Below are 57,671 nucleotides of genomic sequence, written 5' to 3' on the forward strand. Positions count from 1 at the left end.
TCTGCTTCTTTTTTTGATTCTTTTGAAACTACAGAAAATCCATATACATTAGAAACCATTCCAGCAGTATCTGAAGCAGTTATCTTCCAATTATATTGCTCTTCATGATTAATTACAAGTTTCATTAAATCGATATCAGCAAATGTATCTTTCACTGTTACAGAATGAATTACTTTACTACCTGCATCTAATATTTCTAATTTATAGCTACCTGAATATGCAGGTTTTGACCAGGAAAACCGAATCAATTTAGCTTCTAATTTTCCTAAAGGTAAAATCAGATGAATACTTTTACCTAAACCACCCCAACCATCATTACCACTTTTAGAACCTCCAGTTCCCCAGCCATCATTCCCACTTTTAGATCCGCCAGTTCCCCAACCGTCATTACCACTTTTAGAACCGCCAGTTCCCCAGCCATCATTACCACTCTTAGATCCACCGGTTCCCCAGCCATCAGCACTTTTATTAGAACTTAAGGATCCCCATCCATCATTTCCACTTTTAGATCCACCGGTTCCCCAGCCATCTTTTCCATATTGCGTTGCACCCCATCCATCATTTCCAGTTTTGGATCCACCAGTTCCCCAACCATCATTCCCGCCTTTGGATCCACCAGTTCCCCAACCATCGCCGGATAATCGTTTAGGATCTTTTACATTCATCCAGCCTGCATTTTGTTGGGCTGCTATGTGAGCTAATTCAACTGCCGATACGATATAATCTCCAAACTTTCCATCAATACTTAAGCTGCGCTTATTCTCATTTCCACCACAAATATCTTTTACACTTGTTTTTCCAGTTTTTAAGTTTTTAAACTGTCCATTACAGAATATCATAGCTGTGGTTTTTGCTGGAAGATTTAAAGTTCCAGTAACAGATAATACAGCACCTGGTCCTACTCTAAGCGTTTTTTTTGCCTCCGTAATAAGATTCATTTTACCGTGTGTTGATACGACAACAATAGGCGTCGTTTGAGCTATCAAACTTAAGCCTATTCCAAAAAAACTAATAAAAAACAAAACTTGATTTTTCATTTTATTTGATTTTAATATTTATTTTTAATTTGAATAAACAACCCAACGTTCTAATTTATCATCTTTACCAATTATAAAAAGTATTGATTTATAAATCAGAATTCTACCATTTGGTGTTTCTATTGTATTCTTTGGATTACCATAAGCCGTTGGACTTGTAATCGCATCTGAATTCATTCCTATAGCAATTTTCTTTGCGGTTGCCAACTTATATCCTGGTTTCGTGCAATGAAAATAAGTACTTTTATCACCCTGTTCACTAATAAATAAAAAGGATGAAGGCCCTTGAGCAGGTACAAAATAAAATTTTATGGTATTACTAATTTGGAGCGATTTTGGATTTGTAAATTCATTTGCCAGAATCAAACTTTTTAAAGACGTATTATCAATTTGCTCAGGCTTAGATCGGCTACCACCAGATTCCGCTTCATCGCCAAGTGGCTCTCGATTTAGAATTTTTAAATTGATCCCAGCAAGCTTACTTCCTGCCATTTTTGCAGTTTCAAATAATTCTTTTGCTTTTATGGTATCTCCTTTGTTGGCTTTTATTATCCCAAGCAAAATTGTCAAGTCCTGAATCGCTTTTTGATCTTTATTTTGTTCTGCTATTTTTCGAGCTTCAACATCCGCATAAAATTCTCCACGCACAGGATCCCCTAATAAAGCATATGCACATGCTTTATTGATATAGGCCGGGACGTAATTTGGGTCCATACTGATTGCAGCATCAAATTGCAATATCGCTTGCTTGATTAACAATTGACGTACATTCCCAATTCCTGCATCCTTAGCTGAGGATTCAAGGTCTAAGTGAATTGGATATCTGAATCTCAATTCGTTTGCATTAAAATAATTTGTCATAACATCCGACAAAATAGAAACCCCATAATTATTATAGAGCTCTCTACTCTGATATTCCATTAAGATATATTTCAAATACTCATTAGCTTCTGAATAATTTCCAACTGCAATTAATAAATTAGACATATCAAAAACTTGAATCAGCCGCCTTAACTTTTCTGTTGTACGCACACTCATTGCCTGCCGATCTTGCAAAGATGGATATTTAGGTAATTTGTTTCCTAATCCATATTCCTTGTAAAGCGCTTTGATAATCGCACTTCCCTGATCAAAAAAACCATAACCTGCAGAATAGGCTAAGAAACCACCTAAATAATCTGCTTCCGTTTCATTTGCAACGTCATCCTGGAGACTGTCCAATTTCAAACCGATGGCTAAATCCTTAAATTCGGATACAAACCCTCTTTTCCAGGCATGCTTTTCATAATAGTGTGACAATTCATGTGCAAGTAAAAATGCAATTGCTGCATTGGTGTCAGCAAATGTAGCACAAACATTATATGCCTTTTCTTCAAGATTAATTTGTAATTTATTATAATCCATACTTGCCACCATTCCAACATCCTTTGTCATTTCAAATGCAGGCACCGGATACCTAAAATCACCTCTTGCATCTCTTAATTTATTAAAAATTTCTAATGCCTTTTGCTTTTTATAAGGGTCAATTTCTCCATTCACATTTATTCTGGACTTGGATTTAGGTGCTTGGATCATCGGTAAAGTACCAAAGCTTCTCGATTGTGCAAAAATGCTAACATTCCAAAGAATCCCAAAAACTATTAAGAAGACTGGTTTCATACTCGTTTCACGTATTTACTATATACCATAATTTAATATAAAGTTAGCAATTTTTAAAATAAAAACTAAATATTTTTTCCACTTTTCGATACAAAACTTAAAGTATTTGGTGAAATGCAAAGAAAAACCAAACCCATGGAAATTCCTTAAAATGCTTGTTCATTCTTTACCTTCCTCTAGTATTAACATTCATAACCGGAAAACGCAACTGAAAGCAACGCCATCTAGAGGCTCCAATGAAATCATTCAATATGCCGTTTGACTTAATCAATTTAGAATTGAAGAACTTACTTGAAATAAAATCATAAGTTTCGGGTATGCAACAAAAAACTGAATTTTTAACAAAAAAATAATATTAAAAAAAAAATTGTGTCCAAATCGCAGTGGATATAATCCAAAAAGTAAATCCGCAAAATGGAATAAAAATAAATTAAATTAATTTTTTGGGAGCAGTAAAAGTACTTCATCAAAAACATCACTGCTTAATTTTTTCAAGTCTGATGTACTTCCAGAAATCAATGGCAATTTTTTAACTAGTTTTTTACCCCGTTTCAAATTCGCTTGTAATTTAATTGTGGTTCCTTCAATTTTATAGAAGCCATCCAACATATAAGCATTTGGATAAGAAATTAAATCCCAATAAACAAGTTCAGCTTCTGGACCTTCAGCCATGATTCCTCTAAAATATTCAGAAAGTGCATCATTGACACCTAAGGAATCTCCAGATACAATTTCCTCTGAAAGCATATGCCGAATAAAAACTGGTTTAGACTTCACATCGGGTATTTGTAAAATAGTATCCATTACTCCTATTGGGAAACTGGTACCACTTTTTGGAATTGCAAGCACAGGTACTTGTATTTTATTTATATTCTTAGCTAATTCAGGAACTGTTTTTACTGCATGGCTAAACAAATTTTGAACATCCACATTTTTATTTACTTCAACGGCAAAGCCTTTAATCCCTTGAAGTAAACTATAGGTTAAAAGTCCTTGCCCATATTCACTCGCCTCAAAACTAACTTTATCTGCTGCGCTACCAGAAAGGATAAACATCCCCATTTTATCTTTTAAACGATCCAATGCAATAATTGCTGAAGGACTTAAATCTCTTGCTGCGACCCCATCAAAGGACTCTGATGCATTTCCTGAATGGCAAGCATCAAATATTAAGACTTGCTTTCTGGCTGCTATAGGCTTTATTAAATTTTGCAATTCTTCAGAAGATAATGCAAACTTCTCACGCAAACTTTGATTTCCTAAGTCGGCTTCTGTAGAAATGTCTTGTGTCAAATAATAGAATGGCGCTTTATCACCGATTCTATAAGTAGCACCATGCCCTGAAAAATAAAGCATCAATACATCTCCTTCTTTTGCTATCGCTGCATATTCCTTTAGAATTTTTTCGATATTCTTTTTGTTTGCAATAGAATCCGGATTCCGTGCAGCCGTGGTTAATAACTTTATATGCAGTGGTTTTTTAAATAATCGTTTACCAATTTCGCTAATCCCTTTTGCCATATAGGTAGCATCTTTATCCGGAAACACTAAATCAATAGCAGTGCCAGCATAATTTGAGGTTCCTACAAATAATGCAAATAAACTTGGTATCCCTTTGAACGTTTTGACAGGCTCCTGGTTCATATCATTTCCAGATCCACCTTTGCTACCTTTCAATGGATATAATGGAAGATCAATAGATTGACTTTTTAACCAACCATTAGCACTATATACACGCAAGGATATTTGATTACTATCGACAGCCAAATATTTTTGGTAAGGATTTAAATTTATGATCAGCTTCGTTTTGTTTTCAGGATTTACATTTTCGTTTACTTCCCGATCATTTATAAATAATCCTAATTTACCCATTCCTCCTTTTCTAACTTCTATATTTACTTCAATGTCAGTATCGTTTTGAAAATTCGCTTCGATTTTAGGAACTAATTCTATAGAACCGAAATTTGATACATCCCGAAATTCAATGTTTAATATACCTAAACTTCCAGCCAACAAACCCGGTTGATAATATTTTTCTTTTAATTGATCCAAATCCACCACTTCCAAATCTACTATATAATAATAACTCGATTTGTCTAATGAATTTGCCGAAGCATCAAATAATCCTTTTGGATTTTTTACAGCCCAATCTATCGAATCTAATGAAACCATGGTTACCATTTCCTGTCCTGAATTACAATCCCAGAGTTTTACTGTTCCATCAGCACTTCCGCTAATTAAAATTGTATTGTTTGACATGAAATTCAAGCTTGTTACTTTGCTTGTATGACCTACTAAATTCTTTGAATTTTGAGTTTCAGGATCCCATAAAGTTAAAACCCCATTATCAGCGCCGGTTGCAAGAAACTTTCCATCTTTTGAAATAGTCAAGGAAAAAAGTTCTTCCATTGGCCTGCCGAGTTTTCCAGTATTTTCACCTGTACTGATATTCCAATATTGAGTTAATCCATTATAATTCGCAGTTATAACAGATTTACTATCCGTTGAAAAAACCAAACTATTAATTTGTGATTCCGTATTTATTACGTTCAATGGATTTCCTAAGAGATCAAATAATCGAATGACACCTTCATAACTTCCGGTAGCAATAAACTCACCATTCGGAGAAAAAGCTGCTGTATAAACTTTTTCAATCTGATTTAATTTAGAGATGGTGTCTCCATTTGTTTTCCACAACATGGTACATCCACTATAACAAGAAGCGAGAAATGAATTCCCATCCTTAGAAAAGGCCACTGATGTTACTCTATCCTGTAGTTTCTTTGTAAAAATTACATTTCCTTTTACATCCCAAAGTTTTACTGTCTTATCATCACTTCCTGTCAAAATGAGATTATTATTGGGAGCATATGCAACTGCATTTATTCTTGCTTCATGCTTTTTATAACTATTAAAGGTATTATGAAAAACATCCCATACTTTTAAAGAGTTGTCTGCGCAACCCGTAACAATAATTTGGTTATCAGGAGAAGAACATACGGAAGTCACTACTTGCGCGTGCCCTTTAAAATACTTCATTGGTTTTCCTTTCAAATCCCATTGAATAATCGGCTCCATTTCAACTTCTGTACTGGTGTAAATTGATTTCCCATCAGCAGAAAAACGGACTGCACTCAATCCCCAATTATAAGCTTTAAACTCTCTTAGGACAAGCCCATTCGTATTCCATATTTTTACTTTTCCATCAAAACTCGCAGTGGCAATCAAATTACTATCTGGGGAGAAATCACAGGCAAGAATTTTATCCAAATGAGTTATGTGTTGTAATTCCACTCCAGCACTGGACCAAAGCCGGGCAGTTGGGATTTTACCATTCGTAGTGGTAACAATAAATTTTCCATTTCGTGACATGCAAAGTTGCATTACTGCCTCAGGGTGAGCAAGCGTTTGGGTGCTACCACTTTTTAAATTTCTGATAACCGCCGTTTTGTCTGCACTTCCTGTAACTATGGATTTTCCATCCTTTGAAAAAGCTACACTCGTAACGACACCTTTATGTCTAAAAACTGTTTTATTTGATCCATTTACATCCTGAAGGATTGCTGTAAAATCATCACTTCCGCTAAGTATTCTCTTACCATCTGGCGAGAAGGACACAGCATTAATACTCTTAGTATGGCCTCCAATTTTTGCAATAAGTTCGCCTGTAAGTTTCAATATGCTCAATTTGGCATCCGTTGATCCAAGCAAAACAGAATCACCACCCGGTGAGAAAGTCACCGCTTGCACTTGCTCTGTCAAGGTGAATTTTTGAATTTCATGAGTACCAGCATCCCAAATTTTAGCTGTATTATCCCGGCTACCACTCAAAATATAAGCATTTTTTGTAGAAACTGCCAATGAAGTTACGCCCCCAGTATGGCCAATTGGAATGACCAAATTAGGCACTTGGGCATACCCAAACATTAAAACAAAAAAGAAAAAGATAGTCAATTTAACTTTCATTTACCTATATTTAAGCAAGGTTGGCATCTGTTTAACCCATATACTTAGCAAATATTTTGCCAAAAACTGAGTATTATAGATCTTTTATAAATAAACTATCATTCAATTTCAACCAAAGCTTGATTTCAAAGCACCCATTATTACCAGCACGATCACAATATGGAGGAATAAAATATTGAAGATCATTTTAAAAAATTAAATTTGCGAAGTATTTATAATTTAAAACGTAACAAATCTTGCGTTTAAATAAATCTTAGATCTACTATTGTTTTAATGCAATAAAGGTAATTTAATAATACATGAATTTTTAAAATGCAAGAGCTTAAAAGGACAAATTCTTCAAATATGGATTTTCAATTTCTTGTAAATTTTTTAGATCAAGACTTGAAAATAAAAGATGGAGATGATCATGCATTCTATGCGCAATATAATAAATCAGATAACATTCAACATGTAATTATATACTATTCTGATAATATACCTATAGGCTGTGGAGCCATTAAACCATATGAAACCAACATTGCCGAAATCAAGAGAATGTTTGTTATGCCTGCTTCTCGGGGTCAAGGGGTTGCATTAAAAATATTATATGCACTGGAAGCTTGGGCAAAAGAATTAAACTTCCAGGAATGTATATTGGAAACTGGAAAAAAGCAAATTGAAGCTTTAAAACTTTATCCTAAAGCAGGATATACGATAATACCAAATTATGGTCAATATCAGAATATGGAAAATAGTGTTTGTATGAAAAAGACACTTTAATAATACCTATTTAACAAAGCTAAATTAGATTCCTGAATGATCATATGAATCGACTCGAATATTAAATAATTAGGTACCATAAATAGTAATATCATAATGACGAACTTAGAATGCATCCAACATTTTTACAATTGCTTTGCAAAAGCTGATATTGAAGGTATGCTCAGTTGTTACCACGAGAATATAGAATTTGAAGATCCTGCATTTGGTAAATTATATGGCTTGGATGTATCTAAAATGTGGCGTATGTTAATAATTCGATGTAAAGGCCAGCTTCAAATTAGCTACAAAAATGCATTTGCTAATGATAAAACAGGAAGTGTCCAATGGAAGGCGGAATATGAATTTAGTCAAACGGGAAGAAAAATTGTAAATAATATTACTGCGCACTTTGAATTTAAAAACGGAAAAATAATAAAACATTCCGATCATTTCAATCTATGGAAATGGACACAACAAGCATTTGGATGGAAGGGATATTTATTCGGTTGGACTTCCTTTATGAAAAATAAAATTCGCAAACAAACAAATACCTTATTAAATAAATTTGAAGTTCGTTAAAGTAAATAGTTTATATAATTTAATAAACTCAAGTATATACTAAAATACAAACTCAAGAAGTATAAACACCCTAATGCATTGAAAATGTGCTTTAAGATACACAATCGAATTTCAAAAAGATTTACTAATTCGTTAAAACTCTAAACTCAGTCCGTCTGTTTTTTGCATGTTGGTCTTCAGTGCAATTTGCACCATCCGGACAAGGTTCTTTTAATCGACTTTCGCCATAGCCTTTAGCGACTAAACGTTTTCTTGCAATGCCTTTTGAAACAAGATAATCCACCACAGATTGAGCTCGTCTTTGAGAAAGGTCTACGTTATATTTTGCTGAATTCCTTGAATCTGTATGAGAATTTATCTCGATTTTAATCCCAGGTTTTTCCTGCATAAGATTCCATAATTTTTGATTAATAACATCCTTCGCTGCATTGGATAGGTTTGCACTATTTAAAGCATAATAAATAGGCAGTACATTAAAGTCCGTTAGTTTGCAATCAATTTCTTCCCATTCTGTATTGCTTCCTTTTTTCTCCAAAATCCGGGTTGTTTGATTTTCATATTGCGGAGCAACTTCTATATTGCGAACAGTAGCATCTTTAACTAATACTCTTTTTTGTACAGACTTATATACTGCTGGGATTTCAATTTCTTTAACATGTGCTTCCGTCACAAGTTCGTCTCTTATAACTGCCATCTTCTTAACAGGCATTTCTTGTGCAGTTGAGTTTTCATTTGTACCTATCTTTTTTACTGAAAATGGGATTCTTTGTTCTGGATACTCAACATTACATAAATATACACAATCAAAGGGATTTTTTGATTTACAGTTTTGGATCGAAGTCCTGGTTTCAAGTTTTGAATATGCAGGTTGTGTTACAACTTCCTCAATGAGATCAATAAACTTTACAGGTACTATTGTAAGTTTATTAAAATTATCAGCAATGACTATTGAATCGGTAACTTTCTTGAAAACTGCAGGAATGATTTCCAATTTCTTATATGCAGGCTTGACCAATACTTGTTCGGTCACTGTTTTAAATTCTGCTGGTACTATTTCTAATTTCACATACCCTGGTACTTTTGTTATTTGAACATTTTTCTCACGCCAAGTATCTTCCGTCTTGCATTGAATATAACACATACCGGGTTTAGGATCTTTAGGATATCCTATTTGTGCACAAAGCATATTAAAACTGAATATACACATTAGAATAGGTAATATGAACTTACACATAAATTGATAAATTTCGCTAGATTTGAATTTTAAATGAATATTTCGAAGTAAAATTAAATGAATTTATCTAAAATAATAAAAAATACTCATATATTTTCTCAAAATGTGGTCAAAAACTCAATTTTACTTCTAAAATCCTCTAAATATAGAAACTTAGTTCTAATTGCATTTATAGTCTCCTCAAGTTGCTCAAAAAAGCCAGCAGAAATATTTATTGACACATCGAAAAGTCGAATTGAGAAAATTCAATTTATGGATCTTCAGGGCAAAAAATTTACGCTCTCTGAATTTAAGGGAAAGGCGATTTTTCTAAATTTCTGGGCAAGTTGGTGTGGTCCATGTATTCAGGAGATGGAAAGTATAATGGCACTTAAGGATCAATTTAAAGATAGTTTAATTTTCCTGGCTGCTAGTGCAGAAGACCAAACTCAAATTGAAAAATTTATTTCAAAACATAACATTAATTTAAACTTTGTACGACTGACGGGATCTTATCTGGACGCTTATATTATTTCTTTGCCAACCACCTTATTGATTGATCGTCATAGCAAACTCCTGGAAGAAGTTGAAGGATATCGGGATTGGACTGATGAGGCCAATGTGCAGAAAATAAAACGGCTAATAAAATATTAAAAATTTAGGGTGTTCAAGTATTTCAAAGGACAAAGGGTTTTCATTAATACGTTTAAACTTCTGATTATTTTCCAATTTTTATCCCATTCGACAATTATTGGATAAAGCAAAAGTTACAATATGGAGTTTCTATAATCCTACCCTGGTTATCATTCATGAGGGTATTTATTTATAAATCGCAGGAAGTTTATAAAGTATAAATGCTATCACTTAAAATAGCAAAAAAAAAGAGTTCATAAAATAACAAAGGATGTGCTATTTTATGACTTAAAACAAAAAAAGGAGACTGCATATTATGCAGCCTCCTTGCTTTTTTAAAGATCTATTCCAAATGTATATCTTACAGGGATTAGAAGTTTAAAACAAATAGATTCTTAGAAATTATAATATTCTGTTGCAGTACCCGCTTTAACACGTAAGCGATATTTTTTTCCTTTCGGTAAATTTTCTGCATTAATAATCATGTCGCCTGCAGGATTTCTTCTCATTTCCCAACCACCTGTAATTGGCTTACCAGCAGGGTCAAGAACATCCATCGAAAGATCTAAACCTGCATTTTTTCCTTTAAATGGATTAGCAGATAATAATTTAGATGTTGGTTTGCCACCTTTCATAGCAGCTGGCAACTCTACATAAACTTTAGCACAACATTTTGGTCTTTCTGTTGGACTACCAGTTGCCGAACCTTGCTTGCCAGCATCTGTACCAACAGCTTGAGCAGACACTGAAGAAGTTAAAAGCATTACAAATAATGCGGAAAAAAATAAAATACAATTTTTCATTTTAAATAAATTTTATTGTGATCAAAAAAAAAGTTTTACACTCCTATGGGTTCAACAAATTCAAATCTTTTCAAATTTGCAGAACGACATCATTGAATACCACAATTTAGAATTAGTTATCAACAAAATCAAAAAATATTTAAATAATGTTTGAAGTGCGTCCATTGAATGAAATTAAAAATGATAAAATCAAAGCATGTTATACCTACCGAGTCTGCCAGCGTTGTAAAACTTGCACATTCATTTGGAACGTTTGGTTCGTTAACTATAATTTCATATACAATACTTATTTAAGTTTCTAATCTTTTCTAATTGTAGAATGAAAACTCTTTAAAATAGCTGGATCTTTATAAGAGTGGAGATTAAACTACCATTAAAATAAACGCAAGTCCTTTAAAAACAATCGGTAATCAAATAAATTAATTAGATTAAATACCTGAATTTCAGTAATTAATATATTATATATTTATTATCTATTTATGTTTTCATAGCACAGCATTCCTTCTGCATTTAACTTTTAGTATATACCGAAATTAATCAAATTTTGATTCAAAAAGGTAAATTCAATCCTATTCTATAAGTTGAAATTCCATGATTCCGTCTAATTTCCAATTTATCAGCTCTATTTTTGTAGAACCAACTCCTTTTAGATACGGATGTTCCCTTGGTTGTTTTAAACCAGCGAATAAATACTAGACCTATGATATTTGAGGAGCTATTAAGAGGAAAATCCAACTAATTTTATAAAAAAGGCCTGGGTCCAGCCTACAGGGGTAACGGTCATCTATTGACCCCATTTTCCAATAAATAGCCGTATCTTGTAAAATCACCCGTATTGGTTCCAATCTCCTTCAGAGTTACTATATTTAGACCTTCATAAAATGAAAGCTGATTTTATTTAACAAAAACCACTCAATGAATGGTAACTTTTTCAATACTTAAGATATCTAATGACATGCAAATCGTGTTAGAAAACAATATTAAATTGCTTCGTAGTGGATTCATGCCACAGCTTTACCTCTTGGCAATATTACTCCTTATGAATTCCTACAAGGGTCAGGCTCAAACAAAAACCTCAAACAAGAAAGCTTTATTAATAGGTGTTGGCGCATATCCGGGAGATGGCGGCTGGGCATCTTTAAATTCGAAAAATGACATGAGCCTGATCCAGGATGCTTTGAAAACGCAAGGATTTCTTAGTGAAAATATTTGTACAATTTCTGATGATCAAGCTACGAAACAAAATATTATTGCAACAATCAAAACAAAACTGATCAAGGAAGTAAAAAAAGGCGATATCATTTATTTTCATTTTTCAGGGCATGGGCAACAAAAACCGGATTTAAATGGGGATGAAGTAGATGGCTATGACGAATGTATCGTTCCGTTCGATTCTCCTAAAAAATATAAACCAGGTATTTATGAAGGTGAAAATTTAATTACCGATGATGAACTTCATGCTTTATTTCAAAGCGTCCGTAAACAATTGACTAGTTCTGGTCAGCTTATTGTTGCTCTGGATGCTTGTCATTCGGGAACTGGCACAAGAGGTGCTGCCATTTCCAGAGGAAGTTCAGAACCAATGGCAAGTTCGGAATACATAAATAAAACAATCCAGCAAAAACAAAGCAAAGAAAATAATGAAATCAATTCAAACCAGAATTCAATTGGTGTAAATGCTGGACTTGCTCCTATGATCGCATTTTTTGGCTCTGCTCAAAATCAAGTAAATTATGAAATGACAACGGATCAAGGACAACAATTTGGATCCTTGAGCTATGCACTTTCTAAATATTTAGTAGAATCAAAAAAAGATGAATCTTATAGAGGCCTTTTTGATAAAATTAAAATTGAAATGAGTTCTATAGCCCCTCTACAACAACCTCAGGCAGAGGGCGATTTGGATACTGAAATTCTGAATGGAAAAGCACTTGGATCTGCAAATTATTATAAAGTAATTTCTGCAAGTACCGATGAACAAATCGTTATTAATGCAGGATTTTTACAATCTGTAAATGAAGGTTCAGTCGTTGGATTTTTTCCAAGAGAAACAAGAGATATAGAAAACACCAAAGCAATTGTACTTGGTAAAATAGCAAAAAGTATGACTTCATCATCTGTTGTGACTTTAGATTCTTCCGTTGCACCTCAAGTACTTCATGATTCCTGGGTATACATATTAGAAAAAAGTATGGGCAGTTTAAAAATTGCAATTGACATTCAAATTACGGAACCAACTTTAGCAGAAAATGTAAAAAACAAATTATTTTCTTATCCTTTTATTGTTGATGATGCCAAAAATGCAAAATTATTTATTGCAGAAAAAAAATTACCCTCAGGTCAGTCACAAATCGTTTTAAATACTATTGACAATTATATTTTGGACAGTTTTTTAATAGAAACCATGAATGCTGGTTCAATAAACAAATTAACCAAGAAAATTACACAATATCTTCAAGGGCTGTTTTTAAGGAAGCTAGAATTGGTTAGCGAGGATCTTCAATTGAGATTCGAAATTATTCCAATTGACAAATCATCAAATACTTCAGATACTACAGAATTAGTCGCATTAAAAGCAGATGCAGACGGACAAAAAAGGATGCGTGTAGAAGATCAATTCAAGATTCAAGTGATTAATGAAGGAATAAAGCCAGCGTATTTCAATTTAATTGATATTCAACCTGATAATATGTATACTATATTATTACCAGATCCAAATCAAACAGCAGAAGAAATGAGAATATTGCCGAATCAAAAAAAATTACTACCGCTGGTATTTGTTGTTTGGCCACCAAAAGGAAATGAACTTTTCAAATTGGTTGCTTCCAGCAAGCCACTTGATTTAAGATCTGCCTATGGAACTCGCGGAAATAAAAATCAAAACCCATTTGAAAAACTCTTTGATGAAACTGGAAATGTTGAATTTTACAGGACCCGAGGAGGAAAACCAACGTCTCTGGGAAATATGGAAATTAATACCTATACACAATCGTTTATAATTGCAAATTAATCCAAATTATGAAAACTATTTATTTACTTTTCTTTGTATTTTTTAGTCAACTTTTGCAAAGTCAAAATCAAGACTTAAACATTTATTATAATGTATTTAAAGATAGCTTGTGGTATATGAAAAACAACAAGCCAATAGATGAACCTATTGTAAAAAAAGGTCATCAGGTTTATTTTCATCTGGTAGAATTTAATAATTACATTTATCGGGCTGAAATTAAAGCGACACACAGTACTGCGCCTTTTGGTGGAGCAGCTCCAAATAACAGTGTGGTTAAAGGATTATTATCTGGACTCGTTAGTGGAATTTTACCTGGCATAGGATTGCCGCTTTTGAATTCTCCAATTTTTGGAAATTTATTAGGCGCCATGCCTGAAGAAGATGCATTGAATGCCAGCAGAGGTTCAAATGATGAATTAGTTGAATTTGAAGAAAAATTAAAAGAATTAGAATCGGCAAGAGAAGAAATTAATCTTGTATCGAGTGAAATAAATAGTCGAAAAAAATCATTGGCATCCTTAAACAACAGTCTTGAATTTACAAATTCTCTTAGCAAGAATCCGAGTATTTCACCTGGGTTAATAAAAGAATTACTGATCAATCATTGTTGTGAAGTATTTTTAAAACCTGCCAATGCAGAAATTATATTAGATGATGTTTCAATTTTGAATTCCAAATTAATGGAAATTCCATTGCTTGAAAAATCTCTAAAGTCTAAAATACTTACGTATCAAGGCAATTTAAAAAGTCTACAAAAACAACGGGTACGATTACAAGAAACAGATCATGGGATTGATGCATTATATCCCCTAATTAAAAAATTAGAAGCGGCCGAATCACAAATATCAACAAGCGTTGCAGATTTTTCGAATACCCTTGAAAATCAAACTGCTGCTGACTCACAAATTGAAAACAAAGACTATACTTCTAAAATTCAACAATACTATTTAAAGTATCATGAGATTAGAGAAAATACATTTTCGTATTCCCATCATACAGGGGTTGAACAAAAGTTTTTAATTTATGAACTTGATCTTTATAAAATTGATAGTCTTCAACTCGACAACGCTCAAGCACAACGTGTTAAGCATATTGAAGTGAAAGTAAAAACATATGGCGGTGCTGCTTTTGGTGTGAGTGTAGGGATTACCGGATCGAAATTTACAAAAACACCACAAAATTATTTTGTAAGAAATGTGAATGGATTTAGTAAAATTTATTCAAATGATGCTGATCCATATGTACCTATGATCTCCGCGTTATTTAGTTTAAGTTATGACTTGCGAACTGTTATTACACCGAGCCTTTCATTAGGAATTGGAATTCCTTTTTCAAAAAACGAAAGTGTAGAAAATTTTGCAATCTTTGCCGGTCCAGGTTGTTATATTGGCAAAAAACAATCATTTATGCTATCTACCGGTATTATGTTTTCAAAAGTAAAAGTATTGGCATCAGGCTTTAATGTAGGAGATGAAATCATCATTGGCGAAGGCGATATTCCTACAGACAAAAAGTATAGTTTTGGTTATTTTGTAGGTCTTACCTATAACATTGCAGCTAAATAATCACTAATCATTAAAATGTTTAGAATTTAATTAAAAGCTAGTTTTTAGCGCTGTTTTAAGTTGAATATTTTAAAATTTAGAATGGATTCTAAATAAAGAATGGAGTTCATTTAGAAATTAGAAAATAAATTTAGTTATAAATTATTGAATATTAAGCATTTAAGAAATAATAATCCATTTATTACCCGACTCTAATGGCATCTTTGTCGAATTCGATCATTAAGCAATTATTCACTTTTTTTTGACCTATTCCCAGTGAAAATCTGCGTCACAGGGCTTACCTTTGCAGCGATTTTTAAAATCGAATCGGCAATTAGGCGTATGAAGCAGATTATTATTTTGTTTATTGTGGTATTTGTTGGCTCAGGTAGAATTTTTAGTCAGGAAAGTACTTCTGGTGCAAATAATTCTATTGTCCAGGATCATTCACATGAGGGTCATAACCATGATGATCATGCTGGCCATTCCCACAACAATGTAACTCCAGCTAGTACGCAAGAGACTGCTCCTCAAGCGGCAGCTCATGCTTCTACAGAAGATCACAAATTTGATCCGAAATCAACCGCTTTCCACCATATATCAGACCTCAATGTTTACAGTATTGGACCCTGGAACTTTCCGTTACCCTGCATCTTGTATTCGCCAGACAATGGTTGGTCTTGTTTTTCTTCAGGTAAATTTCATATAGATAATGCGCATCATGGAAGTGGTCATAAAGTAATAGATCGATATGTTTTAAATCAAGGTCGGGTAAATCGAATTGCGGATCCTAGCTTACCTTCTGGAGCATTAGAAATTCAAACTATAATTTCCAAAAAAGTGACTGTAGGCGGGAAGGAAAAAGAACAGGATTTTGCAATTATAAATGGAATAGAATACGCATTAGATAAATCCAGTACTGCCGATGGCGGTCTTTTTGGAGGTGGATTGACTTCTTTTTATGATTTTTCGATTACGAAAAACGTATTTAGTATGCTCTTTGTATTTTTATTATTAAGCTGGGTATTTTTATCCATGGCAAAAAATTATAAAAAAGCTCCAGGCACTGCTCCTAAAGGTGCTCAATTATTAATGGAACCTTTGGTAATTTTTATACAAGAAGAGGTGGCAAAACCATTTTTAGGACCTAAATGGGAGCGTTTTCTCCCAATGTTACTTTCGATTTTCTTTTTTGTATTAGGATTAAATCTTTTTGGACAAATTCCATTTTTAGGAGGATCGAATGTTACTGGTAATCTTTCATTTACTATGGTCCTGGCATTGATCGCTTTTATCGTTGTAAATTTTAATGGAAATAAACATTATTGGGAACATATTTTCTGGATGCCTGGAATTCCTGCCTGGGTAAAAATCATACTTACGCCGGTTGAAGTTTTAGGTGTACTTATTAAGCCTTTGACCTTAATGCTGCGTTTGTTTGCAAATATTACAGCAGGTCATATGGCTATATTAATATTTATTAGCTTGATTTTCATATTTGGAAATTCTGGGGCAAGTACGGCCGCCGGACTTGGTGCTTCCATAGGCTCAGGTTTATTAACCGTGTTTATGATGTCTATTGAATTATTAGTGGCCATGATACAAGCATTTGTATTTACACTCTTGACAGCTTCTTATATTGGAGCTGCCACAGAAGAACATCATCACGCTGAACATTAAGCAAAATAAAAATTTATAAGATAGCAATAAAGATTGCAATCAAAAAATTAGATTTATTTAAATTTTTCTTCCTTTTTGTTTCATAAAATCAAAAAGGGTCAATCTTGTTTTAATTTTTTATTCGAATTGAAGTGCAGATTGAAGGTAGTTTCAGAGACCGTTGAACTACTGTGTGAAAAAACAATATTTTTTTTGAAACCATATTATTCATTATAAAACAAATTTTTTATGGGAGGTTCAATTGCTGCTATAGGTATGGGTTTGGCTGCTATCGGAGCTGGAATTGGTGTAGGTACTATCGGAGGTAAAGCTCTGGAAGCAATCGCACGTCAACCAGAAGCTCTTGGTGACATTCGCGCCAACATGATTTTGACTGCTGCACTTGTAGAAGGTGCTGCTTTGATCGCTATCTTGTTTGCATACCTTGTAGCCTAAACTAATCGGGAAGGTATTCAGCGGTTGGCTATGTACCTTCTCTTTTTTAAATTAAAAACGATACTATTAAAATGATAAATTTTTTTTATAGCATAAGCCTGGTTGATTTTTCTCCTTTGAAACCAGATTTCGGACTCTTATTTTGGTCTAGCGTATTTTTTCTATTATTTTGGTTTTTGATTGGTAAAATGGCTTTTAAACCAATCGTAAAAGCTTTAAAAGATCGTCAAGATGAAATTCAAAATTCATTGGATGCTGCAAAACAAGCACGATCTGAAATGTCCAATTTGAAAGTTGAAAATGAAAAAATACTTGCCGAAGCTCGGGAGGAAAAAATGAATATCATCAAAGACGCAAAAGAATCTGCCACGATTGTAATTGCGGAAGCTCGGGATAAAGCAAAAGAGGAAACACATCGCATCATGCAACAAGCGAAACAAGATATTGAAACTGCTAAGAAAGCAGCTATGGTTGATGTAAAAAATGAAATCGGCGTAATGGCTTTACAAATCGCTGAACGGGTAATTAGAAAAGAGCTAAAAGATAAACAACCAAATATTGAATATGTCAATAAATTGGTTGATGAAATCAGCAATTGAGAATTTTTAATTTGTAATTCCTAATTTAATAAATGTCACAAATACAAATAGCCGAACGATATGCCAAATCTTTAATCCAATTGGCACAGGAACAAAACATTCTTTCAGAGGTATTTGAAGATATTAATACGGTTGCTGAAGTTTGTAAACATCCTGAATTTAATTCCATGCTTAAAAGTCCTGTAATTTATTCAGATAAAAAAATTGCCATTTTTAAGCAACTTTTTGAAGGAAAAATTCAAGCTCTCAGCATGCGATTTTTTCATTTATTAATGGAGAAAGGTCGGGAATCTGTGATTGCACAAATTTGTCATGCATTCATTGAACAATTTAAAGTCATTAAAAAAATTAAAACGGCCCGAATTATTACAGCTACTGAACTTAGCATAGAAGAATTGGAGCATATTAAATCCCGCTTTTCATTTTGGTTAAAAGCAGGAGAAACAATGCAATTAAGTCAGAAATTAGATCCAAAATTAATTGGCGGTTTTATTATGGAAATGGGTGATCAGAATTGTGATGCAAGTATAAAACGACAATTGGCAGAAATGAAAGAAAGTTTATACGATAAAAGTTATATCAGTTTAGTAGAAAAAAGATAAAATCATCAATAAAAAGTATCCAACAACAATCATCTAACAACTAATAATTAATATCATGGTATCAATCAGACCGGAAGAAATTTCAGCAATATTAAAGCAACAAATTTCAGGCTCTAATACGGCTGCATCTTTAGAAGAAGTAGGAACCGTACTCCAGGTAGGAGATGGAATTGCTCGTGTTTATGGCTTGGCCAATGCACAGGCTGGAGAACTTGTAGAATTTGAAACAGGTGTTCAGGCTATTGTATTAAACTTAGAGTTAGATAATGTCGGTGTCGTATTGATGGGACCTTGGGACGGAATAAAAGAAGGTTCTAAAGTTAGACGCACAGGAAAAATTGCTTCTATTGATGTTGGTGAAGGTATGGTTGGACGTGTGGTAAATCCACTAGGTCAACCCATAGATGGAAAAGGACCGATTGCAGGAACTCGTTATGAAATGCCAATTGAACGGAAAGCACCAGGCGTAATTTTTCGTCAACCTGTGAACGAACCTTTACAAACAGGAATTAAAGCTATTGATTCTATGATTCCTATCGGTAGAGGTCAACGGGAATTAATTATTGGTGACCGTCAAACTGGGAAAACTGCGATAGCACTAGATACTATTATCAATCAAAAAGAATTTTATGACCGCGGCGAACCTGTATTTTGCATATATGTTGCTTCTGGACAAAAATCATCTACGGTAGCTAAAGTTGCTAGAACTTTAGAAGAGTATGGTGCAATGCCTTATACTGTGATTGTATCAGCATCTGCTGCAGACCCTGCACCATTGCAGTTTTTTGCTCCTTTTGCAGGAGCCGCTATTGGTGAGTTTTTTAGAGATACTGGTCGACCAGCATTAGTAATCTATGATGATTTATCAAAACAAGCAGTTGCTTACCGGGAGGTTTCTTTATTACTTCGTCGTCCACCAGGTCGAGAAGCCTATCCAGGAGACGTATTTTATTTGCATTCAAGATTATTAGAACGTGCAGCAAAAGTGATTAACAATGATGAGATTGCAAGAAATATGAATGATCTTCCAGATTCTTTGAAAAAAGCAGGAATCGTAAAAGGCGGAGGTTCATTAACAGCACTTCCAATTATTGAAACACAAGCAGGAGACGTTTCTGCTTATATTCCTACAAACGTTATTTCTATTACGGACGGACAAATATTTCTGGAATCCAATTTATTTAATGCTGGCATTCGCCCTGCAATCAACGTGGGTATATCAGTATCCCGGGTAGGTGGTAATGCGCAAATTAAATCCATGAAAAAAGTATCTGGAACCCTTAAATTGGACCAGGCACAATATCGTGAGCTAGAAGCTTTTTCGAAATTTGGTTCCGATTTAGATGCTGCCACCAAAGCCGTTTTAGATAAAGGAAAACGAAATGTAGAAATATTGAAACAAGCACAGTATAGCCCGGTTTCTGTAGAAAAACAAGTGGCCATGATTTATTTGGGTACTTTTAATTTATTGAGAGATGTACCTGTAGAAAAAGTAAAAGATTTTGAAAATGTCATTTTAACAACCCTTGAACAAAAACATCCGGCAATTTTGGAAAACTTCCGGAAAGGTGCTCTAAATGATGAAGATACCAATGTTTTGAGATCCATTGCTTCAGATATGAGCTCACAGTATAAAGTATCTTAATCTTAGCAATTTAATTAATCTGAATTTTTATGGCAGCAAATTTAAAAGAAGTCCGGAATCGAATTAAATCCGTAGTCTCTACCCAACAGATTACCAAGGCTATGAAAATGGTTTCTGCTGCAAAATTAAGAAAAGCACAACAGGCTATTCAGCAATTGAGGCCTTATGCTAACAGATTAAATATAACCTTAAGCAACATCCTGTCTGGTGGTGATTCTGGAAGTGGCATTTCTTTAGGAAAAGAAACTTTGAAACAAAAACCTTTAATGATCATTATTACATCAGATCGGGGTTTGTGCGGTGCATTTAATGCAAATATTTTAAAGCTTGCATTCTTTTATACAAAAGAACATTATGCTGAACAATATGAAGCTGGCAATTTAAGTTTTTTGTGTATCGGCAAAAAAGGATTTGATTATTTCAGACGTCGTTTTCCAAAAGCGACTTTCATTGACCAATATCTTACATTATACAGTAATCATAATTTTGAAAAAATTGCGGAATTAGCAGATCGATTAATGATCGATTTTCAAAATAGTACATTTGATCAATTGGAATTATACTACGGTCGTTTCAAAAATGCTGGTACCCAATTTCCGGAAAGAGAACAATATCTTCCAGTAGGAAAATTAGAGGTAGAATCCAATGTTAAAACTGGAATGAAAGCCGATTATATTTTTGAACCCAATCAACAACAACTCTTAGAAGAATTGATTCCTTCTATACTTCAAACCCAACTTTTTAAATGTCTTCTTGACACCCAAGCTTCAGAACATGGTGCTCGTATGACCGCCATGGATAAGGCCACTGAAAATGCGGAGGATATGTTAGGAGAACTCAGAATTAATTATAACAAGGCGCGTCAAGAATCTATTACAAAAGAATTATCTGAAATCGTAGGAGGTGCAGCAGCTTTAGAGGGTTAATTTTTTTAAAAAAATTGACAGACGTACACTAACAAACAACCGTCAAATCCCCATTCTTCATAATTAAAGATCCATTCAGCTCTACTAATGGAGCATACCATATATACACTCTTAATAATACATTTTGTCCATTCCCTTTTCCATCCTAGACCAAATGAAGTTCATTTGGATTGAAATTTTGTTTTCGCCAAACTAATGCTCCTCAATGTTATAAATCATAAGTGATTTGACAAATGAAATAGTCTTGCCATTGACGAAAATAGTAAACCATCCATTTATTCCTTCTGGATTCATACTGTTAATGTATAAATTACTGCATTCTTTTTAATTCTTAAATTGCTGGTTTTTTATACCTCCTACAATAAACGATGAAGCCTATACAGGGATTTAAAATTAATCCAAGGCCGAATCCAAAAACATAATTCTACAATTGTTCCATCCTGTTTTCAATAATAAATATGGATATAAAATAATATTTATCGCATTCCTTGATTTTATTTTTTTACATTCTTTAGTAATCTCTAAATGATTGTTTGTTCTATATTCCTTTTAATGTACAGGCAATTCTTTTTCTTTCAATTTCAACAGACAGTACTTTTACCATTACTTGTTGATTCAATCGAACCACCTCTAAAGGATCTTTTACAAAACGATCTGCCAATTGTGAAATATGTATAAATCCACTGTCTTTAATCCCTAAATCAACAAAAGCTCCAAACTGTGTAATGTTTGTGATAATGCCAGGTAACATCATTCCCTCTGACAAATCATTTATACTCCGAATGTCAGAAAAATCAAATTGCTTTGCTTCTCCACGTGGATCGAGGCCTGGTTTTTCCAATTCTTTTAAAATATCATTCAAGGTAGGAATGCCAATCACATCAGTAACATAATTTTGAATTACAATTTTCTTCCGCAATTCAGAATCCAGGATTAATTGATTTATATCACAGTTTAAATCCTTTGCCATTTGTGTTACAAGACTGTAGGATTCCGGATGTACTGAAGTATTATCCAATGGATTCTCTGAATCCCGAATACGCAAAAAACCAGCACATTGCTCAAATGCTTTATTACCTAATCGGGGTACCTTTTTTAATTGATCCCGATTCGAAAATGAATGTATCTGATCTCTGTATTGAATGATATTCTGTGCTACTATCGGACCTAATCCTGAAATATATTGTAGCACATGTTTACTTGCCGTATTTAAATTAATTCCAACAAGATTTACACAATTTGATACACAACGATCTAAACTTAGTTTCAATTCTTTTTGATTAACATCATGTTGATATTGTCCGACACCAATACTTTTTGGATCAATTTTTACTAATTCTGCCAACGGATCCATTAAGCGCCTTCCAATACTAATAGCGCCTCGTATAGTCAAATCTAATTCCGGATATTCCTCCCGTGCAACTTCACTTGCAGAATAAATAGATGCTCCTGCTTCATTCACCATGAACAATTCAAGTTTAGCTTCTCTTTTTATTGTTTGCAAAAAATCCATCGTTTCACGTCCTGCAGTTCCATTCCCAATTGCAATTGCTTCGATATGGTGCACCTGAATTAAATGTTCTAATAGTTCTTTGCTTTTCTGAATTTCAGCTTGTGGTGGATGTGGAAATATTGTTTGATAGGATACTAAATTACCTCTGTTGTCTAAACATACTACTTTGCATCCACTTCGAAATCCAGGATCTATACCCATTACAAATTTTTCGCCAAGTGGTGCTGCCAATAATAATTGCTTTAAGTTTTCAACGAAAACAGAAATAGCTGCCACATCTGCTTTATCCTTGCTACTTTGGCGAAATTCAGTTTCAATAGAGGGTTGCAGTAACCGTAGATAGCTGTCTCCAATAGATCGTTTTAACTGCTTCGCACAGTCCCCATAAGATGTAATAAGATGCTTTTCAATATCTGTTAAACAAGAACTATTTTCTGGCTCCATTTTAACTCGTAAAAAACCTTCCTCCTCTCCTCTTCTAATAGCAAGTAATCGATGGGATGGACATTTTGATAAGAGCTCCTGAAATTGAAAATAATCCCGATACATTTTACCAGCTTCTTCTTTTCCTTTCACTACTTTAGAAAAAATGATTGCAGATTTGTTAAAATGATTCCTGACCAAATTTCGAATTGTCAAATCTTCATTAATCCATTCGGCTATGATATCACTCGCTCCGAGTAAACCTTCTGCTTCATTTTGAATTTGATCATTTATAAAAGTGGCTGCAATAGAATTTAGATTTTTCTCTTTTTGTTCCATTATTATTTTTGCTAATGGCTCCAATCCTTTTTCTTTTGCAAGATCTGCTCGGGTTTTCCGTTTTTGCTTAAAGGGGAGATACAAATCCTCCAATTCCGCTAAAGTTTGTGCTCTTTGAATTTTATCGATTAGTTCTGGTGTTAATTTACCTTGTTCTTGAATACTTTCAAAAATCAATGCTCTGCGCTTTTCAAGTTCTCCCGCTTTCTGATTTAAATCTTGAATTTGTGCTAATTTCAATTCATCTAAAGAACCCGTTGCTTCTTTGCGGTAACGAGCAATAAATGGAATGGTAGCACCCGTTTCAAACAAATTAAGAACGTTTTTAACATGCTGTTCAGGAATCTGAAGAATTTTAGAAATTTTATTTGAATACATAGCGTGAGAGATTCTTAATTTCAACTTGATACGGGTTCAAAATTAGCTGAAATTTTGAAAATAGGACTGGCTGATTCATTGGAAAAATAAGCTAAAATTAATGTGAATCGTATTTGGAATCGTAAATTTTACATACATGTTTCTTGCGCTATATAAATTAAAATTTGGAATGCAGAAGTGAACTCATAGCAGTCCATCTTTTCAACGAAAACCAGGATTCAAAAAAATGTACTTCCATCAAACAAAATTCAATCAAAAATAAATTTCGAAGAAAACAACTGTTGATTTCGCTCATATGATAATATATAGATTCCTGCGTTTTCTATTGGAATAAAACTCGTTGGGAATTTTTTTCCTGCTGCAATCTCTATGCCCTGAAGGTTAATCAAGCTCCAATTTTTAGTTTCAAAATTTGATTGAACGAGAATCCCTTTGTTTGTATTTAAAATTTTTAAAGATGGATCTGTTGAAATTTCATCTTGAGCAGTTGTTTTTTTAAAGCTCCCTTTCTTAAAATGAATGGTATTATCATTGAGATCCTGCCAGCACAAATAAAAATTACCTTGATTAAAACCCACATCAGGTGAAGACTGACTTCCATTTATATCTTTATTGATTCGAATCGTATTTTTTATTAAATCACCAGAATTTTGACCTGTAAAGTAGGTAAAATAAATATCCATACTCGTAAATAATTCATTCCAACAAATACCAACAGTATCTTGATTACCACTTATTCGAGGATAATTTTGTTGAAAGTTTCGACCTTGGGTATGATTCATTATTTGAAATGCATCAATTTTTTTTGTGTCAATATTTAAACGGGAATAAAACACTTTAGAAACTCCAGTTCTGCCACTAGACCAGCAAGTGTGCAAATTTTGACCATTAAAAAAACCATCTCCCCCAGTAGAAGGACAGGACTGCAAAAACCAATCAGCGGTATCTAATTCTTGTGTAATGTCAAAACTTAAACCATTATTTTGCGAAATTGCTGCTGTCATGTTTCGAATATTATTTCGATTATTCCGGTAAAATACCGCTATGCGATTTCCATCCGTTTCCATGCTCACCGGACAACAATCACAAGCCTCCCCTTTGCTTTTATCGGTTACTTCTGTATAAGGATCAAAACTATTTCCAAAATCGGACGAACGAATACTTACATATTCTGGACTTGACCAATCTGTTTTAAACCGCATATAACTCACAATGGGTTGATAATCTTTATCGATTGCAATACCTGGAAACCGACTAAAAAAACCGATTGGATGTACAACCGGTATTGGTAACGAAAATGTTTTACCAAAGTCAATAGATTTTAGCAAATAAATTTTGCCAGTTTCAGCAGGATCTTCTTTATAAACTATATAAACATATTGATCACGACCTGCAATTTCTGTACTTGCCCAATTCGTAACAAAAGCTTTAGTTTGCTTCATATTGATATTGAGTATAGAAGACAAACTATCCTTCTCCCAAAAGGAGTAATGGATACTTTGAGAATGTTCATTACCCCATACCAAAATCCCATGATCTTGATCCAGAGCTAAAATTCTTGGCCGTATATTACTGCCAGATCCACCAGTAATAATCTTTTTATCTTCGGTCCAAATTATCTCTTGCCCCACCAAGTTTATTGAAATCAAGGAACAAATAGTATTTAATAAAACAAGAACGATTGCTTTCATGTGGTTTGATTTTAATTGTACTACCTTTAACCATACATAAAAGTATAATATGTCGACAGGATATTTGCGACTATTTTTCAAAACGGCTTAGTTTTTGCAATATTTAGAGTTCCTATGAAAGCCATTATTCCAGTTGCCGGTGCAGGTACTAAACTGCGGCCACTCACCTATACACAGCCTAAACCTTTAATACCGGTTGCAGGAAAGCCTATTATTGGTTATATTTTAGATCAATTAATTGCAGCTGGAATAGAAGAATATGTATTTATTTTAGGCTATTTGGGTGAAAAAATAAAAGAATTTTTAGAAGATTCATATCCAAATATTCGAAAACAATACATCATTCAAGGTGAACGACTTGGTCTTGGACAAGCCATTTACATGTGTAAAGATATCCTGCAAAATGAACAAGAGGTATTAATTCAATTGGGAGATACGATCTTGGACATTGACATTTCTGTGTTTCAACATTCCAGTTATAATACATTAGCAGTCAGGAAAGTTACCGATCCTAGAGAATTTGGAGTCGTTGAACTCAATGAGCAAGGATTAATAACAAGATTAGTAGAAAAGCCACAGATTCCGGTATCAAATCTTGCGATTGTCGGGCTTTATCTTATTAAAGAATGGGGCAAACTATTAAATTGCCTGGAAACAAATATCCGAAATGGAAGAAAAACCAGAGGTGCTTTTCACCTTACAGATGGTTTGATGTGTATGCTTGAAAACCAAAGCCGATTTGAGGTTATGGAAGTAAAAAACTGGTATGACTGCGGGAAAAAAGAAATCCTCCTTTCTACCAATGCAACGATGTTAGCCCGAAGAAATCAAAACCCAATACCACAAGCTTATGATCAAAGCATTTTTATTCCACCAGTGAGTATTGGAAATAATTGCCAGATAAAGCATTCTATCATTGGTCCTAATGTTTCCATCGGTGATCATAGTCAGATTTCAAATTCAATCTTAAAAGATGCTATTATTGGCAATTTTACCAGCCTGGAGGACGTTGTATTACAACACTCAATTATTGGCAATGATGCGGTTATAAAAGGCCGATTTCAAAGTTTTAATATTGGGGATAATACAGAAATTGATATGATTTAAGTATTGTATTAAATTTACCCGATTTTATTTAATTCATTATCCTTGTGAATTTATAGTTCACAAATATTTTAATCGATTTGATACTACCTATGAAATCAATAATTTATGCAGCATTATTTATTGCCATTCTATCAAATTGCAGTAAAAAAGAAAGCTGTCCGCCAGATGTTATTTTAGGAAGTTTGGCTTTGAATTCAGCCTCAAAAGAATTTCTTCCTTATGGCAATATTCGATTTGTCGAATTTGTTGATAGTGCTGCATTAGATACTGCCGTATTATATAGTTTTAATGGTTTAATTCACGACACAAGTCGAACGGTAATTGAAAATATATGCTTAATAGACGAAGAACGCGCAGACAGATATTTCAATTCTGAGCATTTAACTGTAGATTATTTTGATTTGGATACAAGTAGAAAATTTAGGATCATAGGAAATGTAAGTATTAATGAAGATTTTCGTTCAAAATCTTCTACACTTCAAAATCCGGTATTGTATGATGAATTAAAATTAACAGTACATCGCACAAATCCCAGCATTAGTAGCGGCGTAGCAACACTTGAATTTGTAACCAATGATCGTGGCAATTTAAATATTCTCAGCGACACCTTGAGATCCAGAATTCAACGCTATAGTTTGGTTCCGGAAGTTACAATACACGATTCTGTTTATAAAGATGTATTTGTGTTTAAATATCGGGATACAGCAGTATTTTATTTCAAACCTAATCAAGGATTAGTTGCTTTCCGCGATATTAATAGCAAATGGTGGAATTTGCATAAAAAATATTAGTACTGTTTTCGCTTTTCACGGCAATATTAATGGAGCGTATAGACTCCCATCTGAACCTCAGATTAACTGAATTTAAAGTTACAAATGGATAGCGTTTATAGGATTCATAAATTCATCCGGAAATTAAACGTTCTGCCAATAGTTTGACTAAACTATTTGGCAATCCAATCTCCTTCTATTTTCAATGATTAAAATCCATTTCTGTTAATAAGATAAAGAAAACAGGATGAGAAAAAAGGAAGCGTCTTAAGAACAATTTATTACATTAAATCTTTAAAAAAGAAAAGTATTCTTGCGCCTAAGCGCAAGAATACTTTTTAGAAACAGTCTTCTTAAAAACTATTATCTATGAATACAATTCTGTTTGTGTAAACGAAATAAGACTAGCTTATAACTTCTACATCAACTGCATTCAAACCTTTTTTTCCTCTCTCAATTTTGAAACTTACCTTATCATTTTCTTTGATTTGGTGAATTAATCCACTTTGGTGGACAAAAATGTCTTCATTTGAATCATTTGGTTTAATGAAACCGAATCCTTTGGAGGAATTAAAAAACTTTACAGTTCCTTCACTCATATTATACTAAATTTAAAAAATTACACATTATTAAAAACAAACCGGTGGAAGCTATTCGCGTTAAAATTGGAATCTTTATTCCATTTCCAGTGATTTTCCACCATTTATTAAATCATTTATGATGATTCCATATTTGAAACCAAATTATTCGTAAAATAGTTCAAATCTTGTTATCATTCAATTTTAGTTCACAAAAGTATATGCTTTTCCACTTTTTCCAGCACGACCTGTTCTGCCAATCCGGTGGATATAGCTATCGAGATTTTTAGGCTGTTGAAAATTGATTACATGCGATACATCCACAATATCCAAGCCTCTTGCGGCTACATCGGTAGCAACCAGGACCTGAATTTTTTGATTTTTGAAGGATTCAAGCGCTTTAATCCGGTAATTTTGGGATTTATTACCATGAATTTCATCTGCTTTAATTCCTGCATGACGAAGGTTGTGGCAAACTTTTTTCACCCATTGTTTTGTTTCTGCAAATACTAAAACTTTTTCAAAGGAGGTATCCCTTACCATTTTTAATAAGACTTCCATTTTAGTTTCTCCCTGTTTAATTTGGATAATCTCTTGTTCAATATGATCTCCACTGGCATTTCCAATATTTAATTTTACCTCCACTGGATTTCTTAACAAGCGATCTATTAATTGTCTTTGGCCTTTTTCTTCAGTTGCTGAGAATAAAATCGTTTGTTTGCGATTTTTCATGCCGCCAACCAATTTTTGAATATCATTTGAAAATCCCATATCCAATAATCTATCAAATTCATCCAAAACCAAAACTGAAAAACAAGATAGATCTAAAGACCGCTGTCTAACCATATCTGTAATCCGTCCTGGAGTCCCAATAATTAAATGGGTTGGTCGTTTTAATCGTTGAATATCTTTATCGACACTGGTGCCTCCAATAAGGCAGGTGCTAAATAATTTTAAACCGGTTGTTAAACTCCTGTATTCTTGCTCAATTTGCATTGCCAATTCACGAGTTGGAGAAATAATCAATACCTGAAAAGCAGGTTTTTGATCTAATAAGGCATGAACTATTGGAATTAAAAAGGCTGCTGTTTTACCGGTTCCGGTTTTGGCAAGTCCTAAAAAATCTCTTCCCGCCTGAATTGCTTCAATCGAACGGTCTTGAATCTCTGTAGGAAATTCATATCCTTTTTTCAAAAGATTTGTGATGATCGCTGCATCTACTGGCAGATCTTTAATTGTCCGGGTAGCTTCGTATTTACTTTCTTCTAAAGGAATGGCTTTCTTTATAAAATTACTTGAATCAAGTTCTTTCGGAAGCGGTTTTCTTTTTTTTGCAAATCGAGTGCTTTCAGAGGGTCTTGTAGAAAAATGTCTTTGACTGGTCTTACGTGGTCTACTAATGGTTTCCATTAATTAATTTATAGGTTAATTTGGATTAAAACGGTTTTAAACTATCTGATCAAATTAATCCGCCTTATTCCTTGATATTTATATTCAGCTTAAATTAGTGAGATTTAGGAAGGAAGTATCCTAGAAAGAGAAGTTTACTCATTTAGATATTCTTACTATACAGATCTATTTTAGCCTATTCAAAAGCAAAGATAGTCATTATCAGGGATTTATTACAATATTTTTATTACGAATGGAAACTCTAATAGGCCTAATGATAGCATTAACAATTAATTAGCGGAGAATGTTCAATTTTACGAAGGAGATGCATAGCATAAGCATGTAATTATTAAGCTCCTGAAGGCGTTTCAAATATTCGAAGAATATTATTCTGTTCCCTTAAGCATTGGCACAAATCTAAAATCACCAAATTGCTCTTTTTTCAACGTTTCATCCTCCAGTTTAGTAATCCGAATCATTTTTTGAAGGCTACCCACATTCAGTGGTATAACCAAAATACCCCCTACTTTTAATTGTTTAATTAATTCAGCGGGCACTTCAGGTGCTGCCGCAGTAATCAGGATTTTATCGAAAGGGGCAAATCTTGGCAAGCCTTTAAATCCATCCCCATAAAACGTCCTTATACTCGTATACCCAATGCTCTTTAGACGCTCCGCAGTTTGATTGTGTAAATGTTTGTGTCTTTCAATGGAATATACTTTAGCTCCCATTTCTGATAATACACAGGCTTGATATCCGGAGCCTAAGCCAATTTCCAAAACTTTCTCTCTAGCTTTTAAATGCAATAAGGAAGTTTGAAAAGCAACCGTATAGGGTTGAGAGATCGTTTGTTCGCAATCAATTGGAAAAGCAGTATCCTTATAAGCCCATTCCTCAAAGGCTTTATCCAAAAATAAATGTCTGGGGACGGCTTGGATCGCTCGCAACACAAATTCATCTTTAATTCCGCTTTTAACCAATTCTGCAACTAATTGTGCCCGGAGTCCTTTATGTCTATAACTATCTACCATTTTGATTCTCCCACAAATATATATAATATTTATTTAATATGTTTTTTTAATAAAACGCAAAAGAAATTCCCAATCTTTGCATTCCCAAATATATTCATGATGTATACAATTAAATTTGGAACTGACGGCTGGCGCGCCATACTTGCCAAAGACTACACCGTAGAAAATGTACGCAGAGTTGCTGCTGGAACTTCTCGTTGGCTACAATCAAAAAAATTAAAAAAAGTGGTCATTGGTTATGATTGCCGTTTTGGAGGTGCCATGTTCCAAGAGGAAATTGCTTCTTTACTTGCACAAGATGGAATTGAATGTTTAATAGGGAATCAGTTTGTGAGTACGCCAATGGTTTCCTATGGTGTTGTAAATCATAAAGCTGATTTAGGAATTGTTATTACGGCCAGTCACAATCCACCTTCTTATAATGGGTATAAATTAAAATCGGCCTACGGAGGTCCGACAATACCAAAAGAAATTGCAGCATTAGAAGCATTGATTCCAGCGATTGCACCGCTTCAAGAAACAAGTTATCAAGAACTTATTAATCTTGCTAAAATCCGTTTTGTAGATCTTGAAGCAGAATATATTCAACATATCAAAAATAATTTTGAACTTGAAAAAATAAATTCCAGTTCTTTAATTGCTTATGATGCAATGTACGGAGCAGGTCAGAACGCAATGACAAAATTGTTTCCGGAAATAAAATTTTTTCATTGTGAATACAATCCAGGTTTTAATAATACACCACCAGAACCGATTGCAAAAAATCTTATTGAAATCAGTCAGTTTATTAAAACGAATCCAGGCAAATACATTGGTATTGCCACAGATGGAGATGCTGATCGCCTAGCTATGTTTGACGATCATGGTAATTTAATTGACTCCCATCATATCCTTTTGTTACTATTGCATTACCTGGCTGGTTATAAAAAATATACGGGTAAAGTAGTGGTCAGTTTTTCAGTTACTAATAAATTAAAAAACCTGGCAGACTATTATGGATTAGAATGCATTGTAACAAAAATAGGATTTAAATATATCGCCGAATACATGATTACTGAAGATGTGCTGGTAGCCGGTGAAGAGTCGGGTGGGCTAGCAATCAAAGGGCATATTCCAGAACGCGATGGGATCTGGATTGCTTTAACGATTCTTCAGTTTATGGGAGAAACTGGCAAGTCGATAAACCAGCTAATAGAAGAAATTTACAATCTTGTAGGATCCTTTTCTTATGATCGCCTGGATTTACATTTAACAGAACATCAAATTGAGCTTGTAAAAATTAAATTACAATCTGAAATTCAAACCTGGGGAACTTATAAAACTCAACTATCTGAATCCTTAGATGGATATAAATATTACTTTGAAAATGATGCCTGGCTTTTGATTCGAACTTCCGGAACTGAACCGGTTCTAAGAATATATGCCCAAGGGAATACCGCTGATGAAGTTTTAGAAATCCTTAATTCTGCCCGAACTGTATTACATGTCTAATCATTGCTTGATGTGGGATATTATCTTCTAAGTATTCTGCCCCTATGATTTCAAAATAAAAAGATTCGTAAAAAGGAATCAAATAGCATTGAGCAGAAATTTTAATATTATATCCAGGAAAAAGCAATTCACTTTGACGAATACTTTCAGCCATAATCATTCGGCCGACACCCATTAGACGATAATCAGGGTGCGAAACGACTCTACCTATGGAAGCATAACCATCATAGGAAACACCAGGTGGAACCAGCCGCGTACAACCAATCAAAATATTATTATCATATGCCATTACATGAAAGCACTCTAAATCCTTTCCATCCAAATCCTGATATGGGCAGTTTTGTTCTAAAACAAAGACTTCGATACGCAATTGTAATAAGGAATACAACTCCAGCGTATCAAGATCTTTAAAATGCTTAATTAAATAATTCATTGGTCGATTAAGCAAATATAATTCAGCTTCACGAATATTCCGTATTCCTTTTAAGTTTGACCCCTAAGTAAATCTGTTTGGAAACCTTCAAGTTTTCCAAAATCTGGGATTGTTTGTAAATAAACTGTTTTAAAAATTGAATTGATTTTATTCATAAAAAAAATATTTACAGATTAAATGTAAATTAAAATCTTCAATTATAAAGTTTATTTAAAGATTCAATGTAAGTTTTCCAACAAACGAACGCTATTCATAAGATCTAAATTCTACATATTATGATTCCAAATTTAGAATGCATAATGTATAGTAAAATCCATCCAAATGAACCGTTGCCAATAGATAAAACGAGCAAATATTAGCATTGGATTATAAAAAATAATCATCAAATGAAATACAAAATACCGTAATCTGTAAAAACATTAAACTATAAAAAAATGTCCCCCATTTTCATGGGAGACATCAAGGGCTTATTTTCACTCTAATAACACTAATCCCTTAAAATACAAACTACAAACTATTAAGAAAATTTTTGTTCACCATGTGCTTTGAAGTTATTCTGCACCATCCACTTTTGCAATATTCAATACAAAATTTGCAACCGCTTTACCTTGCACCAATCCTGCTTCGCAGTCAAATCGATAATGGATGCCAGCAATAATTCTGGATTCAGATGCTTCCTTTGCGTAGGAATTAAATAATGCTGCATCTGAAGGGTATAAATGGTTAAGTATTTCCGCAGCAGCAGATGAAAAGCTGGAGTGGCCTGATGTATAACTTGGAAAATTAGGAGTCCCTAATATTGTTTTCAAACCAGGAATTCCTTCAATTGGTCTTGGATAATGATAAAAATATTTTGCATCCCAACATGCAACGCCTGCATCCATAATAGCCATATTTAAATATGCTAAGGTCCTTGCACTGCGCACTGGATTCACTTTATTTTTTATAATTTGATCACATGCAAATCGATTCCAATGGCCCGGAGGTGTATACGTTCCTAATCCATCTGCCCACCAGTTTGCAATTTTTCTTTGATCTTCTGAAATGTTTTCTGAGATATCCTTCAACTCATTGGCTGCTGTAATGAATTCCGGGGAACCAGGTTTTGGTGGCACTGGAGGCCGAATTGTCTTTACATCAGGTACAGCCCATGTTTTTACTTTTCCAAAATAGGGTGTAATTCCTACTGGCCGTGGTGGTGTTTCCTGATTTGTCCAGGACCATCCAAAAGTATTAAATGCGAGTTGTTTTAAAGAATCGGAAATGGGTCTTGGTGTTTGTGCTGCTCCCATTCCATCTGTTTTTGCTCTGGCAAGTGCAACTTTAGCAATTTCCTCTCCTAATAATTTACCTGCATCAATATCACTTTGAACATTTGCTCCTGCCCAAAGAAAACTGTTTCTGCATTCATCTCCTTTTTTAGATAAATAATCTTTTTCTAAAGGAAATAAAGCGGTTAACATTGCTTGAGAAACCGAAGCTATTGCTGCACCGTCAGAAGGATAAGATGGCAGATTTGATTTAGGAAATAACTGTGCTATACTTGCATCCGTAGTGACTGGTTCCGCACGATTAAATTTATATTTATAATGCCAGGTTGAAATCAAAGCATCAAATTGTGCTACCGCAAGATATGCAAACGCTCTACATGAATAAGGTGGATGTGCAAATGGAAAAAATGGATACTTGTCTGGTGTGGCTGCATTTGGTGCAGGATATGAATTATCTGCATTTGGAGCTGGTGCTAAATTATATTTTGCAGCCAATTCTCTTGCGATTTCATTCCACCGAATAACTGGATTATTGGTCCAGTATTCTACACTTTCTTTTTGAGCTGCACTTACAGCAGCAGTTGCTGATTTTAAGCTTGCTAATTCTGCTTTATATAGATCAGATGTAACATCATTTGGTGTAGCAATTGGAATTTGTTCATTACTTGTCAATAAAATAGGCTTCCAATCTCCCGCTTTATCGTCTGAATTTGCCCATGCATAGGGATTATATGAAACATACGTTGGAATATCTTCATCACATGCAGTGATAAATACCAAACAAATTATAAATAGATAGCTTAGTGAATGTATTGTTTTCATTGTTGTGAGTTATTAGATTTTGAAATACTAAATTGATATGTAATGCCGACTAAAAAGCCTGAATTCTTACCTACATTTCTGCCTTCAAGAGTTTGAGAATAGTTTACAAGAACGCCTAGTCCGTTAATTGCTTTGGTATAATATTGTGCTCCAAATTGAATGGAACTCGCTTCCATTTTATTGGAAATAAATCCTGCGTCTTGTCTTCGAATATCGTGTCCTTTTAATGTATTAAATTGTTCATAAGAACCTTCAACTTTAAGACTTTTATCAAAAAACCAACAACCTAAAGTCCCGGTTAAATGCGTAGCATTTGGAACATCCACTTCATTGGAATAATACCCTTCAGATGTGTAATAATAGTTTCTTTCAATAGTTGAAGTTCCACGCAATAAATACGCAGTTGTTAGCCTGGCATAAATACCTAAATCAAACAAATATTGGAGCGCAAGACGACCTTGACCTTCTGCACAACCTAAACCCAAATTAAAAGGTGCATAATCGGGTAAATAATTGGACATAGGAGTCGTAAATCCTAAGACAACATGGGTCGTAAATGCACCCGGTCCAAGCTGCTTTTTTATGGCTTCCACTTTTGCCCATAATCCAAGATCTTGAATTCCTGAAGCCCCTTTCATTTGACCTCCGGAAGGTTCCGTTGTAATATATGGCAAGCTTGCAATTAAATTAATTCGATTTGTAATTCCTGCAGCTACCATAAGTCCATAACTATTGCGAGTTAAGGTGCCAAAATTTCCATTTTTTCGCAGAAGGGTTCCTTCCCAGTATTCATCAAATTTATCCTGACCAAAGGTTGCAGCGATACAAATACGCTTACCTTCCATCATAATAGCATCGGATGGTGTTTGTGCTTTTAGTATTGGAATTGCAGTAATGAATATTCCAAAAAGTAAATAAATATGCGAGATCTTAAAATAATAGTTTCGTAAATAGTTCATATAAATATATTTAAAAATAAATTAGGATTCGTACAAACCATCAATTCCTCTTTCGAGTATTGAAAGATTTTCTAAATTAAAGTTAAAACAGGGCTCAAAACTATAATGAGGGTCTAGCGATCTTAAAATTATTTTACGAATGGACTCATTTTCTTGATGAAATCCTGTTTTAAATTTATAAAAGCCCTGATTTCAAAGATCAAAATTGGTCAGTGTTGTTCGTCGTTGTGGAAATAAAATAAGCAATATTAAAAAATAATATAGTTACATTTTTATATATATCAAACAGAAATTGAGATCTTAACCACGAAAATTGCATTGCAAATTTTGGACTTGATTCGCATTAGAAAAGGAGATAAATTCAAGGTATTTAATCATATCCTCCATTCATAAAACGCAGTTAGGAAATTAAACAATCCAAATTATCTCAAGTATCCATTCAAGATTTTTGGAATAAAATCCAATAGTTACAAGATACGTAACCCTAAAGATTATCTATTTAGAATTCCAAAAATGGTTAAATTCTAAGTGATCCGGATTGGATTATTCATTATGAAAAGAAAAAAAAATGCATCTATAAAAGATGCATTTAAGTCTACTGTCTTACAAATACAAAAATTTATCAAACGAATCTAAATTGTTAGCATACAGTTCTTGGGCTACCTGAAAATAATTTACTCAAGCATTTTTGGTTTCACTAATGTAAAAACTCTGCTAATGTTAAATCCAAAATGAATTTGACCTTTTTCCCAGGTGTCTTTAGTTTCGCCAAGAAAGCCTTTATAGATCATCGCCGTAGCATTTGTAAAATGCAACTGGAATACATGGCCCCCTGTTTCAATATCAAAACCAATAGATAATGGATCAACGAATTCCTTTGCTAATTGATTTTTTGGATTATAAAAGTATTCTATATTTATGGATGTTCTTTTAGAAATTTTTTGTCGCAATCCAATTCCTAAACTATAAACATCATTCTTTTCAATATTTGTACCCACTAAATTTCTGTGCAATAAGGTAGGCATCAACTGAATAGATAATCCATCGGAAAATTTTCTAGCCAATAAGATTTGAAATGAATAATACAATCTGCTGGAAAAGTAATTCGGCCGCGTTTCATCAGCAAATTTGGTTGTTTTAATCTCGATAGCACCAAATAGGGAAACCGACAAGGGCATTGCATTTTTTCCACTGCGCTGACGCAATACCTTGTACTTCAAAAAACCATCCACTGCTTTGTCTAGAGAAGATCTTCCAATACCTGTCATTAAACGATTTGTAAGCCCATAATCAGCCCCAATTCGAATGGTCGCACCATCCAATCCAAAAAACTCAGACACGCCTCTGTCAAGACTTGAAAACCGATGCTGAATTTTAATATCCAAAACTCCTTTTGCTGAATTTTCAATACTCTGACTGTTGATAATTCGAGTGGATTTAAAGGTTGCTGCTGTCAGGAAACTTGGGGTTTCTTCACCCAGTAGTTCTAATAAGTCTTCCTGTCCAAATATTGGAAATGTAAAAATTCCAATTTGCAATAGAATAGCAAAACATATGGACAGAATTCGGAACATGCTATTTATTTAATAAATTATAATCTATCTTCACAGAAACATCTATATCATTTGAAATACTATTTTTTACAACAGATGGTATTTCAATATTAAAATCACTGCATTTTACTTTGAATTTTGATTCCACATGAACCCCTTTAGCATCTACCGTAATTTGACCCATCGCTGTTACCGGCTTTGTTACACCATGCATGGTCATATCTCCTTCAACAGTAACTTTTGATACCCCTGGTTTTGTCAAATCCAATTTGTCAGCATCCAGTACTTTTCCTTTAAAAATAGTTTTTGGATACTTAGTTGACTCCATATAATTTTCATTAAAATGTTCTTGCATTAATGCTTTCTCAAAAACGAATGCATTGTTGAGTGCGGCAAATTCTACCTTTCCGGTACTTTTATCAAAAACGGTTGAAGCAGTTGTATTCAAAGCTTCTATTTTTTCAACTTTAGACTCTGAATGAAAACGCACAATAGCATTTTTTGAAAAATACTTCTGACTATTTCCCGAAGCGATAACAAACACACTGAATAAAACCACATAAATCCTTTTCATAATATTATTTTTATTTTTAAATTTTTCTAAAATCATCTATTAAAATTGCCTATAGTACATCCAAATTAATTCAAACACACCACTTGATTTAATATGATATCCATTAATTTTCCTGAACAAACTCCCTGGACCTTTACATTATCTCCCATTTTATATTTATCCTTAATTTTTTCAATAAACCGCCCATCCATTTCGCATTGAATGGTACTTAATTCATTGCCTGTTGCTATAGACCATATCAATCTGTTCTCAATCATTTGAACTTCTGTTATTGCGCCTTCCAGTTCAATCACTTTATTTAAATATTTATTTAGTGCCGCGACTTCATCTTGTTCAAACTCAGCCATCCAGGTTGATGGTTCAAGGACAAAATCAGCTTTTGCTTCCTTCAAGTTTGCAAATGGCTTATTATATTGTCTATAACCGTAATAAGCTGCACCTAAGGCAACCAGGAATAAAACTATAAAAATCTTTTTCTTCATAAAATCAATTATTTAATGTGCCTTGGTTTATCCAGGCTTCAAGGATTTTAATTTCACAATTCGGGATTTTTTCTCCACCTAATGGCATTGCAGTAAAACCAGATTCATGATTAATTGAACCTAAAAACCGATTTAAGGCAATAAAGTTTAAAAAATCAGTATATCCTTCAAATTCATAAATTGAAACTGTATTATTATTTCCATGACAATTGTAACATCTTGATTGCAAAATTGGGCTGACATCCAAATTATAACTTACTTCCATTGTATCACAGGCCGGAGGATTAGGATATAGTGTTTCTTCTGAGTCATAAAAACATGAATTCAAACTTAAGATGAAAACAAATAGGAATAAAAATTGATATCTCATCTTCTTAATTATTTAAACCTCCCTGTTGTATCCAGGCTTCTATTTTCTGAATAGAACAAACATCTAATTTTTTACCTCCTTTGGGCATCGAAACACATCCAACATTCCAATTAATTGAACAAACTAATTTTCCATTGTTAGCAATGCTTTTAACTTCAGTATAGCTTGTTAATGACAAATTACCCAGTGGCGCAGTCCCAGAATGACATACTTTACAATTTGTATTAATAATTGGAAGCACCTCTTTGGAATAACTTATTGCAATAAGATTGCAATTACCAGATAACTTGCAACTATCATTTTTTGCACCTTGTAATATCCAATTGTATATAAGATTTTGTTGTTCAATACTTAATGCATTCATTGGAGGTGGGGGCATTCTCTTCTTCGGATCCTGAGAACTGATAAGTTTGTAAATATCACCAGAGCTTGGATTATTTGCTCTGATATCACCGGTTCTTAAGATATTTTGATACGTGTCTAAAATTAATCCTTCCTCATGTTTAATTGGGTCATGACATCCACTTAAAGCACAACTGGATTGAAAAATAGGAAGCACTTGATTTTGAAAATAGATGATATTCGTATCACAAGCATTTTGATTCGTTGAATCCATGGTCATTGTATCTAATGGATCCTTACTAATGAAGATAGGATCATGGACACATCCGCCAAGAAATAAGCCAAAAAAGCTAAATCCTACTAAAATCCCTATGAAAATTGTAAATAACCTCATGCATTATTAAAACACCAATTTTACTCCATGGATTGCAATGCGTATCATAATTAAAGCTTAAAACATAAATTTAAAGGACAGAACCGGAAAATCGGCCTCTGGAAAATTAGCTCCTAATCGAATCCTGGTATTTCGCCGCCAAGCCAACGCTTAAAAAGCGAAGCTTTTTCAGTACTTACCAAAACTTCTTCGTCAATTGGGGGCTTTAGATTTATTTTAATTCTGGATTTTGAATAAACCTGCATTTCATCAATTGCTTTAAGATGTACAATCAGCTTCCTGTTTAATCTAAAAAATAAATCTTGCGGTAAAATCTCTTCTATGCGATTCAGTGATTGGTCTATAGGGTATTTTTTACCATTCCAGGTGAAAATTAAACTCATCTTATGGTCTGAATAGAAATAAGCCACTTCATCTATAGTAACTATCTTTAACGATCTCCCGATTTTGACCAAAAAGCGCAATGGAAAATCCTCATTTTTTGAGATTTTCTCTGTTGTCTCAAAGGTTTTTAATAACAAATCATCTATTCGCTCCAAAATGCTTTCTAATTCATTTATTTTTATAGGCTTTAGTAAGTAATCAAAAGCTTTTACTTTGATCGCTTTTAAGGCATATTGATCATATGCTGTGGTAAAAATGATCACGCCCTCAATTTTAAATCGTTCAAAAAGCTCAAAACTTAATCCATCTCCTAACTGAATATCGAAAAATAATACATCCGTTGCATGGCTAATATGATTTTCAAAAAATTGATCTGCTTCCAATAAACTTCCCAGTTCTGCTAAAATCTCAAGCTCTGGCCGAAGCTCTTTTAACATCCTGATCAATCTACTAGATGCTAATTTCTCATCTTCTAAAATAATTACCTTCATAGCATTAAAAAATTATTGGGATGGTTACACTAAATAAACTGTCTTTTTCCTCCACTAAAATTGCCTGGTCTGTCAATAATTTATATCGAAACCGGATACTATCCAGACCAAATCCTGTGGAGGGATTGGAATGCCTTTTTTTATTTATTGAATTTGTAAATACAATTTGATTCTTTGCTACAAGAATACTAATTTTCAAAGGATGCAATTTCGAAAGTTCATTATGCTTTAATGCATTCTCCAATAAAAGTTGCAAAGTCATAGGAACTAGCTTCCCAGACTTTATAGATACATTCAAGTCCAATTCTAAATGCTCTGGATACCTTAACTTTAGCAACTCATAATAATTTTTCAAATTACTTAATTCCTCATCCAAAGAAATCACTGATAAATCTCTATATTTTAAAATGTTTCTAAAGTAATCAGAAAGCTTCTCTGTAAAAGCAATTGCTTTTGTACTATCTTCCTCTATTAATGAAATAACAGAATTAAAACTATTAAAAAGAAAATGCGGATTGACCTGACTTTTTAACAGCTCAAATTCTAATTCAGATGTTTTTCTCTTAAGTGTATCTTCTTTTGTTCTTGCAATTTCTCGCCTCCTAAGTAAATAAAAAAAAGAAAATATTATACCAGCAACAACAAAAAATACAAACCACCCTTGTTTCCAATATGGGGCCTGAATTTCGAAACTAAAACAAAGTTGATTTGCTGTATTAAATTGATTATTGATACTAGACTGTACTATAAAAGTATATCGACCATGCAATAATTTTGAATAGGATGCTTTCCCCTCCTTTGACAAAATCCAATCGCTATCATATCCATCTAATTTATATCGATACTCAATATGATCAGATGCCAGAAAATGGACAGCGTTAAACTCAAAATAAAATTGGTTCTGCGAATAAGAAAATGTGGTATCCAAACCGATTTGAATCACTTGATCAAATTGTTGTATTTTGCTAAATGAATTTACCGGATCTTTCAATGAAGCCATCGTTGCTGGATGAAATCGTATAATTTTATCTTTGCAACCGATCCAACAAATTCCATTATTATCAATAAATGAAGCATTTAATGACGGTTGTATTTCGGACAGACCATACTCTTCATCTAAACTTATGTTAAAACCAGTTTTAGTGTTAAAAAGAACTAAATATCCATTTCCAGCAGCCAATAAAATGGAATCATTCAGTTTTGAAATACACTCATAATCATAATATTTGAATTGATGCTTTAACCAGGAAATTTTTTGTGTTCTAAGATCCATTTGACCAAGCCCCTTATTCATGGCATTAAAATAGAGGAAACCGGGCATTTGGTAATCCAAACTAAAAATACTGGATAAACTGTCGATCCATTTATTTGATTTAAAATAAGTATCCGAATCTTTCAAAGTAAGCACACCATGGCCATCTGTTCCTATCCAGATTGTGCTCTTCTCATCTGGAACCAATTGATAAATAAAATTTGTTGGTAATAAATTACTCGCATTATAAATAATAAAATTTGGATCTTCCGCAATCTTCATGGGCCTTCGGTTTGATAACCTTACAATTCCACCCAAAGTAGAAATCCAAATATACTTAGGGTCTCCAATAATTTGCAAAATATGATTATTTGGCAGCCCTTCTGTTTGCTTGAACCTGGTACTCTTTGATGTCCTGTGATTATAATAATGAATGCCGCCGCCATAAGTACCAATCCAAAAATTATCACTCATTCGATCTGAAAAAATAGAGGTAATATTCTCATTCGAAAATAATTCCTGTTTAATCCTTCCCTGTACCGGATCTAAAACATATAAACCCTTTGTGGTTCCTGCAAGTAAATCATTTGTAGTTATAGATCGGGCTATACATTGTATCGTTTTTCCCGGCAACATAAATTGAGTTATTGGAAAAAATATTGAAATCAATCCTTTTGATTTATGTAAAATCCAAACATTGTTAAATTCATCAGAAACTGTAGAAACAATTTCATCTAAACCTACTTCATCCTTTAAAATTGAATATTTTTCATCTGATATTATTTGAAAATAAATAATATTCTCGGTAAGAATTATTTTCTGTTGGGTAGAAATTTCAAAATGTGAAATTAATTCCTTGTTCCAGGTTTTCCACACGGCTTCGCTGGTATTCATATCTGGATTCCATAAATAAATACCTGCTGATAAACTATTCAAATAAATTAAATTATCCTTTACTTTTACATTTTGAATAATATCATTTTCCTTCAAACCAGGAACTTCAATTTTTGTACAATTTTTTGATTCATTATGAAAATTTAAAGCTTGTAGCCCTTCATCAGTGGCTACTAAAATACCGACTTTTGGGTGATACGCCATATCATTTACGTGAAGGCTTTTAAGGCCATCTTCGATTCCAAAATTGTACACATGCTGGTGATTGTAAACATAGACGCCTTCACCTTTTGTAGCAATCCAAAGTTGATTCATAGAATCCACCTTTAATGCAGAGATTTCAGTTTTAATTTGTCCTTCCTGTGGTTTCCAAGATTGTAAAATTGTATTTTCAATAAAATAGATTGCACCATTTTGACACCCAATCCAAAGAATCCCTTTCCGATCCTGAACGAATACTTTGACTTGTTGATTTGTAACTTGTTCAGAGCCTAAAATTAATTTTTCATTTTGTCCGTTAAACAAGATAATTCCTTCAGATGTTGCGATATAAATAAGTCCATTTTCACTTATAAAGAAACTTTGAAATTTGGCTCTGGCAGTTGTTGACTGCAAAGGATGTCTGTTTATAAATGGTTTTATACCATCTTGTCCAATTATTGTCGTTAAGACAATAAAGTTAAAACAAATAAATAAAATTGCTTTATGGTATGAAAACACCTTCCACATGTACTTTTATTTGGTCGGATAATTTTTGATGAACAATTCTAGGAATATTAATCCTAAAGTCTTCAAGACTGATTGAAAATTTACTGACAAATGTTAAAATTCCATTTTTCCTTGATAATTGAATTTGAATAATCCGTTCTTTTGTTACTCCATGAATTTCTAAATTTCCTTTTGCGCGAATTGTTTCATCATTTGTTTTATGAATGTCTATAGACTCTATAATCCGACCATAAAACTTAGCCTTGGGGTATGTACTACTTTCCATATAGTTCTCATTAAAATGCTCTTTTTGCAATGGACTATTAAAACCATCAAAAGTGTTTATATCAACAATAAAAGCAAATGTTAAATCATTTGGCTTTAAGAGGCCTTCTAAGCTTTGTGAAGTGGCTTTAATTTGTTCCTGAGGAGCAATACTTATAAATGAAATAGCGCCTTTCATTTTTTGGTTTTGCCCAAATAAACTAAGGTTTATAAAAACAACGAAAAAAAAGACAGGGCATCTCATTATAAATAAATTTCTGAACCCAAAACAGAATAATCTGTAAAATTCATCATTTGATTTCAATTTGGTTAACAAAATATGACTAAACCAAATTCAAGGTAGATGACACCGTAAATTTAATAATTAAAGAATATACTTGAAACTATTACTTGTAAGATTCAATGACTGCAGCAATTCCTTGTCCACCCCCTACACAAGCAGTGACTATGCCAAACTTTTGATTTCTATTTTGTAATTCATGGAATGCAGAAATTGTTAATCTTGCACCACTGCAACCAAGTGGATGACCCAAAGCAATTGCACCGCCATTTACATTCACCAGATCTGGATTCAAATGAGCCTCCTTTATTACAGCCAAAGACTGGGCTGCAAAAGCTTCATTTAATTCAATAATAGAAATATCTTCTAATTTTCTACCAGCTTGAGACAATGCTTTTGGAATTGCAGCGCACGGACCAATCCCCATATAGAGAGGTTCAACGCCCGCAACACAACAGGATACAATTCTACCTATTGGAGTCAGTCCTAATGTTTTCATGAGTTGCTCACTCATAACCATAGTAAAAGCAGCACCATCACTAGTTTGTGATGAATTTCCTGCAGTTACTGTACCATTTAATGCAAAGGCAGATTTTAAAAGTCCTAAAGAATTCAGACTCGTATCTCTTCGGATACCATCATCCTCGAAAATTTCATAAGTCAATTCTTTTCTTAGGCCATTTTCTATTTTTATTTCTTTGATTGGAACACTACTAATTTGTTCAGAAAAGAAACCACGATCTTGAGCAGCTGCGGCTAATTGGTGAGATCGAAATGCAAATTCATCCTGTTGTTCTCTCCCAATATTGTATTTTTTAGCAACGGCTTCAGCAGTAAAACCCATGCCTATAACATAATCCGGATTTAAATTTGCAACATCATAATTCGGTGCTAATTTATAACCTTCCATAGGAATCATGCTCATATTTTCTACTCCACCAGCTATAAAACAAGATCCCATGCCAGCTCTAATTTTAGCAGTGGCGATGGCAATCGTTTCCAATCCAGATGCACAATAACGATTTACCGTCATGCCAGCGGTTCCTTTTCCGATCGCCCTGAGAGAAATTTGTCTGCCAATTTGCAATCCTTGTTCTCCCTCTGGATTTGCACATCCAACAATAACATCATCAATTAATGTTGGGTCTAAACCTGGCAGTTTATTCATTAATCCATGAATAATTGCGATTGCCAAATCATCGGAACGGGTAAATCGAAACCCTCCTTTCTTAGCTTTTGTAACAGCACTCCTGTTCATTGCAACAATAAAAGCCTCCTGCATATATTCGTATTTCTAATGAGAACAAAAAATTCATGCATTTGATTTCATTTTCAGGAATGGTTTTAATTCCTCTCCAAAATATTCCAGTGCATTATAAACCGGTAAAGGGATACCACCTCCTAAAGCACATAAAGATCCTCGTTTCATCGTATCCAGTAAATCTTTTAATAGTTCAATATCTATTTTATAACTACTGTCATTTTGAGCTTTTTGTAACATTTCTTTGCCTCGTGTAGATCCAATTCTGCATGGGAAACATTTTCCGCAACTTTCATGCGCAGTAAATGCAAATAAATGTTCTAAATATTCAATCATTGGAAAATTGTCGGGTACTGAAACAATAGAAGCATGTCCAAGCATAAATCCATTGGAAGCAAAAGATTCAAAATCAACCGTTAATTCCTCAATTTTATGAATTGGCACCAATCCGCCAAGTGGCCCTCCAATATGTAATGCTTTTACTTTGGAATGGAAACCACCGCCTAATTGATACACTACATCATGAAGTGGTGTACCCATATCGACTTCATAAATACCGGGTTTATTGAAAAAGCTATCTAAAGACATCAATTTAGTGCCTGTAGATTTCTGTGTACCTATGGATGCATAGCTTGTACCTCCATCTTTTAAAATGAAATACAAATTAGCCAGCGTTTCCACATTATTTACAACCGTTGGTTTTCTAAAAAGACCTTCTTGTACAGGGAAAGGTGGCCTTACCCGCACTTCTGCTCGCTGCCCTTCTATTGAAGATAATAATGCAGTTTCTTCTCCACAGATATAAGCACCTTGTGCTTTAATTACTTTAAATTCAAAATTAAAATCTGTATTAAAGATCGATTCTCCTGTAAATCCTAATCTTCGAAATTCTTCTAAAGCTTCTTGTATTCGCTCAACGGATTCAGGATATTCCGCCCGTATATAAATCACCCCTCGGTCTGCTCCAGTAACAAATCCTGCAATCAACATGCCTATCAATAATAAAAATGGCTGATGTTCCATAATATAGCGATCTGAATAGGAACCTGGATCTCCTTCGTCTGCATTACAAACAATAAATTTTCTTGGACCCGGAGCATTACTGCAGGCTTCAAGTTTTATTGAAATTGGAAACCCTGCTCCACCACGGCCTCTTAATCCAGATAACTTGATTTCAGATAATATTTTTTCCTTAGGTTTCTGAAAAGCAAGTTCTACCCTATTTCTAGCTTCATTGAGGTCAAATTCTAAATTTGTAAGGATACAATGGCCGCGATGTTTTACTATATATTTATCTCGAAATTTGGTTCCGGTTTTCTTTATTTGTTCCAGCTCTTGAATTGCACTACCTGAATAATTTGAACCCTGGAAATGAAATGCAGCATTTTCATGACACCTTCCAAGACAACACATTTCACCGATTTCAATTTCTTCAAACTGTTTACCAATTTTTGATTTTAATTCCTTTTGAGTTCCAGCAGTTAGACAAGCTGATCCATTACAAACATAAATTTTCTTTCCTTCATTTTCATTTCGTGTAAAATCATAAAAGCTAGCAGCTCCAAAAATTGTGGAAGTGCCCATTAGATAAGTTTCTGCAATCTGCGATATAGTTTCATTCGATAAAAAGCCTTCCTTTGCATTTTCATTACCAACATGCTCGAAAAGGTTTTCAAAAAGACCTTTTCTACCAGATAAATGACTTAAATTTTTAGACATATGATTTTAAACTTATGAATCGAAGAGTGAAAATAATGCTTTTGAACAAATAGTTTACAATATGATTTAAATATCTATTTATTAACATTTTATATATAAGTTAATAATTTATATATTCAAAGCTAGGAATTTTCAAACAAAAAGCGTGTAGCTTACTTAAGGAATTTAATTTTAAAACCTTCAAAACAAACGATCATGGACTTAATGTCGATTTTAATTAATTCGATTGCAGGAGCTGCTGGCGGCTGGTTAACAAATATGCTAAAACAAAATGGCTTAGATGCTGTCGGCAATTTAATTGCCGGCGCTGCAGGTGGGAATATTCTACCTATTATCACCACAGCACTTGGTCTATTTGCAAATACCTCCAGTGCAGATGGAGGAGGTATAAATATTATTGGAATTATTGTATCCCTTTTAGGAGGTGGTGCAGGTTCATTAATTGGTGGCCTTTTCAAAAAGGCTGCTTAAAATTTAATATTGATAATGAAAAACCGCTTCAGACATTACTTTGACGCGGTTTTTTATTTAAATTCTTATGTAAACAAATCCATTATTAAATCCTAAAATAAGTTTTTAATAATGTAAAAAATAAAATATCATATTCAAGAAATATCCTTTCAATGCATCTATTTATATAAAGGAAAGGAGGTTATAAATAACTCAACGTTTGTTTAGTAAAATAATTTAACACCATTAAATCCTAAATTAATTTTTATAAGTATAAATATCTAAGGTTGGAAATTGCCACTTTATAGCTTGCTTAGCGAGTCCATTGAATCGTTACAATTCCAAAATAATTAGATGCTTAAAATTTAAAAATTCTATTCATTACGAATGATGATAGGATGACAAAGAAACTCAAGTTTAAGTGAACATTGGGTTTGATTTTCCAATTTAATAAAAAAACCACCCCCAAATAAATCATTCATGCATCTTATCTGGAGATGGTTTTTAATTTTGTTTTCGAAATCTTATAGGCTACTCATAAAATTGTATAAATTTAAATTGTAAGCTGACTGCATCCTGCTGATTTGTTTAAACCAGATCAAACAGCTAAGGGAATTTGGTTTTCGAAATAATCAATATCAAGGAGCTGCAATCCTTTTACCTTCTTAAAGCTGGCTCCAGACTTTTCTAAAACCTTATCTTTTGTTAAAAGACAATCATATGAGTATATAAACTTTTATCAATTTCTATTTGTGCATGTTGGATTTGGCATAGTCCACCATTCCCTGAAAATCTACTAAAACTACCGGTTCATTACCAACTACCCATGCATCATGACCCTTTGGCAAAAGAGAGACATCACCAGGTTTACAAATAAATTCTGTACCATCATCCATTATTACCTTTAAAGTACCGGAAACATGATATTGATAATGTGGTATTTCACAACTTTCTGTCTTTGCAATATCTTTTACAGATGTTGACCATCTCCATCCAGGCTGAAATATGGCTCTTCCAATCATAGCACCGCCAATTTGAACTAGCTCCACTTTCCCTTTTGGAAACTCTCGAACTTCAGAAGGTTTGTTAAAGCTCACTTTTTCTGCCTTCTCTGGCAAAATAAAATCATGTTTGTGGGCAATGATACTTGCAGTAATGCAAATGATAGCCAAAGATGCAATTAAAACGATTTTCTTTTTCATAATACTTTTTTAAAAATGAATGAATTAAATTAATAGAACAAAAGTATTATGCGTCAAAGATCAATTCCTTGTAGATATTTCGGTAAGATTTGTAGATTTCAGAGTTTTTGACGCAAAGCCAGAGGACTTAAGCCGGTTTGTTGTTTAACAAAATGACTAAAGTGAGCCTGATCTTCAAAATGTAAATCAAAAGCAATTTCAGACATGCTTTTATCCGTAGATCCTAATTGAACTTTAGATTCCAAAAGAATCATATCATTAATTAGTTTTCTTGGTGTTTTTCCGAACGTTTTTTTGACTACTTCACATAAATATTTTGGCGTAATGTTAAGTTTGGAAGCATATTGATTCACTTCCCGGATTTCAAAAAAATGTTTCTCCACTAAATGCTTAAACTGATTGGCAATCCTGGATGTACGACTTGCATGCTCCTGTATGTATTTAATATGCGGTCTGTAAATTTCACGAATTCGCAATAACAGGATTTGAATAAAATTCCTAAGAATATAATCTTTCTCGTACGAAAACTTATGGTATTCTGCTATGATATTCTGAAAAGACTCTTGAATCATGCGACTTTCATCATCATTTAAGTTTATTATATGTTCTGATTCAAAATGGAAGAACGGAAAATCCTCCGTCAAAACTCCGGATAACATGGGCTGAATAAATTCTGTTTTGAAATGAATACAATACCCTTTGCAATCCCGTATGTGTTTAGAAGCATAGACCATATTTTCTGGTACAATGACCAGATCATTGGGTTTCAGCCAACGGTAGTCAGCACCAAGTAAAACATCGTGTTCACCGGATGTTAGTAAATATATAAGATTGAATTGCCTTCTTAAAGCCCGGATTCCTTTAATCGGATCTACATCTTTGTGTTTGTCTTCTAGCGTACCCGGCATCACCATCAAATTGATGTCATAAGGACCGAAATCCTTATTCACCAGCTTTTCAAAAGCAGCCAGATCTTTTACTATCAAGACTTCTTTCTTTGACATGATTCAAAAATAATAAGTAAATCTAAGAATTTAAAATTAAACAATGAAAATTCAATTGTAAAAATATACAAAGAAGATATAAAAATTTCTAAACATCAGCAAACGTAAATCTAATACGGATGATTTAATTCAAAATAAATGAAAAACAGATATATGAAGGAAAATCATGGAGTTGATAATTGTGATTGAAACAAGAAAAACAATAGAATTCCTGAAAATGCAATAATAAAACTAGCAATCAATTGTTGAACCAGCTAAATATTTTGTTCATACTTCTTTGGGTGACTTATTATCCTTTTTTTATAAACTCAACCCAGTGCTTTGCTTTTTTTCCGGTAAAATGTTCAATTTGGTGCCGGCAGCTAAACCCAGAAGCGATAAGTTGTGTATCTCCTGGAGCATTTTCAATAGCAGGAATTAAAGCGCTGCGTGCAATCGTTTCAGAAATTTCATAATGCTTTTTCTCATAGCCAAAAGATCCAGCCATTCCACAACATCCAGAATCAATTTCTGAAAATGAAACGTCAGCATTATTTGAAAAAAGTGAATGCACAGATTTTGTGGTAAATATCGCTTTTTGATGACAATGTCCATGCAGTAAATAATTACCTGCTGCAAATTGTAGTTTTGCATTTATTGGATGATTGTCTACTTCTTTTATTAAAAAATCCTCTAACAAAAAGATCTGATCTGAAAATTTGGTCCACCGATCATCCACTAATAAATCAGGAATATCATCTTTTAATGCGGTGGCACAAGATGGCTCACAAACTACCATTGGAATTTTATTTTGCAAATAGACTTCCAATTTTTTAAAAGTTTGTTCCCCTTTAAATTTAGCCTGATCCAATAATCCATGAGAAATAGCGGGTCTTTGACAACAACCTTCCGTAAATACAATTACCTCATAACCTAATGATTCCAATAAATTTTTTGCCGAAATGCCAATATTAGGTTCATGATATTTGATATAGGTATCTGCAAATAAAACAATTTGATGTTCCTTTATTTTTTGTTTGATGTTTGATTTAGGATTGAATTTTTGCCTTGCATATGCTGGTAAAATTCTTCTTCGATCTAGTCCGCTGATGTGTTCAAAACAATACCTGAATAATTTATTTCTAAGCATTGAATTTACAATTGGTGCTAGCATCCCGGTACTGAAGCTTGCTAAATAATCTTGTGAAAGTAATAACCGATCGGCTATATTTAATCCAATCTTCTTCTGTTGAAAGTACAATACTTCAGATTTCAATTTAGACATATCTACGTTGCTTGGGCATTCAGATTTGCAGGCTTTACAAGACAAACATAAATCTAATACATCGTGAAGGATTGAACTTTCTAAACCATAATCATCTAATTGACCACTCATTGCTAAGCGCAAAATATTTGCACGGCCTCGAGTAGTATCTTTCTCTTCCTTTGTTGCCCGGTAACTCGGGCACATGGTACCCCCTGTATGTTTTCGGCATTCTCCAACACCGTTACAGAGATGCACTGCATCATGAAACCCACCTTCTTCCCGATAATGAAACATCGATTTAAAGTTCTGATCTGTGTAATTCGGACCATATCGAAGATTGGAATCAACGGCTGGTGCATCTACAATTTTACCCGGATTCAATAAATGATTTGGATCAAAAATGACCTTCACTTTTTTAAACGCCTGATATAAAATAGTTCCAAAAAATTCTTCATTATAAGGACTTCTCGCTAATCCATCTCCATGTTCACCACTCCAGGATCCTTTGTATTTCTTGACAATTTGCAAAACCTCAGAAGCTATATTTTTCATCCGTTCAATATCCTTTTCATCTCTAAGGTCTAACAAAGGTTTAACATGCAATAGTCCAACGCTTGCATGTGCATACGCTACTACAGGTGTTTCATGAATTCGGCAAATTTCAAAAACTTCGCGAATATAATTAGAGAGATGTTCCAATGGAACTGCTGCATCTTCAATAAATGCAATTGGTTTACGACGTCCTTTTACCCCCATTAAAAGTCCAAGTCCTTTTTTGCGTAAAGTAAAAACTTCTTCCATCGCCTGTCTTTCTGAAATTACAGGCCAGGCGTAGGCTATTTTTTGTTGTTGTAATGAATCGGATAATAAAGTTGCATTTGCTATTGCTTCTTCTTTTGTTTCACCATAAAATTCTACAATTAAAACTCCGCCAGGATCTCCTTGAATAAAATGACAATAATGTTTGGTTTCCAAATTTTCACGACTGCGATGAATCAACATTTGATCAAGTAATTCTACTGCAGCAGGTTTGAATTTTACAATTTCAGAAACATGAGATATGGATTCAAAAAAATCTTGAAAATGAACAATGCAAAGACATTGATGCTTGGGTGTAGGTTCAAGATTAATTTTTGCCGCAAGTATTAAGGCAAGTGTACATTCGCTACCTGTGATCAAATCACAAAGATTCCATTGGTCTCCTAAAAATTCATCCAGATTATAACCACCAACCCGGCGCATTACTTTGGGAAAGCGATTTTCAATTTCATTTCTGTTTTCTTGTATAATTTTGAAAAGGCCCCGATAAATATCCCCCTCCAGATTTTGAAGTTCGAGTTTTTCTATAAGTTCTGATCCGGAAAGATTTTTACAATGAAACACCGTTCCATTTGCTAATGCAATTTTTAATTCAATGACATGATCTAATGTTTTGCCATATAAGATACTTCGAGTTCCACTACTATTATTAGCAATCATTCCACCAATCGTAGCTCGTGAAGTCGTCGCTGGATCGGGCGCAAAATGAAGGCGATGGGAAGCAATTTTTTGGTTCAATACATCTCTTACGATTCCAGGTTCAACCCAAGCCCACTTTTCACCTGGATTAAATTCTAAGATGCTATCCATATATTTTGTAAAATCAATTACTATTGCTTTGGCAACTGTTTGTCCGACGAGGCTAGTCCCTCCCCCCCGAGCTATCACTGGAATTTTATGATTATAAGCCCATTCTAATAGGAGCAAAACATCTGCTTCCACTTTTGGAAGTGCTACAGCAAGCGGTATAATCTGATAATTACTAGCATCTGTAGCATAAATACCAAGCTGCAGAGCATCTGTATGCAGTTCGCCTTTGATCTTCGACTTTAATTCCAACAGACTTTGATCAATTTTCATTTATCTATATAATCAACCGTAAAATTATTACTTCTAAGGAATAAAAATTGTCTAATTATTCAGATCTACCAGTAAATATTCAAGACTTCAAGGGGATCAAGTATAAAGAACCTAGGGTTTTCCATATTTCAAGTTTTGCTTGGATCAAAAGTTTGCATTAAAAGTAAATTCCAAATAAAATTATTGTTTAGATTTTCGTCAAATTGTTGACATGATTTCAATGATCGTTTGCGAATATATAAACTCCTGAGCATTCACTATTTAAAAACAGAGATCCGCTAATCATAGATTAAAATTTTTGAATGCATACCTAAAATAATAAATTCTCAACTTATAGTGCAGCAACTTGATTCTTAAAAAATTAAAAGGCGCTCCTAAGTTAATGAAAAACGATATTGATTTCTACAAATTCTTAGAAATTAAACCAATTAGAAAATAATGTTATAAAATTTAAGAATGGATCTTTCAATTTTTATCAATATTCAAATTTAAAAAGGCGGTTCGTTTTTCAACGATCCGCCTCATTTGCTACACCTTAAATTTTTAATTAAAATGGCATTGTTTCTCTAATCTTATAATTTTACTTCTTCATTTCCTTTATAGAATAAGGTAGTTTGAATATTAATTTCCTTCGTTCTATCAAAGTATAATATATCGAGGCTTACCAATTGATTTTGCACCGTCCATTTTGCTTGTAATGGCTTCCCTTCTTGAGTTACAACCGGAGCATCTTTAAAAACCTCACCATCCTTTGTGCTTATTACTAATTGACCATTTTTGTTAACATATACTTCCCGTGCACTATCAATTCGCATTTTAATTTCTTTATAATCAAATCCAGGTTGAACCAGGATATCGAACTTTAATCGATTATCCAAATCACAGTATCGCAAGTCAATACCCGGATATATTTCTGTATAATATAACTTCCTGAAATTTTTAATCTGACATTCCTTTGACTTTTCTGGTGTACTCGTTTTCATGAAATTGAAATTAAATTCTTCAGCTCCATAAATATCAGCTCCTTTATTCATTCCTTCCCAGGAAATTTCAAGCCTATTATATCCTAAACCAGAATTTGTTCTGTTCTGTTGATTGGTTGCTCCGAATTCAGAGATTTGAGTTGGCTTCGTCAATTGTAGTGAAATTCCATCTTTTCTAAACAGATATTTCATATTTTCGGACTGGGCAAGGAACAACACCTTTTTGTTTATTCTACCACTGTAATCCTTCACCTGGCATTTGTTTTCTGCAAATGTGAGCTCCATTCCTTTCGGATTAAAATGCAATCCAGAAGGATGCGATGTGGCGTTCAAGGTAAAAGCAAGGCATACAATTTGCAACATGCTTATGAATCCAATTTTAGTGTTTCTTGTTTTCATAAATAAATTTTTCATTTTTTAATACTTTTTAAATTTGAATAAACATCCTGAGAAATAGTAAACTACTTCTGTAAGTTCATTCGTAAAATTGTTTTTTTTCTACTACGCTGACTTTCGCAAGTCTTTAAGCAATCAAATTCTCAGTGTTATGTACCTGTCTTTTTAAAGAGTCGCACCTAATTAGAACGTTGCATCAGGCAAATTGTTTTTAAGAAATCCTTAAATTTTATTCTTTATTATCAATTTTTTGTTAATTTATATTTTGCAAATTAGTCTAAAATACAGTCTAATAAATATTTAATTCTGTATAATTGCTTTTTTGCCAAATCTAAGCCTTTTCTATTTTTAGGCCCTGAAATGATTAATTCTCTTTTGTCACTTCACTAAAATTCCGTTGGTTGATCTCTGCAGTTACAGTACTTCCTTTATAGTTTAAAATTGCATGATCTTGACATTCTGCTTTCAAATAATTCAGTACCAGAAGCTCTGCTTTAGAAAAATCATCCATATGTATAAAGGCATTTTGCATTGAAAAATCAAATGCATCCAATTCTGTATGACCATTTAGGTCGGCGTTGGTGACCTTAGAACTACCCTTTAACTTAAGCTGAGAAAAATCAAACAAATTCAATTCAAGACTATCCGTTTGCACTAATAAATCAACTTCTACATGATCTTCAAATTCAAAACTTAGGGTTCCGCTATTTAAAGTGTCTTTACTTGAAAATTGCATAAAATCCGACAGTTTCAATGCTCTTAAGTTCTCAGAATAAATGTCCACTTCAATGTTTCCATTGGAGCGATAAGTTTCTAAACTATCCATATTAAAGCTTAGTTTATCAGAATCCTGCTTTATTCTAAAATAAGGTTTCAATGATTCCTCAATTTTCACAATAAGTTTTGGAGAACCTTTATGCCAACGAACCACAAAGTGACCTCCAACTTCTAGTGTGTGAAAATCTAAAATCGAATATTCAGCAGAAGTCCATTTTTGATTGCCGCTTATTCTATCATTAAAATAATCCTTTTCTAAATTATGGATTTCAACCATTGTGACTATCGTCAGTATAAATATTAAAGAAAAAAATGCGATTAGAATTTTATTACTTAGTTTCATTTTGGTAACTATTTTTCCAGTTAGTATAATATTGTTTCATTTCTTCCCAGCTTATGGTAAGCTGGTCCATATTCTTAAATAGCTCGGGTAAAATTTCTTCAGCAAATTGATCTTTCCTGTGCTGAATGGATTTTGTAAACGCTCCATTTGCGACAAAAAAACCAATGCCTCTTCTGTTTTCCAATATCCCTTGATCCTGCAATAATGTATAAGTTCGCATTACTGTATTCGGATTTACCTGGATGCTTGTAGCAAAATCTCGCACGGAAGGAATTCGTTCTCCTTCTTGCCAGTCCTTGTTAATAATATTCTCTTGTACGGACATACCGATCTGTTCAAATATTGATAATGATTTTTTAAATTCCATAGTTAAACCTCCTTTTCTTTGATTTTTAAATAAGTCATGAACCAGAAAAAAGGTGCAGCAAGATATAGTATAAAGAATTTAGCAAATTTGATAATCCAATAATCTTCCAAAAACAAATCTATAGGTATATTACTATTTACATAGGTTTGTCCATGTAGCTCAGCTCGTAGTTCTGGAAATAATGCATAAGCACATAAAAATACCATCAACATATATACTAAGCTTAATAAAATTCCCCAAAAAATGACTTTATACCAGGCTCCGGTGTTAAAGGTTGCAGCACCAAAAAAGTAAACACTAAATACTATAATTAAATACTGTAATCCTCTTAAATTATCTGGATTAAATAAATCAAAGGATCCGAAGGGCCTCCCAATCAAACCTCCAATTACTAATTTTTGTATCCAATAGAAAACAGTATATACCAGTGCAACACCAATCCAATAAATAACATTTACAAACAACCATTTTGTAAATACTTTTTCAACTGCAGTTGCAGGTAAGGTGAGATAATCTGCACGTGTTGACAAAAGTTTAAATTCGTTAAAAATATTAATGGTATAGATAAATGCAAATACAATAAAGACACCTTCATAATCGAATGAAACAATTCCACCACTTTCATTAAATGTATCTCTAAAATACTCAATGACACATCTGATTAGGATTATGGAACTTACAACAATGGTCAATATTTTAAAATGTGGAAGAAATGACTCATAGAATTCTTTCTTCCCAAGCCATCCAATTCTTTTTATACTAAATATTTGGTTCATATAATTTAAGTTTGATGGGTTTTAAATAGATTTTGAAATAATTGCATTAAATAAGATTTCAATGTCAACATCTGTCGACTGTGCATTTGGCAGGTTCTGTGTCATTACAACATGACCACCTGGGACTTGCTCTGAGTATAAATAACTTGTAGGAATGGTGGCACCAGGATGAAAATCAAAACGATAATTGGCGCTGATTGTAAATAAATCCTGATTAAAAATTACACGACCGCCTTCGATCACAACAATGCGATCTAATAAATTAGCTACGTCATTTACCTGATGTGTTGATATCAAAAAGCACTGGTCATCACCAAGAGATGCAGAAACTACTTTCCGAAAAATTGTTTTTGAAGGAATGTCTAAACCATTTGTAGGTTCATCCAAAATTAATAACTTACAATTTGTTGCTAATGCAAATGCTATTAAAAACTTCTTTTTTTGTCCAAAGGACAATTCCTTAATTTTTTTATCCAATGGCAATTCGAAATCTTGAAGAATTTGATGAAATTTCTGATGATCCCAGTTCGGATAAAAAACCGCATTGATTTCAACGTACTTTGACATTGTAACCTCTGGAAAAACATACTCTTCCTGAACATAAAACAGATCTGTCAACATATCAACACGCCGTTCCCTACTTTCAAAACCATTCACGGTTGCTGTCCCCTGTTGCGGAAATAATAATCCTGAAACCAGCCTTAATAATGTTGTTTTACCTGCACCATTCTTTCCAAGAATTCCACAAATAGTTCCCGGTTGGAGTTCTAAGTTTAAAGCATCAAAAAGTGTTGCCTTTTTTCTCCTGTAACCAAAACTTAGATCTTTTACTTGTATCATATACTGTTGTTTTAGTGTATTAGTTTATTAGTACACCACAAAGGTATATAGAGGGAACTCAAAAAACAAAATTATTTTGAAAATAATTTCATAATTTTATTTTTATAATGTATAATACATTGTTATTTAATATTATACGGAGTTATAAGAGAAAATATTTTTCACATTATTATTGAAAAATTCCTGAATCGTGAAATTAACTTAAGTAGAATCTTTAATTGGATCCCATATTAAATGACTGGTTATTTGATTTTCCCATTTAATAAAAATCACCATAAATTATTGAAAAAAAATTTATATTATATTATTTAATATATATAATAAATTAAATATAAACAATTTATGAATTATACAATGAATTATAAGATTTGGATTCGCTAGCGAATCGTTTATAATGGGTTAGCTAAGGCAAACCGTGTTCAAAAAAATGCAAATCAATTCCTATATGTATACTATACATGCCAAATCAATTCCATAATCCATTCACCTCCATTAGCTAACAGGTATTTTAATTCTCCGGTCTCTTTAAATAAAAGCAAGAGATCTCTTAATAATTATGCTAAAATGTATCCTAATAATGAAAATCCCAAATTGCTATTTATCGGAAGTTTCTTAGGCCAATCTTTAAATAAAGAAAAACCTCTGCCAATTACATTGTTATCAGTAATTAATAATTATCTGAGTTTAAAATAAAAAACTAATAAATTTTACAAAGCATTAAATTTAAGCCGTTATTAGAATTTCAAATTTACAATTATGCGTTAAAGTATTTGGTTTTAAAGAGACCTATTCATAAAAATAATTTTAAGATTGTACAAGCTGAATTATAGTCTAATTATCTAAAAAAAAGATCATGGCAAAACTCCTTTATTATTTTCTCCTATTAATCACGGCCTTATTACTTTATAATTGGTTTTTTATACCTGCCAAAACCATGAGTTCAGGACAATCTGAAAAAGACGGACTTGGAATCATAACGATAATTGCTTGTTTAGTGTCTTGTCTAATCGGATTTCTTTATTATACCGGAAATCAAAAATGGGGAAATCTAGCAATTTATACTTTGTTTGGAATCGGTATTATTTGGCTAATATACCTGATTTTACATGTCCGTTGGAATTAACAAACT

The 57,671-nt window shown here is 33.3% G+C and carries 47 protein-coding genes (1 of these 47 running past the window's edge); 16 read left to right on the forward strand and 31 right to left on the reverse strand.

All coding sequences use genetic code 11. The features are described 5' to 3' along the window. From IPO86_14845 to IPO86_14855, 3 genes are all read right to left on the reverse strand, one after another. Positions 1-1,037 carry the 5' portion of a hypothetical protein gene (locus IPO86_14845; GenBank protein MBK9729384.1) on the reverse strand. 226 nt of this gene lie to the left of the window's left edge, so only the first 1,037 of its 1,263 coding nucleotides appear in the window; its start codon is at positions 1,035-1,037; its stop codon lies off the left edge, out of view. Between the two features lie 24 nt (positions 1,038-1,061). After that, complete coding sequence (locus IPO86_14850; GenBank protein ID MBK9729385.1) at positions 1,062-2,696, reverse strand: hypothetical protein; 1,635 nt, start codon at positions 2,694-2,696, stop codon at positions 1,062-1,064. A gap of 435 nt (positions 2,697-3,131) precedes the next feature. Further along, a complete protein-coding gene (locus IPO86_14855) occupies positions 3,132-6,662 on the reverse strand; it encodes a caspase family protein (GenBank protein MBK9729386.1) in 3,531 nt (1,176 codons plus the stop codon). A 312-nt stretch (positions 6,663-6,974) separates the two neighbouring features. Between IPO86_14855 and IPO86_14860 the strand changes: the two genes are divergently transcribed. Next, positions 6,975-7,424, forward strand: a complete 450-nt coding sequence (locus IPO86_14860) for a GNAT family N-acetyltransferase (GenBank protein ID MBK9729387.1) — start codon at positions 6,975-6,977, stop codon at positions 7,422-7,424. Between the two features lie 96 nt (positions 7,425-7,520). Continuing rightward, positions 7,521-7,985, forward strand: a complete 465-nt coding sequence (locus IPO86_14865; GenBank protein MBK9729388.1) for a nuclear transport factor 2 family protein — start codon at positions 7,521-7,523, stop codon at positions 7,983-7,985. A 124-nt stretch (positions 7,986-8,109) separates the two neighbouring features. On the opposite strand, the gene IPO86_14870 is transcribed toward IPO86_14865, so the two are convergent. Beyond that, positions 8,110-9,219, reverse strand: a complete 1,110-nt coding sequence (locus tag IPO86_14870) for an OmpA family protein (protein ID MBK9729389.1) — start codon at positions 9,217-9,219, stop codon at positions 8,110-8,112. Positions 9,220-9,471: 252 nt separating this feature from the next. Between IPO86_14870 and IPO86_14875 the strand changes: the two genes are divergently transcribed. Beyond that, positions 9,472-9,852 carry a TlpA family protein disulfide reductase gene (locus tag IPO86_14875; protein ID MBK9729390.1) on the forward strand — a complete coding sequence of 127 codons (381 nt, stop codon included), beginning with the start codon at positions 9,472-9,474 and terminating at the stop codon, positions 9,850-9,852. Positions 9,853-10,226: 374 nt separating this feature from the next. Here IPO86_14875 and IPO86_14880 read toward each other — a convergent pair whose 3' ends face one another. Next, positions 10,227-10,634 (reverse strand): hypothetical protein, encoded by a 408-nt coding sequence (locus tag IPO86_14880; protein ID MBK9729391.1) that lies wholly within the window; start codon positions 10,632-10,634, stop codon positions 10,227-10,229. Between the two features lie 1,039 nt (positions 10,635-11,673). On the opposite strand from IPO86_14880, the gene IPO86_14885 reads away from it, so the two are divergent. The 8 genes from IPO86_14885 to atpG all read left to right on the forward strand — a co-directional run bounded on the left by IPO86_14885 (position 11,674) and on the right by atpG (position 21,075). After that, the gene (locus tag IPO86_14885) at positions 11,674-13,644 is read left to right on the forward strand and encodes a caspase family protein (GenBank protein MBK9729392.1); all 1,971 of its coding nucleotides are present in this window, start codon (positions 11,674-11,676) and stop codon (positions 13,642-13,644) included. Between the two features lie 8 nt (positions 13,645-13,652). Continuing rightward, complete coding sequence (locus IPO86_14890; protein MBK9729393.1) at positions 13,653-15,209, forward strand: hypothetical protein; 1,557 nt, start codon at positions 13,653-13,655, stop codon at positions 15,207-15,209. A gap of 321 nt (positions 15,210-15,530) precedes the next feature. Then, entirely contained in the window at positions 15,531-16,868 is a 1,338-nt protein-coding gene (gene atpB / locus IPO86_14895) for a F0F1 ATP synthase subunit A (GenBank protein MBK9729394.1), read from the forward strand. A 228-nt stretch (positions 16,869-17,096) separates the two neighbouring features. Then, positions 17,097-17,303, forward strand: coding sequence for an ATP synthase F0 subunit C (gene atpE, locus IPO86_14900; GenBank protein ID MBK9729395.1), 207 nt, complete (start codon positions 17,097-17,099; stop codon positions 17,301-17,303). Between the two features lie 71 nt (positions 17,304-17,374). After that, positions 17,375-17,902, forward strand: coding sequence for a F0F1 ATP synthase subunit B (gene atpF / locus IPO86_14905; GenBank protein MBK9729396.1), 528 nt, complete (start codon positions 17,375-17,377; stop codon positions 17,900-17,902). Between the two features lie 32 nt (positions 17,903-17,934). Continuing rightward, a complete protein-coding gene (gene atpH, locus IPO86_14910) occupies positions 17,935-18,504 on the forward strand; it encodes an ATP synthase F1 subunit delta (protein MBK9729397.1) in 570 nt (189 codons plus the stop codon). Between the two features lie 55 nt (positions 18,505-18,559). Continuing rightward, positions 18,560-20,149, forward strand: a complete 1,590-nt coding sequence (locus tag IPO86_14915; protein ID MBK9729398.1) for a F0F1 ATP synthase subunit alpha — start codon at positions 18,560-18,562, stop codon at positions 20,147-20,149. Positions 20,150-20,178: 29 nt separating this feature from the next. After that, positions 20,179-21,075, forward strand: a complete 897-nt coding sequence (atpG, locus tag IPO86_14920; GenBank protein ID MBK9729399.1) for an ATP synthase F1 subunit gamma — start codon at positions 20,179-20,181, stop codon at positions 21,073-21,075. A 538-nt stretch (positions 21,076-21,613) separates the two neighbouring features. Here atpG and IPO86_14925 read toward each other — a convergent pair. Both IPO86_14925 and IPO86_14930 read right to left on the reverse strand, forming a co-directional pair. After that, positions 21,614-23,728: an RNA-binding transcriptional accessory protein gene (locus IPO86_14925; protein MBK9729400.1), complete on the reverse strand. Its 2,115-nt coding sequence runs from the start codon at positions 23,726-23,728 to the stop codon at positions 21,614-21,616. A gap of 248 nt (positions 23,729-23,976) precedes the next feature. Continuing rightward, positions 23,977-25,419 (reverse strand): hypothetical protein, encoded by a 1,443-nt coding sequence (locus tag IPO86_14930; protein ID MBK9729401.1) that lies wholly within the window; start codon positions 25,417-25,419, stop codon positions 23,977-23,979. Positions 25,420-25,533: 114 nt separating this feature from the next. On the opposite strand from IPO86_14930, the gene IPO86_14935 reads away from it, so the two are divergent. Both IPO86_14935 and IPO86_14940 read left to right on the forward strand, forming a co-directional pair. Beyond that, positions 25,534-26,526 carry a glucose-1-phosphate thymidylyltransferase gene (locus tag IPO86_14935; protein MBK9729402.1) on the forward strand — a complete coding sequence of 331 codons (993 nt, stop codon included), beginning with the start codon at positions 25,534-25,536 and terminating at the stop codon, positions 26,524-26,526. 89 nt (positions 26,527-26,615) lie between these two features. Beyond that, positions 26,616-27,317, forward strand: a complete 702-nt coding sequence (locus tag IPO86_14940; protein MBK9729403.1) for a hypothetical protein — start codon at positions 26,616-26,618, stop codon at positions 27,315-27,317. 383 nt (positions 27,318-27,700) lie between these two features. Here IPO86_14940 and IPO86_14945 read toward each other — a convergent pair whose 3' ends face one another. From IPO86_14945 to IPO86_14955, 3 genes are all read right to left on the reverse strand, one after another. Beyond that, positions 27,701-27,895, reverse strand: a complete 195-nt coding sequence (locus tag IPO86_14945; protein ID MBK9729404.1) for a cold shock domain-containing protein — start codon at positions 27,893-27,895, stop codon at positions 27,701-27,703. 183 nt (positions 27,896-28,078) lie between these two features. After that, the gene (locus IPO86_14950; protein MBK9729405.1) at positions 28,079-29,284 is read right to left on the reverse strand and encodes a DEAD/DEAH box helicase; all 1,206 of its coding nucleotides are present in this window, start codon (positions 29,282-29,284) and stop codon (positions 28,079-28,081) included. Between the two features lie 365 nt (positions 29,285-29,649). After that, the gene (locus IPO86_14955) at positions 29,650-30,294 is read right to left on the reverse strand and encodes a protein-L-isoaspartate(D-aspartate) O-methyltransferase (GenBank protein ID MBK9729406.1); all 645 of its coding nucleotides are present in this window, start codon (positions 30,292-30,294) and stop codon (positions 29,650-29,652) included. A gap of 99 nt (positions 30,295-30,393) precedes the next feature. Between IPO86_14955 and IPO86_14960 the strand changes: the two genes are divergently transcribed. Beyond that, on the forward strand, positions 30,394-31,785 hold the full coding sequence (locus IPO86_14960) for a phosphoglucomutase/phosphomannomutase family protein (protein ID MBK9729407.1): 1,392 nt from the start codon (positions 30,394-30,396) through the stop codon (positions 31,783-31,785). Here IPO86_14960 and IPO86_14965 read toward each other — a convergent pair. The 13 genes from IPO86_14965 to IPO86_15025 all read right to left on the reverse strand — a co-directional run bounded on the left by IPO86_14965 (position 31,754) and on the right by IPO86_15025 (position 46,259). Continuing rightward, a complete protein-coding gene (locus IPO86_14965) occupies positions 31,754-32,218 on the reverse strand; it encodes a GNAT family N-acetyltransferase (protein ID MBK9729408.1) in 465 nt (154 codons plus the stop codon). The two genes, IPO86_14960 and IPO86_14965, sit on opposite strands and share 32 nt — an antisense overlap. A gap of 551 nt (positions 32,219-32,769) precedes the next feature. Beyond that, positions 32,770-34,311, reverse strand: a complete 1,542-nt coding sequence (locus tag IPO86_14970; GenBank protein ID MBK9729409.1) for a phosphatase PAP2 family protein — start codon at positions 34,309-34,311, stop codon at positions 32,770-32,772. After that, positions 34,308-35,270 (reverse strand): transporter, encoded by a 963-nt coding sequence (locus IPO86_14975; protein MBK9729410.1) that lies wholly within the window; start codon positions 35,268-35,270, stop codon positions 34,308-34,310. Before IPO86_14975 ends, IPO86_14970 begins: the two co-directional genes overlap by 4 nt. Before the next feature lie 674 nt (positions 35,271-35,944). After that, positions 35,945-36,826 carry a hypothetical protein gene (locus IPO86_14980; GenBank protein ID MBK9729411.1) on the reverse strand — a complete coding sequence of 294 codons (882 nt, stop codon included), beginning with the start codon at positions 36,824-36,826 and terminating at the stop codon, positions 35,945-35,947. Positions 36,827-36,845: 19 nt separating this feature from the next. Continuing rightward, positions 36,846-37,397 carry a YceI family protein gene (locus tag IPO86_14985; protein ID MBK9729412.1) on the reverse strand — a complete coding sequence of 184 codons (552 nt, stop codon included), beginning with the start codon at positions 37,395-37,397 and terminating at the stop codon, positions 36,846-36,848. A gap of 65 nt (positions 37,398-37,462) precedes the next feature. Beyond that, positions 37,463-37,879 carry a hypothetical protein gene (locus IPO86_14990; protein MBK9729413.1) on the reverse strand — a complete coding sequence of 139 codons (417 nt, stop codon included), beginning with the start codon at positions 37,877-37,879 and terminating at the stop codon, positions 37,463-37,465. 4 nt (positions 37,880-37,883) lie between these two features. After that, complete coding sequence (locus IPO86_14995; protein MBK9729414.1) at positions 37,884-38,249, reverse strand: hypothetical protein; 366 nt, start codon at positions 38,247-38,249, stop codon at positions 37,884-37,886. A gap of 4 nt (positions 38,250-38,253) precedes the next feature. Next, positions 38,254-38,985, reverse strand: coding sequence for a hypothetical protein (locus IPO86_15000; GenBank protein MBK9729415.1), 732 nt, complete (start codon positions 38,983-38,985; stop codon positions 38,254-38,256). Positions 38,986-39,098: 113 nt separating this feature from the next. Further along, a complete protein-coding gene (locus IPO86_15005; GenBank protein ID MBK9729416.1) occupies positions 39,099-39,860 on the reverse strand; it encodes a response regulator transcription factor in 762 nt (253 codons plus the stop codon). 4 nt (positions 39,861-39,864) lie between these two features. Next, positions 39,865-42,735, reverse strand: a complete 2,871-nt coding sequence (locus IPO86_15010) for a histidine kinase (GenBank protein ID MBK9729417.1) — start codon at positions 42,733-42,735, stop codon at positions 39,865-39,867. Beyond that, a complete protein-coding gene (locus IPO86_15015; protein MBK9729418.1) occupies positions 42,710-43,243 on the reverse strand; it encodes a YceI family protein in 534 nt (177 codons plus the stop codon). Before IPO86_15015 ends, IPO86_15010 begins: the two co-directional genes overlap by 26 nt. Positions 43,244-43,385: 142 nt before the next feature. Continuing rightward, positions 43,386-44,561 (reverse strand): thiolase family protein, encoded by a 1,176-nt coding sequence (locus IPO86_15020; protein ID MBK9729419.1) that lies wholly within the window; start codon positions 44,559-44,561, stop codon positions 43,386-43,388. Between the two features lie 30 nt (positions 44,562-44,591). After that, positions 44,592-46,259, reverse strand: coding sequence for an NAD(P)H-dependent oxidoreductase subunit E (locus IPO86_15025; GenBank protein ID MBK9729420.1), 1,668 nt, complete (start codon positions 46,257-46,259; stop codon positions 44,592-44,594). A 195-nt stretch (positions 46,260-46,454) separates the two neighbouring features. Here IPO86_15025 and IPO86_15030 point away from each other — a divergent pair, with 195 nt between their 5' ends. Further along, complete coding sequence (locus tag IPO86_15030) at positions 46,455-46,730, forward strand: hypothetical protein (protein ID MBK9729421.1); 276 nt, start codon at positions 46,455-46,457, stop codon at positions 46,728-46,730. Between the two features lie 725 nt (positions 46,731-47,455). Here the strand turns inward: IPO86_15030 and IPO86_15035 are convergent. From IPO86_15035 to IPO86_15070, 8 genes are all read right to left on the reverse strand, one after another. Next, positions 47,456-47,827, reverse strand: coding sequence for a cupin domain-containing protein (locus tag IPO86_15035; protein ID MBK9729422.1), 372 nt, complete (start codon positions 47,825-47,827; stop codon positions 47,456-47,458). Between the two features lie 182 nt (positions 47,828-48,009). Further along, positions 48,010-48,915 carry an AraC family transcriptional regulator gene (locus tag IPO86_15040; protein ID MBK9729423.1) on the reverse strand — a complete coding sequence of 302 codons (906 nt, stop codon included), beginning with the start codon at positions 48,913-48,915 and terminating at the stop codon, positions 48,010-48,012. Positions 48,916-49,204: 289 nt separating this feature from the next. Further along, a complete protein-coding gene (locus IPO86_15045; protein ID MBK9729424.1) occupies positions 49,205-52,060 on the reverse strand; it encodes an FAD-binding protein in 2,856 nt (951 codons plus the stop codon). 572 nt (positions 52,061-52,632) lie between these two features. Beyond that, on the reverse strand, positions 52,633-53,442 hold the full coding sequence (locus tag IPO86_15050; GenBank protein MBK9729425.1) for a hypothetical protein: 810 nt from the start codon (positions 53,440-53,442) through the stop codon (positions 52,633-52,635). A 361-nt stretch (positions 53,443-53,803) separates the two neighbouring features. Then, on the reverse strand, positions 53,804-54,559 hold the full coding sequence (locus IPO86_15055; GenBank protein ID MBK9729426.1) for a DUF2807 domain-containing protein: 756 nt from the start codon (positions 54,557-54,559) through the stop codon (positions 53,804-53,806). Continuing rightward, the gene (locus tag IPO86_15060) at positions 54,546-54,884 is read right to left on the reverse strand and encodes a GntR family transcriptional regulator (protein MBK9729427.1); all 339 of its coding nucleotides are present in this window, start codon (positions 54,882-54,884) and stop codon (positions 54,546-54,548) included. Before IPO86_15060 ends, IPO86_15055 begins: the two co-directional genes overlap by 14 nt. A gap of 44 nt (positions 54,885-54,928) precedes the next feature. After that, positions 54,929-55,702: a hypothetical protein gene (locus tag IPO86_15065; protein ID MBK9729428.1), complete on the reverse strand. Its 774-nt coding sequence runs from the start codon at positions 55,700-55,702 to the stop codon at positions 54,929-54,931. Positions 55,703-55,723: 21 nt separating this feature from the next. Further along, on the reverse strand, positions 55,724-56,542 hold the full coding sequence (locus IPO86_15070) for an ABC transporter ATP-binding protein (GenBank protein ID MBK9729429.1): 819 nt from the start codon (positions 56,540-56,542) through the stop codon (positions 55,724-55,726). Positions 56,543-57,395: 853 nt separating this feature from the next. Here IPO86_15070 and IPO86_15075 point away from each other — a divergent pair. Continuing rightward, positions 57,396-57,665, forward strand: coding sequence for a hypothetical protein (locus tag IPO86_15075; protein ID MBK9729430.1), 270 nt, complete (start codon positions 57,396-57,398; stop codon positions 57,663-57,665). The last annotated feature ends 6 nt before the right edge of the window (positions 57,666-57,671 follow it).

It is taken from the genome of Saprospiraceae bacterium (assembly GCA_016717265.1).
Taxonomy (GTDB): Bacteria; Bacteroidota; Bacteroidia; order Chitinophagales; family Saprospiraceae; genus Vicinibacter.

Excerpts from the sequence above, each read along its gene's own strand:
- IPO86_14850 (MBK9729385.1), bottom strand. The coding sequence starts at position 2,696 with ATGAAACCAGTCTTCTTAATAGTTTTTGGGATTCTTTGGAATGTTAGC.
- IPO86_14855 (MBK9729386.1), bottom strand. The coding sequence starts at position 6,662 with ATGAAAGTTAAATTGACTATCTTTTTCTTTTTTGTTTTAATGTTTGGG.
- IPO86_14860 (MBK9729387.1), top strand. The coding sequence starts at position 6,975 with ATGCAAGAGCTTAAAAGGACAAATTCTTCAAATATGGATTTTCAATTT.
- IPO86_14865 (MBK9729388.1), top strand. The coding sequence starts at position 7,521 with ATGACGAACTTAGAATGCATCCAACATTTTTACAATTGCTTTGCAAAA.
- IPO86_14870 (MBK9729389.1), bottom strand. The coding sequence starts at position 9,219 with ATGTGTAAGTTCATATTACCTATTCTAATGTGTATATTCAGTTTTAAT.
- IPO86_14875 (MBK9729390.1), top strand. The coding sequence starts at position 9,472 with ATGGATCTTCAGGGCAAAAAATTTACGCTCTCTGAATTTAAGGGAAAG.
- IPO86_14880 (MBK9729391.1), bottom strand. The coding sequence starts at position 10,634 with ATGAAAAATTGTATTTTATTTTTTTCCGCATTATTTGTAATGCTTTTA.
- IPO86_14885 (MBK9729392.1), top strand. The coding sequence starts at position 11,674 with ATGAATTCCTACAAGGGTCAGGCTCAAACAAAAACCTCAAACAAGAAA.
- IPO86_14890 (MBK9729393.1), top strand. The coding sequence starts at position 13,653 with ATGAAAACTATTTATTTACTTTTCTTTGTATTTTTTAGTCAACTTTTG.
- atpB (MBK9729394.1), top strand. The coding sequence starts at position 15,531 with ATGAAGCAGATTATTATTTTGTTTATTGTGGTATTTGTTGGCTCAGGT.
- atpE (MBK9729395.1), top strand. The coding sequence starts at position 17,097 with ATGGGAGGTTCAATTGCTGCTATAGGTATGGGTTTGGCTGCTATCGGA.
- atpF (MBK9729396.1), top strand. The coding sequence starts at position 17,375 with ATGATAAATTTTTTTTATAGCATAAGCCTGGTTGATTTTTCTCCTTTG.
- atpH (MBK9729397.1), top strand. The coding sequence starts at position 17,935 with ATGTCACAAATACAAATAGCCGAACGATATGCCAAATCTTTAATCCAA.
- IPO86_14915 (MBK9729398.1), top strand. The coding sequence starts at position 18,560 with ATGGTATCAATCAGACCGGAAGAAATTTCAGCAATATTAAAGCAACAA.
- atpG (MBK9729399.1), top strand. The coding sequence starts at position 20,179 with ATGGCAGCAAATTTAAAAGAAGTCCGGAATCGAATTAAATCCGTAGTC.
- IPO86_14925 (MBK9729400.1), bottom strand. The coding sequence starts at position 23,728 with ATGTATTCAAATAAAATTTCTAAAATTCTTCAGATTCCTGAACAGCAT.
- IPO86_14930 (MBK9729401.1), bottom strand. The coding sequence starts at position 25,419 with ATGAAAGCAATCGTTCTTGTTTTATTAAATACTATTTGTTCCTTGATT.
- IPO86_14935 (MBK9729402.1), top strand. The coding sequence starts at position 25,534 with ATGAAAGCCATTATTCCAGTTGCCGGTGCAGGTACTAAACTGCGGCCA.
- IPO86_14940 (MBK9729403.1), top strand. The coding sequence starts at position 26,616 with ATGAAATCAATAATTTATGCAGCATTATTTATTGCCATTCTATCAAAT.
- IPO86_14945 (MBK9729404.1), bottom strand. The coding sequence starts at position 27,895 with ATGAGTGAAGGAACTGTAAAGTTTTTTAATTCCTCCAAAGGATTCGGT.
- IPO86_14950 (MBK9729405.1), bottom strand. The coding sequence starts at position 29,284 with ATGGAAACCATTAGTAGACCACGTAAGACCAGTCAAAGACATTTTTCT.
- IPO86_14955 (MBK9729406.1), bottom strand. The coding sequence starts at position 30,294 with ATGGTAGATAGTTATAGACATAAAGGACTCCGGGCACAATTAGTTGCA.
- IPO86_14960 (MBK9729407.1), top strand. The coding sequence starts at position 30,394 with ATGTATACAATTAAATTTGGAACTGACGGCTGGCGCGCCATACTTGCC.
- IPO86_14965 (MBK9729408.1), bottom strand. The coding sequence starts at position 32,218 with ATGAATTATTTAATTAAGCATTTTAAAGATCTTGATACGCTGGAGTTG.
- IPO86_14970 (MBK9729409.1), bottom strand. The coding sequence starts at position 34,311 with ATGAAAACAATACATTCACTAAGCTATCTATTTATAATTTGTTTGGTA.
- IPO86_14975 (MBK9729410.1), bottom strand. The coding sequence starts at position 35,270 with ATGAACTATTTACGAAACTATTATTTTAAGATCTCGCATATTTATTTA.
- IPO86_14985 (MBK9729412.1), bottom strand. The coding sequence starts at position 37,397 with ATGAAAAGGATTTATGTGGTTTTATTCAGTGTGTTTGTTATCGCTTCG.
- IPO86_14990 (MBK9729413.1), bottom strand. The coding sequence starts at position 37,879 with ATGAAGAAAAAGATTTTTATAGTTTTATTCCTGGTTGCCTTAGGTGCA.
- IPO86_14995 (MBK9729414.1), bottom strand. The coding sequence starts at position 38,249 with ATGAGATATCAATTTTTATTCCTATTTGTTTTCATCTTAAGTTTGAAT.
- IPO86_15000 (MBK9729415.1), bottom strand. The coding sequence starts at position 38,985 with ATGAGGTTATTTACAATTTTCATAGGGATTTTAGTAGGATTTAGCTTT.
- IPO86_15005 (MBK9729416.1), bottom strand. The coding sequence starts at position 39,860 with ATGAAGGTAATTATTTTAGAAGATGAGAAATTAGCATCTAGTAGATTG.
- IPO86_15010 (MBK9729417.1), bottom strand. The coding sequence starts at position 42,735 with ATGTGGAAGGTGTTTTCATACCATAAAGCAATTTTATTTATTTGTTTT.
- IPO86_15015 (MBK9729418.1), bottom strand. The coding sequence starts at position 43,243 with ATGAGATGCCCTGTCTTTTTTTTCGTTGTTTTTATAAACCTTAGTTTA.
- IPO86_15020 (MBK9729419.1), bottom strand. The coding sequence starts at position 44,561 with ATGCAGGAGGCTTTTATTGTTGCAATGAACAGGAGTGCTGTTACAAAA.
- IPO86_15025 (MBK9729420.1), bottom strand. The coding sequence starts at position 46,259 with ATGTCTAAAAATTTAAGTCATTTATCTGGTAGAAAAGGTCTTTTTGAA.
- IPO86_15030 (MBK9729421.1), top strand. The coding sequence starts at position 46,455 with ATGGACTTAATGTCGATTTTAATTAATTCGATTGCAGGAGCTGCTGGC.
- IPO86_15040 (MBK9729423.1), bottom strand. The coding sequence starts at position 48,915 with ATGTCAAAGAAAGAAGTCTTGATAGTAAAAGATCTGGCTGCTTTTGAA.
- IPO86_15045 (MBK9729424.1), bottom strand. The coding sequence starts at position 52,060 with ATGAAAATTGATCAAAGTCTGTTGGAATTAAAGTCGAAGATCAAAGGC.
- IPO86_15050 (MBK9729425.1), bottom strand. The coding sequence starts at position 53,442 with ATGAAAACAAGAAACACTAAAATTGGATTCATAAGCATGTTGCAAATT.
- IPO86_15055 (MBK9729426.1), bottom strand. The coding sequence starts at position 54,559 with ATGAAACTAAGTAATAAAATTCTAATCGCATTTTTTTCTTTAATATTT.
- IPO86_15060 (MBK9729427.1), bottom strand. The coding sequence starts at position 54,884 with ATGTCCGTACAAGAGAATATTATTAACAAGGACTGGCAAGAAGGAGAA.
- IPO86_15065 (MBK9729428.1), bottom strand. The coding sequence starts at position 55,702 with ATGAACCAAATATTTAGTATAAAAAGAATTGGATGGCTTGGGAAGAAA.
- IPO86_15070 (MBK9729429.1), bottom strand. The coding sequence starts at position 56,542 with ATGATACAAGTAAAAGATCTAAGTTTTGGTTACAGGAGAAAAAAGGCA.
- IPO86_15075 (MBK9729430.1), top strand. The coding sequence starts at position 57,396 with ATGGCAAAACTCCTTTATTATTTTCTCCTATTAATCACGGCCTTATTA.